We start from the raw sequence: 57,671 nt of genomic DNA on the forward strand, positions 1-57,671 counted from the left end.
ACCAAACGTTCAAATCTGTAGCATAAGCAGACAAACCATGAACGTAGGGCGAAGTGACCGACGGTGTCAAAGTCCCAGCTTGCCGGTCGGTTCGGATGTTTTTAGCTTTGAGCGCCTTACGTAACTTCTCATAGTCGAGAGACTGCGGTGCCGCGTGTGGCCCATGATTTCCTCGTCAGGCACGCCGTTGCGGTAGGCCGTAGTTACAAAACCCGCTCGCAGCCCATGCGGGCTGACGGGCTCGCTGACAGTCCCCTTAATTCCAGCCGCGGCGGCCCGACGCAGCAGAATCTGCCGAACCGCGTCCTCGCTGAGTCGCCGAGCTTCGACGCGGCCAGACTTGTTAACCTTTCGGTAAACAGGTCCGAAACGGATCTCGGCCTTTTCAAGCCAGTGGCGCAGGGCCCTAACAGGGCAGGTGGCTTCGTTCCGGCCATATACGATCGTTACTTCGGCGCCTTTGCCTTCTTTGTCGGTCTTCGACTTTTCCAGTAACAACCGCACGCCATCATCGAACCAGGTCAGCTTCTCGGCGTCCAACGCCACAAGTTCGGAGCGGCGTAATGCGCCGGCAAATGCCACCAGCAACAGCGCGCGGTCGCGGTCGCCAGTCAGGCTGTCGTCGCATGCGCGACTAAGGGCCTTTAATTCTGCCGTGGTCAGCGCCGCTGATTTTCGTCCACGGCTACCGTGTGTCCGGCCGATACCGCGCAGCGTCTCGCGGATGGCAGGATGTTTTGTATCGAGCGGATGTCCCGCGACGCCTGAAGCGCGTGCAATCGCCGCGACACGGCGCCTAAGCGTCTGCATAGCGTAGCCTTCGCCTGCTGCAGCCAGATACGCGCCAACGACCTCGGGCGTCGCTGGAAACGCCGCCAAACCATTGCGCTTGCACCAGGTCTCGAAATTCGCGACATCTGACGCATAAGCGCGCAATGTCGCCGGCGCGTCGGCGGCATCCTGGTAGGCCTGGGATTTCGCCAGGGCCATGGCGACGCGCGCATTTGGCGGATTGGGGTTTGACTTGTCCATAAGGCTTCCATAGCATAAATTACACGCGATAACCATCCTTATCGCGTGTGATATCGTCGGCCTTTTGCGTGCGTTTCCGAAGCGAACGTATGGATTACGATCATTCACGACACTTGGCTCGGTACATCATGGCTAGCAAAATGACGTATATCGAAAGCGATCCCAAATGCGACGTTAGCGTCTTCGCCGCCAACTTGAATGTTCCGGGCCGATTTAAGGTGGTTACCTGAATTGTGGAATTTACACACCACGATTGTCATACACTCGTCGAAGAAAATGATGACGAAATTGCCGGGGTAGCCGCTCAACTCAGAAAAGCTGAGAACATTCTCGTTGATTGGCTCGGCCCATTGCATGCGGTCTTGAATCGTAGATTGCGTCGAGACTATGGAATGCGTTCTTCCACGTTGTTCGCGCCGCGGGTCATCTCGTTCGCAGCGTAAAAGTCGTCGAGTGTCTTGCCGAAGGTTTCCCAGTTCCATGGTACGTCGTGATCGTCGGGACTTGTGATAACCAGCCTGACTTTGTTGCCTCCCCGCTTGGCCAGTTCACGGGCATGGCTTACGGGCACGATTTCGTCTTTCTCGCCGTGCAAGATAAGGATCGGACCGTGATACGCCTGGACTGCCGCCATATTATCGAAGCGCTCCCTTGCGAGGAATGACGGCACCATATAGCGACCCAGCATGGACGGCATGCTTTTGAACGCCGACACCATGACGAGGGTGCGGATCGGCTTACGCGTCGCCAGACCGACAGCGATGGCCGCGCCCATTGAATGGCCGTGGGCACCGATCTGGCCCTTGTTTATCTCCGGCCGAGAAGCCAGAAAGTCGAAGAATGCGTCCGCGTCTTCAGCGAAAGCAGCCTCACTTGGCGTTCCAGTCGAGCGCCTGTAGCCGCGATACTCTACCATCAGGCAGGCTATGCCACGCTGCGTATAGTACTGCGGATATTCGAGCTTTGTTTCTATATAGTCGGAGTTTCCGTGAAAAAACATGACGGCCGGGACTTGGTTCGAGGCCGACGCACCTTCTGGCAGAAAAAGCCAGCCTTCGACCTTGGAACCATCTTTGGCGGTAACCCAGTGCTGGACGGCGCCGACCGGAACCGGGCGTGCCATGGGGCCTTCTGCCGAGTTCGGGAAGACGAACTCGTTCTGCAGGCCGGTGATCGCCGCGCAGCCGCTAAGTACGACAACGGCTGAGATGCCGACCAACCATTTTGTTAGCGTTCGCATGATGCCGATTATCCCAGTCTGGTCCATTACGCCATTAGCCTGTTGGCGCGTTCCAGTCGTGAAGCGACCTCGTCCCACTGGATATTTCGGAAGAAGGCGTCCACATATTTCGCGGCCGCCGCCCCATAGTCCATCTGGTAAGCATGCTCATACATGTCCATCACCAAGAGAGGGAGCGTCGCTGCCGGTGAATGCCCGTGGTCGGCCAGCCAATAGTTTTCCAACTGACCCGTGTGGGTGTTCAGCCCAAGCACAACCCACCCAGAGCCGCCGCCAAGTCCCGCACCGATCGTACGGAATTCGGTTTCCCAGGCATCAAAAGTTCCAAACGATGAGGCTATAGCCGTGCGCAGGCCAGCCCCGGCCTGACCGTTTCCGCCGAGATTGTCAAAATAGAGTTCGTGAAGGACGACAGACCCTGTCCGGATGAGATGCTCGCGTTTCAAATCATTGTAGATGAAAGCAGGGATGTCCTTATTTCCGTTGGCCTCATTGAGACGGGTCTTCACGACACCCAAAGCTTTCAAGGCGCCGCTATAGTTGTTCTCCCAGTGCGAACGGATAAGCTTCTCAGAAATACCATCGATCTTGGCAGGGTCGAACCGCAAGGGTTTCGGCGCGCTCTGGATGGTGAAAGCCTTGGCAAGGGGTTTTACACCCGACGGCGACGACTGTGCCTGTGCTGCGCCGGCCGCGGCCATCGTCAGTGCGGCACCAATTACGGCGCGACGACTTGTATCGGTACTGTGCGTCATTGTTAAACTCCTGGAGTTAGAGAAATGGCTGGATAAGAGGTAAGAACTGAATGACGAAACCTGCCAGAGCACAAACGGCTATTATGGCAACGACTTTGGCTTTGAAGCGGATCAGCGCGGTGGCTACAACAGTAGTGATGAGGGCGCCGACCCACTTGAATGTCCCTTCAAATCCCTCAGGCCACAACACATGATAGCCGAAGAACAGTGCAAGGTTTAGGATCACTCCAACCACAGCGGCCGTGATCGCTGTTAGCGGTGCGGTGAACTTGAAATCGTTATGCGTCGTCTCGATGAGCGGCCCACCTGCCAGGACAAAGATGAACGAGGGCAGGAATGTGAACCAGGTTACCACGAGCGCCGTCAGGATTGCGGCGGCAACGAGCTGATCCGGCCCGAGCCAGGCCGTATTCCATCCGCCGACAAATCCTACGAACGTGACCACGATAATCAGCGGCCCCGGAGTGGTTTCACCAAGTGCCAGGCCGTCGATCATCTGCGGCGCGGTGAGCCAACCATATTGCGATACCGCGCCTTGGTACACGTATGGCAGGACCGCATATGCGCCGCCAAAAGTGAGAAGAGCGGCCTTCGAGAAGAAGATACCCATGAGGCAGAGCGGATGTTGCCAGCCCAGTCCAGAGCCAAGCGCGACAATGGGTACAAGCCAGAGAGCCAGGCCGATGCCAACGACCATTATCAGCCGCGGCCAGCGAAACCGGGCATGCTCAGGCGTCGGCGTCATGTCATCAATAAGCGCCGCTCCGAACGACTTGCCACCAGACCTGTGCCCTGCTGCTGCCTTTAAGCTGCCGGGAGAAAGCTTGCCGATCAGAACGCCAATAACGGCCGCGGCTGCGATAATTAATGGAAATGGAGCCCTAAATGCAAAAATCGCAACAAACGCAGCCGCCGCGATGCCCCAAAGCGTGGGTGTCGTTAGCGTTCGGCTGCCAATCCGGTGAACGGCCTGGACTAAGATGGCAGTCACTGCCGGCTTAATGCCGGCGAAAACGCCGGCAATTAATGGCATATGGCCATACGCCAGATACACCCAAGACAAAATCAGCAAGACGAAAAGCGATGGCAAGACGAACAGACCGCCGGCCACGATCCCGCCCCATGTACGGTGCATGAGCCACCCAATATAGGTGGCTAATTGCTGCGCCTCTGGCCCCGGCAAAACCATGCAATAATTCAGCGCGTGTAGGAAGCGCTTGTCCGAGATCCAACGTCGCCGCTCGACCAGTTCCTGGTGCATGATGGCAATCTGCCCCGCTGGCCCACCAAACGAGATGAAGCCGAGCTTCAGCCAGAAGCGCAGCGCTTCGCAAAAACTGACGGGTTCGGGGGGTGGTTCAGATGACATGATTGCCTCCGTCCAAAGAAGCAAACAGTCCGTCGAACACGGATGACGCGGCCGCCAAAAGCGCGTCGTCGTCTGTTATGGTCTCGCGCAGCCCCTTAAGCACCGTCTCGATCCCGATCGCTTCACGCGGTTCCAGTCCACCAACATCAAGAAAATGGACGATGGCCCCAATCCGTCTGAACGCCTCACTGTCGAGTGCGAAGCTTGTCGCTAGCACCTCGAATGACACCAAGCCCGCCGTGTGCGTAAAGGCTGCGCCATCGTAGTCGAAGCCGAGCACCTCGCTTGGCACATCAGCAGGTGAAGCCACCCACAGCAAAGTAGCCTGTGGGTCTATAAAACGACGGATCAACCAGGCACTTGCCAACCTGTCGACCCAAGGTCGCCGACGAGTCGCCCAGGTACGGCCTTGGTACTGTGAGACCTCCAGCCGCTTGATCGGCTGATCGGAAAAGTGCGGTTCGTCTGGCGCGGATGCGCGGGCAATGCGTTGATCGAGTTCACTCAGAAGGACTTCGACCTGCCGCTGAGCTTCGTCGGGAAAATAGTCAATCACTCTGATGGCGTCGAAGGCCTTTCGGAGCTTGCGCGCAGATCTTAGCACGTCACCATGGGTCAAATCGGGATGTGCTGAAACAGATGCGATTTCGTCCGTGAGTGCTTGATAGTCGTCGGTTCGGCTGAACAGTTCTACGAGGGCTTCGGGCGAATCCTTTACCACATCTAAGATGTGCGCTGTTCCGTCACCAGATATAACGTCCGCGGCGATACGTCCTACCACCTCCCTGCAATCGGGCCTGTCCGGCAAGATGTAAACACCATCTGCCAAGGATGCCGCCCCTGCCGTCTTAAACGCGCGCCATGCCCGCATGCGTACGGTCGCGTTTCCGGTGGGCAAGGACAGGATCAGTGTGACAAATTTCATGTCGTAGCTCTTATTACATTTATGTAAGCTAAGCTACTATCATTTTGCATCGTTCGTAACGATGCGCTAAGCGATGGCCCGACGTACCGTTAGCGCTCGAATCTGTCTCCTTTTTCTGGGCCTGCGTTCAGCTGGCAATGCTGCTGCGAACTGGTATCCTTGGCAGTTGGCGGCACTGCTATCACTTGCTTCCCCTACAGCGGAAGGCGCGAGGTCAGTATGTCAAAGGGACCGACTTTTACGGAAGATCAGGTGGCGCGCTTTTATGGTCCTGCCGTTTCCCAACCTGATTTGATCCGGCACTATACGTTGTCGCCGCCTGACCTTACGCTTATCGCGCGCTGCCGACATGATCACAATCGCCTCGGCTTCGCGGTCATGCTTTGTTACCTGCGATACCCTGGCCGCCCTTTGCGGACCGATGAACGTCCGCCCGCTTCGACCATCGAGTTCATCGCCGCCCAGATAGACAGCCTGCCAACCGATTTCGACCTTTACCTTGAACAGACACGCAGGCGTCATAGCGCTCAGCTCCAGGAGGCCATGAACCTTCGACCGTTTGGGGCAATACCAGCGCAGAAAATCGAAGATTGGCTCGTCCCTCATGCTCTTGAAAACGATCAGCTCAATCACCTTGCAACCCTAGCACTGGGAGAATGTAGGCTGCGGCAAATAATCGTGCCGCCGATCGGTAGCCTTCAGCGCATTTGCCTTCGGGCCCGAGTGCGCGCTCGACGAGACATACATCGGGCGATGACCGCCGGACTAAGCGCCAGCCAGAAATACCAACTTGACCAATTGACCAAGGCGAAAGACGAAAACGGAGCGACATGGCTGGCGTGGTTGCGCCAATTTCCCGAAAGCTCAAAGCCATCCGCGATGACGGCATTGATCGACCGACTGGACCATGTGAGGGGCTTAAATCTCCCTTCAACGATTGACGGTCAAATTTCGCTCGCCCGCCAGGCCCAAATAGAGCGCGAGGGCCGCCGAACGACCGTCCAGCATATCGCGCGTTTCGAGCCGGGACGGCGCCACGCGACGCTCGTCCTTATCTGCACGGACCTACGGACCCAACTGACCGACCAGGCTATAGAATTGTTTGAGCAACTGATCGGGGCCATGTTCCGCAAGGCTCAGGGCAGGCATGATCGCGAATTCAAGGCCGATGGCCGGGCCATAAATGCGAAGTTGAGGCTTCTCGTTGAAGTGGGCAAGGCCATCGTCGTCGCCAAGGATACCGGCGGCGATGCGTTCGATGCCATCCCTCAGGTGACCACATGGGATCATTTTCGTCAGAGCCTGGCCGAGGCCGAGCAATTGTTGCGCCCCGCAGACTTCGATGCCTTCGAAATCCTCGACCAGCAATATATCGGCATCCGGCGCTGGTCGCCGGCCTTCCTTGAGGCCTTTGAATTCCTCGGCGTGTCCGCCACCTCCCCTCTCCTGAAGGGGATCGATCTGATCAGGTCCCTCAATCGTTCGGGGCGAGTGGGTGTACCGCAGAACGCCCCGACCTCATTCGTGCGGCGGCGCTGGGCCAAATACGTCTGGAGTGACGGTGTCTTGAACCGACGATATTACGAACTCTGCATCCTCTCGGAACTTCGCGAGCGATTGCGCTCCGGCGACGTGTGGGTCAAGGGAAGCTCGACATACAAGAGCTTTGAGGATCGCCTTATCTCGCATGAGAGGCTGGAACTTCTCAGGCAAAATAATAGCTTGCAGGTTAGTGTCCAGTCTGATTTAGGCGCGTTTCTCAATGCGCGCAGGGACCGTCTCCAGGAGCGGCTCAGCCAGATTGAAGCAAAGGCCAAAAGCGGGGACCTTACCGACGTGGCGGTTGAGAAGGGCAATCTGAAGATCGCGCCGATCGAGCGGACGACGACCGCCATCAGCGACGCCTTGATAAGCCGGTTGTACGCGCTGTTGCCCCGTATCCGGATCACTGACCTCCTGGCTGAAGTGAATGAGTGGACAAGTTTTACGGACCATTTCACCCACCTTCGGACTGCGGACACGCCGAATAGCCCTCAGACGTTAATGGCGGCGTTGATCGCCGACGGCCTCAATCTGGGCCTCACCCGCATGGCCGAGGCCTGCGACGTAGCCAGTCTCGGGCAGTTGGCGTGGGTGTCTGACTGGCACATTCGCGAGGAAACGTACAATCTGGCCTTAAAACGGTTAGTGGCGGAACAGCAACGGCTGCCGTTGGCAGCGGCATTCGGGTCCGGAACATCCTCATCGTCGGACGGACAGTTTTTCCAGTCGTCGGGATATGGCCGCGACTCCGGCCGGCTCAACGCCCATTACGGCCATAAGCCGGGCGTCAAGTTCTACACCCACATCTCTGACCGTTACGCGCCGTTCTACACTAAGGTCATCGCCGCCACCGCCAGCGAGGCCCTCCATATTCTTGATGCCTTGCTGTCGCACCAGATCGAACCCGGGGTGACCCGACACCACACTGATGGCGGCGGCGTTTCCGACCACGTATTCGCTTTATGCTCGCTCCTGGGGTTCCAATTTGCGCCACGGATACCGGATCTCAAGGACCGGCGCCTGTACGTTTTCGACAAGCCAGGAAATTATCCCACCCTTGAAAATCTTATCGCCGCGAAAATTGATATCGAGCTCATCGGCGCCCACTGGACTGAAATTCTTCGTGTCGCCCAGTCTATTCGCTCGGGACAGGTCACTGCGTCGGTGATCATGCGCCAACTCGCGGCCTATCCGCGACAAAACGGCGTGGCCATGGCCCTGCGTGAATTTGGTCGGATGGAGCGGACGCTGTTCACCCTTGACTGGCTCGAAGATCCCCAGTTGCGACGCCAAACCACCCAGGAGCTAAACAAGGGCGAAGCCAGAAACAGCCTTGCGCGCGCCGTCTTCCTTCACCGCCTCGGCGAAATCCGTGACCGCACTTACGAAAATCAACAGCATCGCGCCTCCGGGCTCAACCTCCTCGTGACGGCCATAATCCTCTGGAACACAAGGTATCTGGAAAAGGCTGTCGAGGAGTTGCGTGCGCGGGGCGAAGTTATCGATGACGCCATGCTGTCCCACCTCTCGCCGCTTGGCTGGGAGCATATAAACCTCACAGGTGACTACATTTGGGGAAACGAAAATGAACTAGTCCGTCCTGTTGGAGAACTAAGACCCCTGAGGAACCTGCAATCTCGGGCCAGCATGATCAAGCCAGCCGCCTGATGTTCACCATTTGTCTGCTTATGCTACAGATTTGAACGTTTGGTTAGTTCCGGCCCTTGAGGCAAAATTCAAAGCTGAGCGGATGGCCGAGCAAGAAGCCGACATTGCAAAAACTAAAGCCGAGACGCTGGCCAGCATGGATGCCTGGAGCGCAGGCCATCCTTCAACTACCTAAAAATCCTGACGCAGGCCGTGGGTTTTTCTGCGCGAGATTACATGCGGGAATGGCGCTTATCGCGTGTAATAAGTCAAAATCAGGATTGACTGTTAATTCACCCGGACAGCGGGTATCGGAAATTAACTCTCAACTCATCAAGTGCTTTCTAATGCCATCTTTGTACGCTGAGCTTCTACCTATCCTGCAGTCAGTTAATACCGAAGGCGGCAATTTTCAGGCGCACCTTATCCAACGAGAGATTCTGGACGAGATCGACCTTGCTTCCGCCACTGACGCCAGCTTTATGGCCGTAAGGCGAAAAATACGCGAGAAGTGCGAACCGTTCAGAAATCCACACGATCACGGGCACTTTAGTCAGATTGTTGAAGCTTATAGCGAGGGCTTAATCCTCTTGGCAGCGAGGGAGAGGGGGCTATTGATCCGAGCAGTTCCCGACGGCAGCAACAAAGGCAAAACACCTGATTTTGAAACGACGGTCCTCCCGACAGTCGGCTTTGAACTAAAAACTTTGAATGTATTTGATCCTAATCGTACCATGGAAGATGTCATGTTGCGCGGCTTCGAGCAAAGCTACAAAGCCGAGCAAGCTGCGAAGAAAAGCGCGGCCTCAAGCACAAACGGTGTGGGAGTTGGTTTCGGGGAAACTGTTCATTCGCCTCATGGCAATGGGGCCACTCTATTCGACGCGATCAATCAGACAACGGAAAAGATCAAGAGTAATGTAAAATTCGGCCAGTATCAGGCCCGCCCGACGATCTTGGTAGTTTCTCTTGCCCGCGTCGGGATTGGTACATCCGCCTCACACTTGAAATATAAGTTCACATCGAAGGATGGAGTTTCTACTGGCCACTTATTCGCGGTGGCTGCGGGCGCGATTGGAAGTGAGGTTTGGGGATATGGGAAATTCAACTTCGACGGATCGGAGAAGTTAGGAATCCTGTCGCGTCAAGGGGTTTTGCTGGACAAGCCGTTCGTCGCTGGCATTGCGTTCGTTGAGACATCCGGTCAGCATTATGCAGCACTGGCTGATTACTTGCGCCGCGGCGTGAGAATTCATGGAATTTGGAACACTGAATGGGAACAATCCGCGGCATTTGGATTGGATGAAATACGCCACACAAAGGCTTCGTTTGTTCAACTTTGTGACGTTTGGAATGACTTGGACGACGGCCGGAGAGATCAAGTTCTGGATATTCGCGACCTCCAATTCGATCTTTATTCTCACCTCCAGGACTTTGGACGTCGTCTCGCGGGACAGCCGGCACATGGTGCCTTATTTGAGCAGGCGATTATCGAGGCCGATAGGTTATATCATATGTGGCGTTGCGCAGAAGAAGGGGTGGATTTTAACAGTACCTACGAGCCAATAGATGCACAGGACATTTCAACAGGTTTCGACAAGCAAAAGCGGCCAGTGATTATGGTGACCGCACCAAGAACGTCTCAGCGGATTTCACGTCTGGAATTGTCGAAGGCTACAGGTTCTTGGCAGCCGACGGAAAATCTACAGAACGTCACAGGATCGAGCATCATCCTTTAATCCTACCGACAGTTGCGGATTGAAGCCATCTCGCTGCATGTATCGCCCGGGAAAAGCGAATATTTTGTATAAAATCAATTATTTACTAAGTTTTTTGCATTTCGACGCATAATACTACTTATGGGAAATTACTTCACTTCACCGCCATTGATTCTGATTATTTGAAACGATTAGAATGGAATTTCGTCGTCTAAGTCGAATGTTTTAGAGGACGAATTGACCCGGACAGCATTGTCGCATCCGGCGTCTTCAAGTGCGATATAGCCGGTGTCGACGCTACGCGGGGCAATTAATATCGGTTCATACTGAGCGATCGCAATGGCGCGGCTTTCCGCTTCGATAGCCTTCGCTTTTCCCATCTCACTAAATATGTTCGCTGAGAGCTTAGTTACGATGTCATAAGATGCATACAGGCTGCCGGGAACCCCAAGTATCGTCATTATGATCCCAGTAACTGCGAGGAAGCTGATTCGCCGTTCCTCCAACAAATCCTCAAACTCTCGAAGCTTTTTCAGCATCTTATCTCGCAGATCATCTGACAAGTTCGCTCGATCGACCTCCCCTTTCATCGCTACAATATAGCTGCGTATATTGGATTTGATCTCCGGCGTTAAAGCAACACTCTTCTCTATTTCGACTTCTGGGTCGTTTAGCAATATTTGCGTCACATAGTGATCTAAATCTGATTTAAACTGACGCCAGTTTTGGTAGTCAAAATCATTATGCTTAGGCAGTTCGATGCCCATAATTGGGCGAATTCGATAACGCTTTGCGGCCGCAATGATATGGTTCATAAAAGAATGACGGACATCCGACATTAACTCCCAACCGCTTTGCGAATTGTCATCCAGCTCCTTCATCTTTCGTTCCAATGAGCTTTCGACAATTTGTACAAAATGCGCGAACGCAAGGTGTGGATCAGGCGGGAGTTGGCTGATCTCTTGCAAGGTAATAAATTCAGTTAGTGACATGGAACATGCGCGTCCTTGAACTGCTTCTCGTCTGTGAATATTGCTAGACCTTGGGCATAAGTAAAGTTAGCTACCACTACCATTTCGGTCAGACCTCTTGTCTATCTGGAAAGACTACTCGGGGTGGCGAGATTGCCTTGGATAACGACCACAATCAGAAAAATCTCCCCGTCTTCGACCTGTCGTCGCAAAAGCTGAATTTGAGAGGCGGTCGGCGACGGCGGGCCAGACTTGGGTGATCCATCCAATATGCATAGGATGCCAATACGCTTACCTGTAGCCACAACATATTGAACCGTCTGGTCGGCATAGGTCTCGATTAATTTTGCGTCGACCTTGGTCTTCGCTTCTACCTTGAGCTCGAGGCGTATTTGCTCGAAGGAGAGGTCGGTGATACCCGCGCCCACCGCGGGATGCTGTTCGAGTTTCGATCCGATCGTGGGATGTGCGCGTAATATCTCCGTCAGCTTTCTTTGAAACGCCTCTTCGGCCAACGGTTTGGGAAAAAGGTTATCTGACAGGGCTTGCCCCGAGGCATTACCTAGCGCGGCCAAAAGCACGAACAGGGGCTGCAGATCTTCATCGGGTACCCTATTGGTTCTCAGGTCTCGGCGAAGGCTAATCAGTTTTTCATCAACTTCACGATATCCGGAAATGGGATGGGATTTGAGATCTACGCCTTCAAGGCGTAAGGTTCGGTGACCGATGACGCTGACTGCCTGTTCACTTGCGTTTGGTTCAAAAGACGCGGCGTATTTGAATTCATAGGGCCGTGCGCCGAACGAAAGCGGCAATTTGAGAATCAGGCGCCCCTTCTCTTTCACGTGAACAGGTCCGACGGCCTGTGGCCGGGGAAAGCTGAACCGCGGCAACTCGAAATGACCGTCCGCCAAGTCGACCGATATGGGCACTAGAACTAGGAGTTCGGCCCGATCCGGCCACCGCGAAATTCGCAGATCGATTTCCAGATCATAGGCAGTGTTCGGCGCCAGCGTGTCTATCGAACTGGCGGGTTCGCCGTTAATCGCGAAGCGAATGAAGGCGATGTTCAATGCCTCAACTTCGGAGCCGTCTGTTGGTCGGTACGAGGACATGCGCTCCGACGGGGCGTAGAGCGGAAAACTGAGCGCCGTTTGCAGTATTGCTTCGCGCGCAGCTGCGATGTCCGTCGGCGAAGTGATCGCCTTGACCGCCTGGCATGCCGTCTCGAAGCCAACCCAGTCTTTACCGACCGTATCCTGCAGGTATTCGTCGGCTCGTAGTTTTGCCGCGTTCAGATGCTTTTCAGGCCGTTCACCTCCTTGGCGCACGCCGCCGACCCATTTCAGCAGCAGCGCATATATCTCGAGAACCTCTGCGAACTGGAGCATATCCGGCCCAGGGGCTTCCGCTGCGAAAGCCTCTGCGATTTCTCTGATATCGGACGCGACCTCGTCTATCTGGGTGGGTTCGAATGAGCGGCTCTGGGCGGAAAGCAATAGAAGCTCAAGGGCCTTCAATCTGGCTGAGAAAGATCGGTGAAATGTCTCGTGTCTCATCGGCTTCTGCAGCGTCCTTGTCTATGTCTTCGAATAGTTGATCCCAGGCCGCTCTGGCCGCCTGCACCTGCTCCAGATTCGGTGGGAGGCTCGCCTCCAGATCACACGCTATCTTTATTGTGCCGTACAGGTCACGGAAGACCTTTTCACGCCGGTTGTCGGGAATGGTCGGGAGTATAGCGTCAACAACGGACTTTGCCGCCGATGGGCAGGCGATACGGACAAGGAGGAAGATGATGGACAGAGGCTTATGGAAATCGTCCTCCCCTAATTTTTTGCCCAATTCGACCAGTGAGTTCGCCGAGGCAATTAGTATGTTACGCGGGTAGGTCTGCAGGTGCTCCAGCAAAGGGTCGTTCTGGCGGTCCATGTTCCATTCGGATAGGATCAGCTTGCACATTAGATCGACCGCGCCCGGTGCCTCGACAAGTGTAACCCCCATCCCGCGATCCATAGCTGCGCAGGCTTCCATTTCATCAATTTCGTTGAGGAGCGCAATGACAGCCCTACCCTGATCACCGCGTATCTGTGCATCGGTGAGGTTGTTGACATAATGACCTAGGCAGCTGACGAGGAAGTTGTCATCTTTTCTGGAACGCCTGTAGGTGTTGATGAGGTCCACCAGTGCAGCTATCGCAGAGCGTTTGAGGTTCTCCGGGAAGTCGTAGAGGTGAAGCGACTTCACCGCCCCCTTGTGTACCATCACAAAGGGATCGGACAGATGAACAAGATAGAGCTCGAAAATCAGTTCGGGGAAGTTCCGCCTGTGATGATAATTGGTCGATCCGACGGCTTGGCCCGCACTAGCCCGGATCAGGACGCTATCATCCGTCAGAGCACGGTAGATCTGGGGCAGGACGGCATTCATCGAGTCGGGCGACGTGATAAGTTCCCCGAAATGCGCGACCATATTGGCGCGCATTTGTTCTTGTTCATCCGGCAAGGCGGTATAGAGGGCCAGAATGCTTTCGACGCCTGCTACGCCTAACTCGGTCGCACCGACAATGGCCCAACTGATCAGCTCACCCTGAAGTGTGTCGATCGAGGAACGCTTCTGTCTGACGTTCAACTGGTCCAGGAAGGTTTTTGGCCGGATAATCTGATCATTGGGTTTCCCGATCGCAGCGTATCGCTCGCTCAGGGTGGCCGCAGCACCTAAGAGGGAATCTATTTCAGTGGCCGCAATTTTCGCCAGTTTTTTGACGGGACGTCGAAAAAAAGCAATGGCACGGGAATCGAGGTCTACTCCCACATCTTCAACGGCCGCCCAAAGCAACCGCTTGAATGCAGTGCGGTTGATCTCAGTTGGCTCGAGTACCGACTTTTCTTGAAGAACATCGAGCGATCTCGCGTAAAGTTTCGCGGTTTCGGTTCGGGCGATGTCATCGCCGCCTTGTAGGAGCGACTGCAATAGTTTGTCTGCTGCGAGCGGGTCCGACTTCCAGACGGCGACTGCAGCATCACGTAACTCGACGAGTCCGTTTGCATGTCTGTTTTCAAATTCCGGTAGGAGCGTACGACGCCGCAGGAGAAGCGAAAGAATTTGTCTTCCGAAACGGCGTATTTCGGATGGAAAGGTATCTCCGATGGTTGCGATGATTTGCGACGCGACCAATACCTTACCTGGTCCCCCATCTCCGAGGATTCTACCAACGAAAGCGATAGTTTCCGGCAATCGGGCCCGTGTGACAGCGATCAGTGGGTCTGAGTGCGGCGATTGATACGACATGATGCCGCGAGCCGGCTTGGCTAAACGGGCCAAGCGTGGGAGGAGGTCTTCAAGCGAAGCCGGATCGAGTTGATCCGCATGTGTGCCAATGAAATCCGCCGCGCCTAAATGTTCCGGCTTCCTTTTCAGGATTTCGGTTGATAGCGCCAACCTTCCCTGCAGAGGACAGGCGTCCAGATTGACAATAACGCCATAGGCCGCAAGTGCCAAGCGAGGCTCTTCAGCAGCGATTAGGCCTGTTAAATGAGCGCGTAGATCAGGGGAAAAGGCTTCTGGCGCAAGACGCGCCATCTCGGCCAGTTTCTTACCGGCATCGCTACAGGCGTGCGCGTCGACCTCATCAATCAGATCGACAACTTCATTGCTCAGGACGTTTGTAGGCGAACGTAGGCGCTCGCGAGCTTGGCGCCGCGCGTCCAATTTCGTCAGTTGGGTGCGCGCAGCTTCGGCCTGATTTTGTTCATGTTGAGCGACTTTGGCCTCGTACCGGTCGATGAGAGGCTGAATATCGGGTTGACGTACAGAGCGCCGTACCTGGCAGGATTTGCAATTTCTGCGATAAAATTCGAGAAACGAGTTCCCCAAATCCCAGCCATAACTACCACCTGCTCGGCCATTTTCGCATTTTACGCCAACACTACCTATCGGAACTTGGTGCAATTGCTCGATCAAGCCGATGCCGCCGAAGCGATCCAATTGAGCGTGACTGCACCAATTGGAGATCAGTTCAAGGTTTCGCTTATTCTTTTGGCCTTGAGTTATTGCTTCTGCAATTTCTTTTGGATCGAACGGGTCCATTCCACGCGCCTCACAGCACTCCGAATCGGAGTACTTTTAGATCAATTTAGCATTTTGCAACGACTTTTTCTATAACGCCCTAATTTAGGCTCGCGAGGTTTTTCAGTAGATACGTAACCTTCCGTAGTGAATGAGCACCGAAATCTACCGCCTACTTGCCGAATGGAGTTGATTTATATTCTAAAGCGCAGGCCCATTCAGCTCCTTAGACAAGGACTTTCAGCGGTATCGGTGCTACATATTGGACCCATTTCGGTGGCGAGCGTGATTGAGGTGCCCCGCTCGTAAATAACCAGAAGCATCCCGCGCAGCGCTTCACGGCCAGGTCGTAAAGACTAAGTAGTGGGTGATTAGGCATCGGCTAATCGAATTATATATGGAAGAGAGCAGGCGTATCGCCTGCTTTTTTTCTACCCGGAATACGGCGCTCTTAGAAAGGCGCTGCGCGAGGGAGCGAGGCTCGTAGGGCGGCGACCTTACCATTGGTCACCCACCCTACCCTACAAACGCCATCAGAACACCATCCGGGTAACGGCATGGGGCACCGGATTAACATGACCCCAGTAGGCGAACGAAGCCTGCAGATAGCGGTAGAGGTCTTCACGCCGTATCCGAATGCTTTCGCTGTCAGGCGATGGGACGGACAGCAGGTCGATATAGTCCGGCCCGGGCGACGTCCACAGGTCCGGCGCCACTTCCTTCAGACGCTCGGATGAAATCCCGTCCCCGTGACGCACGAGATTGGCAACAAGGCGCGCCTCATCGAGATTCTTGCGGACATCGTCTGCGACGAAATCGTAACCGACGTGGTTTGCACATATCCCGGCCAATTCGACATAGGACTTGGTCTTTGGCAGGTCGGTGAGTAGCTGTCTGGCCCAGACGCGCAGTTGACGTTCGAACAGACCGCTTATGATCAGGGCGTAGGCCTTAGCCGCCTCGTTGGCGGTATAATTATCGACCTGAGCGGCCGCGCGTGCCAGGAATTCCTCCATGGACGCGGCATCCCCCGTCTCAAGCACCTGATGCACCTGTAAGCCGTTCATAGTCGGTCGGATCACGCGTTCATAGAAGCGCTGGAGATTCACTTGGAAGATATTAGGCAGCGGGTGCATGGGAACTCGACCTCCCGAAATCGTCAAATAATCATGCGATTATATTCGGATTATAATCGGAATATAACCATGTGATATGCAACAAGCCGAGCACAAGCGTCAGCTGCCGCACTGGATTTTTGGCCAAAGTACTGCGAATAACACTGCCGAACCTTCACACTCACAAAATGAGTTTGGAATAATTTCGCACACATGATATGTGTGCGAATATGACGAAAGCCACTCCCCTACCTTTTGTTGATCTGGGCGCAATGGTGACGTCTGCGCGGGTAGCCGCAGGGCTGGAGAAGCAAGCAGACGCCGCGGCGCGTTTGGGGGTGTCGCAACAGACCGTCAGCCGCTGGGAAGCCGGCACCCACAGGCCGAGAGCCGGACAAATATCCGAGATTGCCGAAGTCCTACACATCAATGCTGCAGACCTGATGTCGGCCGCCGGCTACACAAACAGCACACAACCCGTTCGAGTTTACGAACCCCTTCCCGTCGATCTGCTGGACCCAGAGTCGTTCGAGCATTTCACGGCCGACCTCCTCCATTTCCTTCACCCGACCGCCACCGTCCGCCGTCTGGGTGAGCAGGGTCATGATCAGGGCGGCCTCGATATCGAAATGCGGGACCAGACCGGCGTCACCGGCTTTCAGTGTAAGCGCGCTCAGCAGTTCGGCCCCAAAGACGTCGCGCGTATGGTGGATCATGTCTCTCGGCCGGTCGACCGAGCCGTGCTTGTGCTCAGCCGCGTGGCCAGCCCCCAGACAGCCGACGCCGTGCGAGAATATCCAAAATGGGATCTGTGGGACAAGGATCATCTGTCCCGCCTGGTCCGGACCGAACTGCCCGTTGAGAAACAGGTCAGGCTCGTTGACATCTACTTCAAAGGCCGGCGCCGCGCGCTCCTCGGGCTCGACGAGACGGGGCCATGGATGACCGCCGACGAGTTTTTTCGCCCCTTCAGCGGTAACGACAAAGCCCTATCCCACGACTGGTCGCTAATCGCGCGAGATGAGGAAATAGATGAGCTTTTGGCGTTTGCCCGGTCTGCCGATCGGGCGCTGATCGTGTCCGCAGCGGGCGGTATGGGCAAGTCCAAGCTCTTGCGCGATGCCGCCCGGCGTTTTGCGACCGAGAACCCGGCAATAACAGTGCGGTTCCTTACGGCATCCGGTGAGCCAAACCGCGTATCGCTTGAGCAATTGGGGAGCGGACCGAGGCTGCTTGTCGTCGATGATGCCCACGATCGAGATAATCTTGGAGAGCTCCTGCAGTATGCCACCGACCCGGCCAATCTGACTCAAGTCATCCTCGCGTCACGGCCCTACGCGCTGAATCGGATTCGCAACCAAGCGGCGGTCGTCGGCCTGGTCGCCATAAAGCAGATCGATCTGCCGGAACTAAGCCAGCCACAGCTCGAAGCCCTCGCCGCCGAAGCCTTGCCATCGGCTTGGCAGGGCGAAGATTTCGCGAAGCGGCTGGTCCAGTTCGCCGGCCAATCCCCCCTGGTCGTGGCCATGGCCGCGCGCGTGATTTCGTCAGACACACTGTCTCTGGAACGTATTAAGGATCATGAGGTCTTCAAGGATACGGTGCTGCGGCGCTTTGCACGGGTCACCGTCGGCGATCTGGGCGTGGCAGGCGAAGAGAAAGCACACAAGGCTGTACTGGAAGCCCTGGCCCTGACCCAGCCCTTTCACATTGAAGATAACCAGCTTCTTCAGTTTATCTCAGAGCTTCAAGGCCTGACCACGGACGAGATCTCGCGCGTCTACCGGCGGTTCGTTGAAGGTGGCATTGTCTTTAAACGCGGTCCGTTCTACCGGTTGATGCCTGACGTGCTGGCCGACTACCTACTGGACGACGTCTGCATCGGCCCGACCGGCAAACTTTCGCCCTTTGTCCACCAAGCGCTCGATAAGATGCCGCCCAAGTACCTGAGCAATGCTCTGGTCAATCTGGGCCGGCTGGACTGGCGCCGTCATGATGGAGACACGGAAAACAGCGAGCTCTTGAAAGACATCTGGCAGTCGTTCGACGAAATTACAGAGGACTGGAACCCAAGACTCGACGCCATAAAGGCCGTAGCGATATTCCAGCCGCGCCAGACGCTGGACTTCGTACGCCGGCAGATGCGCCGCCGCCGCACGATGCGCGCTCTCCCGGAAATTCTTCGGAATGTCGTGTACTCAGGCGCGGCCATCGACGAAGCCCTCGGCTTGCTTTGGCAGCTGGGGCTAAACGATAACCGGGCCACGAACGCCAACACCTCCCATCCGATCCGGGTGATCACGGACCTCGCCGAATACGGCGTGCGCAAACCGCTTTGGCTTAATGAAGCCGTCCTGAAATTTGCACTGGCATTGTGCGATAACCCCCCAGGGTGGACAGGTGTGCATACGCCGTTCGACCTTTTAAAGCCGCTGATGAGCGCCGAGGGCACACAGTGGAACACAACCCGCGAAACGTTTTCAGTTTCACCCTTCCTCATCTCGCATGAGATTGTAGCCAGTTTCCGCCGGCAGATCGTCGACAAGATGCTGGAGCTAATGGGTAGTACAAATGTGCGGATCGCTTACGCCGCAGCGGACTTCCTGGAGGTAGCGACCCGCGGCCCCCACGGCCTGATGGGTTTGTCCAGCCCGGGAGAGCACAGAGCTGCCTTTACCGAGGAGTTCAAGGATACCCTGGCACGCGTGCGCAAGCGCGTCGACGAGGGTATGCTCCCTATCGCCCGTCAGGAAATCGACCTAAGGCTCGCCTGGTACCAGAAACGCCGCGACCCGGATCTGGCAAAAATCGCGAGCGAAATTCATAAAGCCATCAACCGCGACGTCGAATTCGTCATCTGCGATGCGGTCCGCGGAAACGCCTACGAACGTTTCCTTGATCAGGATGTCGACGACTACGAAAAGCGCGCCCGCAAGTGGGCTCTCAATAACGCATCCAAAATCACAGAGGCCTATCCGGATGTGTCGCAGCGCTTGATGGCCATCGAACGCGTAATGGCGGATTTCAAGACGACGCGTGCCGAGTCGAACCCTCATCTGGTCCTCGACCAGTTCTGCCGCAATGACGAAGAGTTCGCCTCCGCCATGTGCGAACTCCCTCTAATGGACCCGGAACGGCCTCTTGCGTCATGGGCCAACCTCAGTCTCGGCGTCCTCCTGCGCACCAATCCCGACTTGGCGAGATCGTGGGTCGCCCGCTATCTCGACGCCAAAGGCAATCTGGCATTGCGAGTGATCGCCGTAGCGTTTCGCTATCTCGATACCGTTTTGGAACCGCCAGAAATCGATGCGGTCAAAGCCCTGCTGGTCAGTCCGGATCGGGATGTGGCGACTGAGGCCACCTATACCGTCTCGACTTGGCGCGACATGCCGATTGCCACAAAGCTCGACCTCCTCCTCCAAGCCAATATCGGCGACGACAGTAAGGCGGCCGACAATATCGCCCTCGCCTTGATAGGGCCGGAGCGCGATCGGGAACTGTCAGCCCTGCCCGAGGCGCAGGTGGCGCAACTGCTGCAAAAACTTGTCACCGTCACGACCCTCGAAGGTCACTGGATCGATCAGCTCCTGGCCCATCTCTCCAAACGATTACCTGCCCTGACCTTGCGCTTTTTCATGGCGCGTATCGACCATGCTGGCACGTCACCGGAAGGAAGCTTCAGGGTCGCCAATTACGGCCCATGGCGGCATGAACCGCTTCAGTTCGCGCAGAGTGCAGAGTTCGATGAGCTCAGCCGCGAATTCTGGACATGGATGCGGGGGCAGGCGGACGACAAGGATTTCGCCTATCGGGCAGCGGACGCATTTGAAGCCATGTTCGGACATGAAAATGCGGCGGTCGCGCGCTTCTTTTCAGCCTATCTGGATTCGGCTGACACCAACGAGTTGCGCCTGATGGCGGTATTGCTTCGTCAGGGGCGGCACGACTTCATTTTCGATCAGGTTGCCTTTGTGGAACGCTTTTTAGAGCGATGCCAGACCATCGATGCAAAGCTTTACGACACCGCCCTGTCCTATCTAATGGGCGCAGCGACGTCAGGCATGCGCAGCGGGCGTATTGGAGAGCCCATGCCGAGGGACGTGGCCGACCTGAAACAGTCGATGCAGATTCTGACAGGCCTGTCGCCGTTCTCACCGGCCTACGAACTCTATGAGTATGTCCGCAACCGCGCACAAGAAGCCGTCGACCGACCGCGCGTAAGCCGTGATGATTGGGAGGACGACTGATGCAACCCGCACAAGCCGAGCAACTCCGGCAGGAAAGCGAAACCTTCGATCTGAACAAACGGCAGGCCGCCGCGTGGTTCCAATTACGATTGGTGACGGGTTACGTCGCTGTCGTCCTTTTCATCGGGGTGGCCCTTACCTGCGTCACCGTTATCTTTGGTCGCTTTCCAGAAAGTGTGCAAAGCTGCGCAATGGTTGCGCTGGTACTGGACGTGCTTGGCCTCGTTGGGGTTTCGGTCAAGCTCATTCTAAGCCCTGGAAGCGCCGGACAACTCGCTCCTATCACTGCCTACACCGCGTCTCCTCGCCCTTAAGCTGAATTCGAAACCACCTTTTGCCACGTACGGTCACCGGGCTGACCCACGATGTCACTGACGTGGAACGATTTAGAGCCATCACCTGAAATCCCGACTCTTCACCAAAGCCGCATGCCCCGCCGGCGACTTCGCCATGCGGGAATCCATCAGCGCCCCGCCGTTTCGAAACTCGTCGCCCGGCTGATGCGGCAGGCTCATGGCTACGTCGCGCTGGCTGATGGTCGAAAGTAGCGGCGACAGGTCGTTCAGCGACCGAGCGATCAGGTGGACCACCTGTCCTTCCTTCTGGATCTGGCCTGAAACCTCGATCAGGCTGGAGGCCAAAAGCACGCGCTTGTAAAGCTGACCCGTCTTTTCCCATACGATGATGTTCATGTCGTTCGACTCATCCTCGATCGTCATGAAGGTCACGCCATTGGCCGAACCAGGTCGCTGTCGGACTAGCACTAGACCGGCGACCTTGACGTATTTGCCGTCGGCCTGAGCAATGGCCTCCCTGCACGACATCAGCCCCCTGCCCTTCAGTTCGTCGCGCAGGAAGAATACCGGGTGCCGGCTCAGACTGAAACCCTGCGCGTTATAGTCTTCGACAACGGAATGGCCCGCCGTCATCGGCTTGAGATCAAGCGTCGGCTCGACCGCCTCTGCCTGATGCCCGCCCTCCGCATCGAGCAGATCGGCGAACAAGGGCAATGGCTCATCGCGCATCCCCTTCAGACCATAGAGCGCATCGCGGCGTTCCAGTCCAAAGCTTGGCTTGAACACATCGGCGCGCGCCAGCCGCTGGAGTGTCGCGATAGAAATCCCCGAACGACGCCACAGATCTTGCAACGATTTGAACGGCGTCTCGCCGCGCGCGGCGATCAGGGTGACCATGTCGTCGGTCCGCAGACCTTTGATCATGCGGAAGCCGAGACGGACCGCAAAGCGGTTGGGGTGGCTGGTCGGTTCAAGGGTACAGTCCCAGCGCGAGCGATTGGCGCAGACGGGCAGGACGGTGACGCCGTGCTCCTGCGCGTTGCGGATCAGTTGCGCCGGCGCGTAGAAGCCCATCGGCTGGCTGTCCAGCAGCGCGGCGAGGAAGACATCCGGGTGGTGGCATTTCAGCCAGGACGAGGCGTAGGCGATTAGGGCAAAGCTGGCAGCATGGCTTTCCGGGAAGCCGTAACTGCCGAACCCTTCGAGCTGACCGAACAGCGTCTCGGCATATTCCTCCGTGTAGCCGTTTTTCAGCATCCCTCCGATGATCTCGTCGCGGAACTTGTTGACGCCGCCGGTAAATTTGAACGTGGCCATCGCCCTCCTGACCAAATCGGCCTTTGCAGCCGTGAAGCCAGCGGCGATCATGCACACCCGCATCGCTTGCTCTTGGAAAAGGGGTACACCCAGAGTCTTGGCCAAAACCGCCTCCAATTCAGGCGACGGATAGCTGACCGGCTCTTTCCCTTCTCTTCGGCGCAGGAACGGGTGAACCATGTCGCCCTGGATCGGTCCCGGCCTGACGATCGCCACCTCGATGACGAGGTCGTAAAAGGTGCGCGGCTTTATCCGTGGCAACATCGACATCTGCGCCCGGGACTCTATCTGGAACGTTCCCATGGTGTCGGCAAGGCGGATCATCGCGTAGGTGCGCGGATCTTCCGACGGTATGGTCGCCAGATTGAGATCGATCCCCTTGTACTGTCGCAATAGGTCAAGGCCGCGGCGCATGGCCGACATCATGCCGAGCGCCAGGCAGTCGACCTTCATCCATTTCAGGACGTCGATGTCGTCCTTGTCGAAGACGATGACCTGGCGGTCTTTCATCGCCGCCGGTTCGATCGGACACATCTCGTCCAACCGATCATGCGTCAGGACGAACCCGCCGGGATGCTGGCTTAAATGGCGGGGCGTGCCCATAAGCTGGCGCGACAACTCGATGACCAGACAGATGCGCCGGTCATTGAGATTGATGCCGAGGCCGACGGCATCTTCCGCTTTGAAGCCGTCGCGCGACCAGTGCGAGACTTGCGACGACAGGGTCTTGATCAGGTCTTCGGGCAGCCCCATGGCACGGGCGGTGTCGCGGAGCGCCCCGCGCGTCCGATAGCGGGTGACGACGGAACACAGGGCCGCGTGGTTACGGCCATAGGTGTTGAAGACCCACTGCATCACCTCTTCGCGGCGGTTGTGCTCAAAATCGACGTCAATGTCGGGCGGCTCACCGCGCTCAGCACTGACGAACCTCTCGAACAGCAGGTCGTTGCGCGCCGGGTCGATGGAGGTGATGCCCAGCACATAACAGACGCAAGAGTTTGCGGCCGATCCCCGCCCCTGGCATAGGACGCCGATGGAGCGGGCGTACTGGACAATCGAATTGACCGTCAGAAAGTACGGGGCGTAGTCGAGCTGCTCGATCAGACCCAGTTCGTGCTTCAGGAGCCTTATGACCTCGTCCGGCACCCCCTCCGGGAACCGCCACTTGGCCCCTTCCCACGACAGACGCTTCAGCCGCTCAATAGGCGCCAGACCGTCATGGGTGAGTTCTGCGGGATATTGGTAGGTCAGTTCCTCCAGACTAAAACGGGCCTTGTCGGCGATTTCGACCGACCGCCGTAATGCCTCCCGGTAATCCGGAAACAACCGCGCCATTTCCTCGGCGGACTTCAGATAGCGGTCGGCATAGAGTTCGCGCCGGTCACCCAGTTCGTCGATGGTGCAGCGGTGGCGGATACAGGTGACGACGTCCTGCAACATGGCCTTGTCGTGGACGTGATAGAGGACATCGTTCGTCACGACGGTCGGCACCCGGCAACGGGCGGCCATATTGGATAGCGCCAGCAGCCGGGTGTAGTCGCCCTGCCGACGGCGCAGGGTCAACGCCACATAGGCACGCTCGGCGAAGAGGGATTTGAAGCGCTTCAGGTGCAGGCCGCACTGGTCGTCGGGTTCGTCCGGCAGGAAGATGGCAATTAGCCCCTCCGCGACATCCTCGACGTCGCGCCAGTCGATCAGGCACTTGCCCTTGCCGGCCCGGCTATTGCCCGTGGTCAGCATCCGGCTCAGTCGTCCATAGGAGGCCCGATCGGTCGGATAGACGAGGAGCGAACAGCCATCGGCCAAGTCCAGTCGGCAACCAGTAATCAACCGCACCCCTGTGGCCCGCGACGCGACCAAGGCGCGCACAACGCCCGACAGACTGTTGTGGTCAGTAATGGCCAGAGCGTCCATGCCCAACGCTTTGGCTTGCTCGAACAGTTCGTCGCACGACGACACGCCCCGCAGGAAGGAATAGTGCGAAGCGCATTGCAGCTCGATATAGGGAACTGCGCTGCCGGCAGACATCACGCAAACTTCCCGTGCATGTACCAGCGCAATGACCCGGTATTCTCATTCTGACCATCGCCGGTCCGGAAGACCCAGAAGCGCTCGCCGCCATCGACCTGTAAAATGTAATAATCCCGGACCTTCCCGGCCTCCTTCTCCGTCTGCCACCATTCGCCCCTGACGCGCTCAGGGCCATCGGCGGCGGTCACGCGATAACGGCTGCCGCGCCATTGGAAAGAGACGGGCGGATGGTCCGGTAATAAGGCCATAGTCTGCATCGGTTCGGGCGGGCGCAGCAGCCGGAAGGGTCGTCGGAACCTGGCATTGCGCGGGGAACCCATGTCGCTGGAATGGGTGGGTAGCCGCCGCACGGCGCGTTCGGGAATGTCGCTGGCCGATGGGGCGGTTCGGTAGAGGCGGCTGGTTTCTCCGAAGCGGTTATACAGCGTGTCCCAAAGGTCTTCGACATCGGCGGGCGCTGGCTCACCATAGGCGGCGTGGATTTGTTGCGGCGAGAGCAAACCCGTGTGGGTCGCCGCCAGAACCATGCGCTCGATCCCAAAGCCGGGATCGATCTTTTCGATCTTGTCGCATAGGAGCTTCGAGAGGCGGACGACGTCCCGAACCGGCTTGGCCATGCGGACCTGGACGGCCTCGACCTTGTTGTCAACGCGGGTACAGCGCAGGTCGACCTGCAAGCCGCCTTCCCCGGCTTCCTCCAGCCGCTCGCACAATGCCTCCACAAGCTGACGGGTATATTTGGCGATGGTCTCCGGCGCACCGATGGGCTCGAAGAAGGCCCGACGCACCAGGATCATTTCGGGTGGTTCGGCGGGGGTGATTGGCTGGGCCAGCCGACCAAAGGCCATGTCGATGCGTCGAAAGAGGTGCGGGCCGAACCGAAGCGTCAAAGGCGCGCGCGGTTGCGAGGCCAGTTCGCCGATCGTGTCGAAACCCAGCACGCGCAAATCGTCGAGCGTTGCTGCCTGCAGCCGCAGCGCCTCGACCGGCAATCGCAGCAAGGTTTCGTTGGTCTTGCCGGGTGCGATCAAGGTGATTGGCGCGGGCAGATATCGAGCCAGCGCATAGGACGCGCCCCAGGTCTCCGACAGGGCGACCTTGGCTGTCACCCCACGTTCTGAGAGTTGGCCAACTATATCCTGAAGCAGATCCTGTTCGCCGCCATGGAGGTGCGTTGCCCCGGTCACGTCGAGCACCAGCCCATCAGGGGTATCGACCATAACCAGTGGCGAGTATCGACGCAGCCCCCAAAGCGCCAGGGCTTCCAGTTCCGCCAGATCAGCGTGGGGATCGGCGTCGACCAGATGCAGATCATTGACCAGTGCCTGCGCCTTGGCCACCGGCATGCCGACACGAATACCCAGAGAATGGGCGAAGTCATCGACGGCCGTCACCACGCGACGGCGGCCATCCGAGCCTTTGAGGACCAGAGGTACATCACGAGGCGGCGCGACCCCATCCGGCAACCGTCGTAACCGATCCGTCGGCCATGTGGGCAGGTATACCGAGATGACCCTGTGCATCGAACGCCTCTACTTCGAAGTCTGCGCATTCACCTCCGCGCACCCTCATTAATTCCAACAACCATTTCGCCCGGCCGACGCCCCTTACCGGCAACGGATCAGCTTCGATCTCGGTCACCCGCCACCGCGTCGAGGCGGCGGTCGGTGTCCCAAAATCCCGCGCGTCCGTCTGACGTCGCCATCGTCGCAGCGCCATGCCCATCGTGCCCGATGTCTCGGCGGCGAATTGAAGCCGCTGGGACACCTTCAGGCTCAGAGGCCCGATCTCGGCGACGACGGCGCTCAAGCCCCCGTGCCGCAAGGCTTCCTCGAAACAGGCCAGTATCGACTTCTCGTCGTGCGACTCGAAGAAGACGACGCGATCCGGCGTCAGGCCGCATTGCGCGAGCGCGGGCGCAAACAGATCGGGCTGCGTATGACACCACAAGACCATGCCCCCCGTCCGCGCGGCTACGCCCGCTGCAAAAGCTGCGGCGGCAGCCCCGTCGACAGCGCCATGGGCGCCACCGGCCACCTCATGCAAGGCGCCGCGCACCAGTCCACCGCCAGGTAGTTTTCGGTCGATCTCGTCGTTTCCGAACGGGAGGATGGAGCGGTCATGGACGTGTCCGCCGCCGAAGCGGGCGCGTAAGGCTCGGAACTGGGCGCGGTTATCGAGGGACATGACATGCTCAATCCTTTCTGGATGGCGCGAAATATGTTCTCTTTTTGTTCCCAAATACTGCAGGCTGTCAAGGGGGTGTTCGTCAGCCAGCTTAGCTGACAAAATTTGTCAGCATTGGCCCTACTGACATATTTCTCTGGAGTCGTAAGGAATTAGTTGGCCGGCTACCGGTAGTCAGTTGCATTGAGAAATGTGTGAATTATCGATAGGTATGGCAGCCTGAGCTGGCGCAGGTGGAGTTCGGCGGAGTTTTCCAGAAGGACTCCAACAGTATGTGAGTCTCGTTTTGTTCTTGGCCCGGATTTTCACCCGTGGTAAGCTACCATATTGACTCTACAGAGGATTTCGGCGTGACCGTACAGCACCTGCGACGTATTGATCAGGCTCGCAACATGGCTCGATCTTACGAGGTGTCCGTTCAGCCTGGCCTATTTGGTGATGTAGCGGTCGTCCGCCATTGGGGCCGGATCGGCACTGCCGGGCAGTCTAAAGAATTTTGGTTCACCGATGAGGTGCAGGCTGACGAAATGATTGGTGCCATATTGCGTCAGAAGCAAAGGCGTGGATACGAGTTGCTCAAGTCACCTTAATCGGCTGCCTCACCGGGACGCCCCAGCAACCATTTTCGGGCTTCGGTCGCCGTGCTGACGATCTTAAATTCGCGCCCGGGCCAAAGTTCCAGATATCCATCCATCCGCTCGAATATTAAAGGATTGACCGAGACGATGGCGACACCCCTCCCATCGTCTTTTCGTTGAACGGCCTCGGACCATGTGTCTGCAAATTTCTCAAGCTGATCCCAAGGCACAAAGCCGTCGAACTCTGACATGTCGGCAATAAGGTCAAAAGTCCAAGGTTCCGTGAGACCCTGAAAGGCTTCTAAGATCACCTGCGGAAGATTGATGTTCGGATTGAGACTGGGATACTTAATCTCGACTATCTTCAAATCATTATGAATAAAAACCTGATACTTAGATAGTTTAGCAACATCTATGCGATCAATCATCAAAGTGTCTCAAAGTCGTTGGCGAGAACGCGCCTTACTTTATCGCTATGGTTGCGATCCGCATCGTGTGAACGCTACCAACTTAGTTCGCAAAAGCTTTCGCCCATAAGGAGTGTTATTTCGAGAGAAACAACGTTTCCGTCCGGTCGGTAAATTATTACTTTCGGCGCTTCTTGATCATTTCACCCTTGGCAACCCGATAGCCAATGGGCAAGGTGATGACTGCGCTGCCATCTTCGCAGATATCACAGACGCATTGAACTGCCTCAAATACGGTATCTGGAGCCAGTTGAACGGCTTCGACCACCAAGCCGCCGCCCTTCCCAGCCGACGTCAGTTGCCAATCGGCCCCGGCGTCTGGAAGGACACGAATGAGCGAGCGCCCTGCTGCGTCAGCGTATTGTACTCGGGCGGACGCGACGCGCCATTTGAGCCTATCAGAGACCGATTTCCCAAAGCGAATAACCAACCTATCAACAAGGCCTGTAACCTCGACCTTGGGTTTTAGGTCTTCATTTGAAACGAGTTCAAGCCAGTCCATTCCCATCCCCTCAATATTGCATCCCACATAGTAGCAACCCACTAGATATTCACAGAAAAGCGGCAATTGTGAAACAAAATCAATCGGCGCTTGATTGGTTTGATAAAACACGTTCGCAGGTGCGGGATCAAGGGGGAAATTTTACTAAACTCGCGCTTGAATAGCAGTGGCAGCCCGGTTATATCGAGGAACAAGGCAAGAACCGTGCGGGGGCAAAATGTCTGATTCAAACGAACCGAAGCTCACTCCAGAAGCAGTGAAAATGTTGAACGATCTCGCGGCCAATCGCTCGACGGGCGGGCTAAATTTGACGCCCGAAGCTCAGTCGAACTTAGAGAAATTTGCGAACGAGCATCTGACGCACACGTACAAGGATCACAAGACCTCCTACTTAATCATGGCTATCGTTCTAGGATTGCTCGGTTCCTTCGCCTTTCTCTACATGGCAGATGGCATGTTCGACAGCCCCGAAGCTTTCGCAAAGACCATGAACGCTATGATCATTGTTGTGCCGGTGTGTGCGCTCGCTTTCTTCGGGTCTTATCGATTTTGGTCAGCCTATCGCCGATTATAAGTCAATTTTGGTTCCTACTTAGGTTTCGACTTTTTTGAGTTGGCAGCGAGTGTACGTGTTGCCAAGCCTGGAAGCCCAGTTGTCAGAACAAAACCAGCAACCTTACCGCCAGTTTCAGCGACATTATCTTTGATCGAATTTTCCGTATCAATTTCCTGACCCTTCAGCCGCTCTAGTTCCCCGTCTACGCCCGAACGACCGCCACGAACATTTGCGCCAGTCGACCCAAGCATCTGATCGACATTACCTGCGACACCGCTCCATGACAGATCGCTGTTACCAGCCGGCGCGTCGGCAGTTGGAGATTCGACATTCTTCGCGGCCCCTTTGGAACGGGACTTCTTGGCGGGTGCTGCGGAAGCTTTTGGGGTCGATCGTTCGCTCGGAGTGGAGGCTCCGATTTCACCCGCCGTTCGATAGTCCTTGTCATCCAGTGCGTCTGCCCTACGTAGGTCGCGCTCAACCTCTGAACTGTCGAGGGGCTTGGGCTGCTGAACACCTGCCCAATCGGATCTAAGACTGCTGTCGCCCAACTGACCAGCCTTCCAGTCGAAATATTCCATGCCATAGGCGCGACCAGTCTGGAGAGCCTGCGGAGAAACACCGGCTGCGATCTCGCTGGCCGACATCCTGTCGATGCCCTTGGTATTCACCAGCCAGTCGTAATAGGCGCGCGTCTCATCGGAGGAAATCGACTCGCCCGCGTTCTGGACATTCGACTGCTCGGCGCTGAGGCGCTTGCCTGCGTTTTGATAGGCGTCGGCCGTATCGCTGATAGAGCGCGTACTGGTCCAAGTCGTCGCATTAACGTCTCGACCGCCCTTCCCGGTGGATTTGTACGCCGAGTAGGACTTTTGGGCCTGATCGGTCGATATTCGTTGGTAGGTATCGCTCAGCGATTGATTGAACCGCTGATCAAGGCCCGCATCTCTCCCGGTCGATTTTGCTTCGGTCCCGGTCGTTTGACCAGTTTTACTCGCACTGCCTGTGATCGAAACGCCTGCATCGAGGCCTTTTAGTTTACCGCCAGGCGTACTTAGCCCTGCCTGTCCGCCGACACCCATAGTGCCTGCGGCGATCTGGGCTTTCGCCTCAGATTCACTCTCACCAAATCGGGTCTGGCGGTATTTTACGGCCTCGTCAGCGATGGAAAGCATTTGGCCAATCTGTGCCTGATGGCCGCTGTTGTTGGTATTGCGCCATTCCTTCCCCTGAGACCAGTTCGAGAAGGCCTCTTTGATCTGGGAATTGGCAACAGAAGTTCCAACCTGGACCGAATGGCGCAGACCGGTGCCGGTGTCAGCGTAGCTCTGGCTTGTCCGGCCGAGGCTTTCGGACCATCCCTGGTTCGACAGCAGTCCTGTCGCCATCTTCGATGTATTGGCCACTATACCGGTAGATCCATTGGCCCCATGAAACGTCTCGTTGCCATAGCCATCCACGGTGCGAGCGTTGCCGTTATCATAGCGGGCACTCGTCACCTGCTGATTACCATGGACGTTGTTGAAGCTCGCCGTATCCAGCGTCACATTCCCATAACTGAAATTCCCCGTCGTCTGCGACGATGCCGCAGATTCTGCACCCGCCCGGAAATTCCCAAGAAGCGTTTCACCCTGAGCGCCGACAGCCATAGCGCCCTTGGTCAGCATGCCGGCGATCACCGGGATCATCAACATCATGGAGCCAGCCAGCGCACAGACGTCATCATTCGCTTTAGACACCGCATCCATGTTCATCAGGTTCAGTTCGCTGCTCCCGCCGGGCAGGTACATCGCTTCGGTCGATCGGTTGACCGAATTGAACATCATGATCTTGTGCAGGATCACATACATCGGCCCCCAAAGCTGAAGATAAACAAAGCCCGAGAGATAACCCTTGATCATCCGCGGCCCGACCTCAGGGAAGAGGAAGATCGGGAATATGGTCGGGAATATCCCGATGAACAGCAAGTCAATCAGGATCTTGAGGTTGACCACGGCCTTCTCGCCGATCACCCCAAGAAGCTTCTGCGCGTTATGAGTCTGGATTTCGGCTTGGGCGCTGGCCAGTGCATCAGACGTGGTCGGATTATTGCCGAGCCCGTCTTTCAGCATGTTGGCAATTACCGCCTGACGCAACACGTCCGTCGAATTTTGGGACGCCACACCCATAGCTGTCAGCATAGCGCTCGATGCCCCTGCATTGCGGGTCGTGAGTGTCGCCTCCATAGCGTATGGGTCGATGTTACGCTGGATGACCTTTTGAACATTGGTCAGGTCTGCGGCAATCAGAGGCGCCAATAGCCCCCCGGCGCCATTGCCTACCTCGTCGCAGGTCTTAATCTCGCTGGCCGCACCCGAGTAGTAGAGCATGGTGCGCGCCGGGTTCGGGCTGGATGAGATGACCGTCCAGAGGTCGCTCGACTTGTTCAGCGCTTCCGGCGATATCGTTCCATCCAAAATATCGTAGAAAACACAGTCCTGAATATAGGCCTTCAAGTTCACGTAGAGCTGCTGGTCGATGGGCCGCGCCTCGGATATGCGCGAATAGAGCTTTGCTCCGAAGACCATGCCGTACCGTGAATATTGTAAGTCGGCGGGATCGGCGAAAGCGGTCTCGGTCAACTGAATGATCCGGTCCCCTACCCTGCTGACGAGCGAAGCGGTGACGCCGACGCCGAGCGGCACATTGGCTACATTGGCGTAGGTGACAGAGGGGTTTAGGCGATCGGTGACCTGAATGGTCACCTTCGGCACCCACATCACGCCGTAAATGATAGCGCACATGAGATACCACTTTACGATCTTGCCAAGGTTCACATCCCAGATCGCCTTAACGATCCCGAATATGAGACCCAGCATCATCGCCAAGGCGATCATGGAGCTGGCTGCATCCATGCCCGTCATTAGGGCCACCGCATTGAAGATGCTGCGGTATAGCTCACCGCCACCGTAGACAGGGACCTCCCACATGCCGTGCCCCTAGTTCTTGAACGTGCTGGAGAACATCAGGCTCTGCGCGATGCGCGAGTTGCCTTCAGAGAAGATGATCTTCTCAACTTCCCGCGTTTTAGCGATGATCGACTCCATCGCCACGATCCGGTCTTGCACAAGTGCCTGACGCTGATACAGCTCTTGCCGAACCGACTGTACATTATCCTGCCAGTCGACGAGCAGCTTTTCATCGACTCCGACGAGGTTTTGGGAGGCTGCGGTCATCTCGGCCATGTTCTGCGACATCCACGTAAGAACGAGATCCAGCGCAATCACATCTGAATATCGTTCCATTTCGATGGCGGCGAACCCGCCCTGATAGGCCACCTGAACGCTCGCCATCTTGTAGACCGGCAAGCTGACCAGACCGAGGAAGGATTTTTCATCGTCTGACAGCGGCGTCCGAGACCGGATCTTGTTGACGATCGACACCAGCATCGTCGAAACGCGCTGCTTTAGGCTGCGATTTGCGGCGAGAGTCACATCTCGCGCATACTTAGTGACCTGGGTGCATTCCGTATTGGCGCACTGGTGGACCCGGTAGGTTCCGCCATCGAGAAACTTGGTAATCATGCCGTCCTTGTTGGCATCACCGGGGATGACATCGATCGAGGTCGCACCACCATTCGAAGCGATGACAACGGTGCCTGTAAGGGTCATCATGGTCTGGGCAAGTTCAGTGTCATCCCGGAATAGCGGATGCTTCTGAATCGCCTCCCACGCCACATTCCGGTTGATCGGCTTCTGATCAGCCGCCACTGTCGCGGCCGTAGCTTCGGCCTGCCCTCCGGCCCCGCACTGTTCTTTTGCCTTCGCCCAGTCACTGAAAATACCACTCGTGGTACCGACCTCGGTGCAGGATTTAGCCTGCGCCGCCTGTATCCGATTGACGGTGCCGGCGACGAGGTTCTGAGCCGCCTCGCAGCTATTGATATTCACGCCGTTCAGGTCCTGCATTTTCTTGAAGGCGTCTTTGATGTTGGAGCCCAAAAGTTCCGACAGGGAATCCACGGCCATCTGAAACAACAGGCCGAGGGCATTCTGGGCAATGGCCTTCATCGTCGCGACGATCTGATCGGAGTTGATGAAGCTGAACGAGCCGCCGTAAATATCGATGCCGCCGCATCCCGACTTCACCGACGGCACGCCCACCGACGCGATCTGCGTGTTCATCTGCGGCGCTCGATAGCTGTAATTGCCAAGCGTATAATAGCCGGCCGCCTGCCCCTGGTAGACGGATGGGCCAGACCCATTGGTCGCTGACATCGAGTCCGACCAGAAATTGTCCATAGCGCCGTCGACGTCAGCCAACGCGGGGGTCGAGCTGAACAGTGCCAGAAAAATACAGACCCCAGTCTTCAAATGCGATTTCATCTACCCCTCCTAGAAATCCTTGCCCGGTTCAGTCGCCAAGGTCACAAACAGACGGTCGGCAAGGTCATCGACCGACAGCACACCGGCGCCCATGTAGGTCAGACAGCCCTTTGGGTTCTGACAAGGCCGAAGCGTTATCGTCTTGCCGTCAGTCACCCTGAAGGTGACTGGCTTCAAAGCGCCGCGAACGGATGCCGTCGGCTTCTGGAAAATCATGTACGCCGGCGTCACGGCCGAGGTCAGGCCCCAGGCCTTGAGCTGACCCTTATCAATCTGCGCATCCGGGAAATGCGAATTGGCGCCGCCATCAGCAGAAATGGCCCGCACGGAGATGCCATATCGGGTGCCGAACTCTTTCACGATCGGCGAGGCCACCCGGCAGGGCCCGCAGTCACCCCGATAGACATAGAAAATGCCGATCTGATCGTAGGCCGCACGGAAGAAAAGGTCCCTGTCAGTATTCCGGGCCTGAAGCCATTCCGCCTTCCCCGCCGTGTTGATGGGCCGCTGAAGCGTGTAATCCATGGATGGATTTTCCCAGACCATGCGTCGCCATGAATCCGCGAACGTACCGCCTTTTTCGAGGACCATTTGCTGGAAGGCGTAGTAGCGCTGGATATTCTCGGTCGATGGATTCCAGACTGCAATCAGGCGCGCGTCTTCCATATCCTTCTTGAACTGCTCAGCTGCGATCAGATCCGGATGCCGCTCAGGCAGAACTTTCTCGGGTGCGGTCGCCGTCGTCTTGGGCTTCGGCTTTGGAGGCACAGGTATTTCGCAATAAAACCATTGACCAAGACGACGCTCACAATAGTCGGTCTGGTCAAAGTCCTGCGAGATTGGGGACTGTGAAGGCGGTAACTCCTGGCTCAAGGCTGACATCGGGTGCGACAGAGCGAGGACGACCGATAAGATTTTTGTGGTTCTGATCATGTCACTATTTCTTCGGTGTTCCGGAGCCATTCATGGCTTCGATGGAGGAGGTGATCGCGGCGACAGTCGAACCCTGGTCGGTCTCGGCCAGCTGACCGAGCTTCTCGTTGTAGAAATCCGAGAAATCGACACTGGTCAGATCGAGCTTCTGAAAATCTTCGACGCTGAACCCCGCGCAATTGGGCGACTTTGCGCTCCCCCAGCCGATGCCCAGCTGTTGGTGGCCGGCTTCCTGGATGATGCGCGCCAGACTGTTGCCGTAACAGCAATAGGTCATGCTCTTCTGCAAGCATCCAAAGAGACTGTCTTTGCTGCAATAGGTGCCGACATAGTGGCAGGCCTTCTTTTTCTGGCTCTCCATCAGCTTCAGCTCATTGGAGTTGCATTCCGCCAAGCCGACATCAGTGCCCCAGCCAGAATCCTTGCAGCAGTTGGCGAAGCCGAGCACAGCCTTGCCACAGCGCAGATCCTGACCCTTGAAGATCGACATCTCGGCTTCGAATGTGTTGGAGGCGCCCTTGGCGGCGTTCAGCGCTGAAACAGCCGACGCAATGTCCTGGTCGGGATTATCGACGGCCTCGATAGTGGTCGTTCCCATGACCCAGGACGCGTCACACACCGACGCATCGACAGGTGTTGTGACTGCCTTTTTGCACTCATAGACATTTTCCCAGCTTTGGCAGCCAGCGTCGCCCGCAGCCGTCTCGTCGATGCAGGTCCGCGTTTTGAAGCTGCAACTGGCGTCCGGCTCGCAATTACTGCCCGTGCCGGTGATGTTCTGGCAGCGGTATGTATGCGCGGTCGAAAGGCAGTAGTCGGCAGCGAACCCGAAGTGCGCCATGATTTCGGGGAACATATTTGCCGTCTGGGCGCAGCTGGAGCCGCGCTGGGTGCAGGTTGGATTGGCCAGCAACGCATTACACCCACTATCACTGACACCCAGGTCTTCGTATCCACCCGCATCGCAGAGGAAGTCTTTCTCCTCCCGTTCGCAAAAGCCGACACCAAAATAGGAGCGGCAAACCGACGTCTGTTGGGTGCATGCCGCCGTGTCCGCACAGGTCTCCTCGTACATACCCTCATAGGTGACTTTGGAGCGTCCCGTGATGACCCGATTACAAACCGTCGCCCAGTCAGGCCCCAATCCGTAAAGCGCCAGACATGCGCCAGATCCCGTCAGATAGCCGCAGCCATTGCTGGCGTCGGGCAGGCCATGGTGCATGATAGCGCGCTGGCAGTGATGGATGTACCGGTACTCCGGTGGCACTGTACCATAGACACCAGTATAGCGGCTGGTCACGCAGGATCGGGTAACCGGGTCTTTCTTTCGGAAACCGCGCGTCAGCGAACAGCTAAAGTCGCCCTCTCCGATCACGTTTCCGCTTTCGCAGGTGTAGAGGGTCGTCTCCGTAGTGCTGGCCGTCTGCAGGTGGCAGGCGTTTGACCCGCCGCCCGTCGCGCCGTCAGCCGTCGCTTGCGGGTCGCCGTTGATGGCGAGCGCGTTCTTGACCCACGTCGCGTTTTCGTCGATCCGGTTAGCGCCGAGAAAGCTTTGGTTCGACTGAATCACCGGCGTCAGGCTATTCGTCGTCGAAGCCACCATCCCATTGGCGTTAAGGTCGGAAGGCGCATCATCCGAACGCGCCTGAACGTCAGGCGCATCGCCTTGGTATCCCGGCAAGGTCTCATAGAGATTACTGGTGTTGGTCGCAGCATTCGACGCATTGAGGGCCGCGCCGAAATCTTCGCGTTTGGGTGCCTGAGCAACAGCAAAGCTCAACGGCAATGACAGCGAAAGGGCGACCACGAACGAAATAAGCCGGCTCATAATGGGCTCTCCAGACGCTTGGCCGCTATGCGCGCCGCGCGCGGTGCCGCCTCACCCTTTTCAGCCAACAACTGGAGTGCGGTCGCCAAAGGAATGTTACCCCGAACAGCATCGAACGGCACGTCGGACCGGATGCACTCAAGGCCACCGTCTTCACAGGAGGATACCGGCGCATCCGCCGCGATGAAGGTCGGCACCCGATCGATCCGGTATTGCTGGAAGACGCGCGGATCGATCAGGACGCCGGCAGCCTCCTCCTCCGTGAAGGTCTTCAGCAGAATCTGGCGCGTCGCCTTGAAGCTTCCCCCGACAAACCCCCGAATGACCATGACAGCACCCGCCTTTTGGGCGTCGGCTGATAGGTGTCGTAGAGCTTCCCGCGGCATAGAGAGCGAAACGGCGACGTAGATAACCCCGTCCTCCACGCGGGTTTCGGTGTCAAAGACGTCGATGTCGTATTCCTTACCAAGGTAGGTCAGGCCTTTTCGCAACCTCTCACGGTTGCCGTTGGCGAGTTTGGCAGCGTCTTGGACATATTGCCTTGTCCGTTCCTCGGTATTCGCCTCCAGGCCAAGCAGATCAGCCTTCATCGCATCCGAACGCTCCTGAGCGCTTTTCACCAAATCCTCGATCTGGAACCGGTTATCCTGCCCGCGCACGGCAACCGAAGCGACCAGAACTGCCGACACTGCGGCACCAATAATGAGCCAATGTTCAGAGCGCACAGCAATTCCTCTTCTTCCAGACGAGGTATCCAATGTCCTCCCCTTTCACCGGGATTACCTTCAGGTGCTCATACGGAACGGTCGATTTGCCGATGGCCGTGCAGCTGAACATGTTTTTGTGGGCAACCGGTGTGACGAGCTGGAAGCGGTATTGGAGCTTATCCATCATGGGCTGGGGGATCGGCTGACACAGGGAGAGACTTCCCCGAGTGCCCCAGGCCAAGAGTTCTCGGTGAAGCTTAGCCTGGAATTTCTCGGCAACATGTAGTGAGCCGGTCAGTGGGCCGTAGTCGCCGGCGACCTGGCCGGTCATCGGATAGAGACTGCCCTGACACCCGGCGCACCAGAATAGCTTCTGGATGGGACGCCCGACAGTCGTCGCCGCGACGCAGTCCGCGCTGCAAGCGAGCTGTGCGATTGGGTTGGCAAAGAGAAAGACTTCTGGATTGATGATCGCGCTCAGCTCATCCGAGTTCCAAAGCGGATCGAACTCGGTCATGTAGGCGATGTCGAAGCCCGACGACTCCATGCAGACGAAGTCGGTTAGAATCTGGAGCCAGGCGAGAAGCGGATAAACATAATAGTGCGCGTGGTAAGCCGTACGAGCGGCACCGCTCTCCTGACGATACTCGCTCTTGCCGGCATAGCCAAAGCCCGGGCTGATCGACATTCCGCCTAGATTAGGGAAACAAAACGGCTTCTGCGTTACATCCATCAGGCGCGAGGGTTCCCAATAGCCGATGGTCAGGCCGACGCGGGGTATGGGCGTGCCGCAGGCACATATCGGGCTTGAAGGATTTGGTGCATCGATGCGCACGCCCTTGCCGCGCCAGATGGGCACCGAGCCTATGGTGAGCGGGAAAATGCAGTCCCAGCACGGTGCCGTAATAGGGTTGACGAACCGCCCCGTGCAGTGCCGCAAGGCGTCAGCTGGTGATGCAGAGGCGGCCCCCGAAATCACCATGCTGACTAAAAATGTGAGCAGACCCCACCACCTCATAGCCCGACCTCCCGGACCCGAAGGACAAGACCCTCCTTGCTAACCGTGGCCGGGACCTGCGTGATGCCGAATTTCGTCGTTAGTGTTCCGAGCTGATCAAAATAGAAGACCTGCTTCCTCGCGCGCATCGTGCCCATGGGCGAGCCATTGACTAGGATCAGAACCGTACGGTCCTGCCCAAATTTTCGGGATTGGTTTACCGCGAACTCGACCTGACGCGTATCGCGACCATCAATAAAGACAAGGACCTTGTTATAGGTCGGCAGTCTCTCAAGGGGATTGATCCGCTCGCCCTTTCGAGCGAACACCCGCCCCTTGTCATCGGCCAGGGTCTCCGGGACGACAATAGACGGATCATAAAGCCAGGTTCGCGCCTTTACCGTTGTCACGATACCGGGAACCGGCGGTGGGTTTTCTACCCGTTTCCGCGTGGCATCAGCGAACTTTCGGTTCAGGTCATCGATGCGGCCATCGGACTCGGCCTTCCTGAGCTTAGACAGAATATCCCTCAGCAGGTCGGTCTCAATAATCTCGAAGGTTGGGCCATATGCGCCCAAATCGCCAGCTCGTGCCGGGAGGCTGGTGCACAGCGTCATTGCGATGAAACCGATAGTGTACAGCGTCCTCATCACAGCACCGGATAAGCTTTCCCGACAAGACGGTCCCGATCGATCAGCCCGATGAGTGCATAACGACTGTCGAAAGAATCCTTGTGCGGCGTGACAACGAAGTACTTTCCGTCTGGAATCGTGCCCTGAGCACTGATCTCGACAGGATTCCCCCGTTGATCATGAGTCTTAGCCGTGCCGACGTGGCGGCCGTTGATGAAGAAATCGAGACCGCGAACGTCAACGACATCACCGGGCACGCCGACGATCTGCTTCGCAAAACGAAAGCCCGCTGGATAGTAAGGGTTCGGCGGGGGCACGAAGGCAAAGAAGTCTCCGCGCCTCGGCGTAAGCTCGTTTTTGTTTACCCAGAACGCCCAGTTCGGCAGGCTTTCAGTCTCGTTGAGAAAGAATTGGTGGTCATCTGCAATAGCACCACCTAGGTGGGACAACGCCAAGGCCGCAGCGATGCACCAAACTATCTTGGCCGGACGACTGAATTTCGGGACACTATTGAGCCGCAGCATCGGAGACCGTCCCTACAGTTGGCGATTTCGTCGCAGCGAGTTGCGCATTTAGAGAGGTTGCAAATTGCGGGGTAAGATCGACGTCTTCGCCCTTCAGCACACATTCGCGCGCCAGCAGGACGATGCCGCCATCCGCCGTCAGACGATCAATTTCCTTCTGTCCTTCGGCCATAAAAAGCTGTGTGCGGATCTGCAATGCCTCAGGCGAGACATTGGGATCACTGGCCAGTGACTGCGCGTAGTTCCGCGCAAGGCTCGTAAGTCCAATAGTCGCTATCACCGGGCGCTTGTCCGTCATGACGCGAAACCACAAGGCGCCCGTCACGAGCATGTTAATAGCCAGAAGGCCAGTCAGCACATGTCTTCCCCGAAGCGTGGGAAGGGAAATCTTACGACGTCTTGCCTTCGGCTCCGGCGTAGTCGAAACCGAAGGCGTCTCGGCGTTGGATTCATTGACTTCAGGCATTGGGTATTCCTTTCGGCCTTCGACTCAGCCAAACGACAGCGAGTAGGACCAGATAGGCAGCGAGGAGGAAGAGGTTGACGGGTCTACGAGCCACCTCGGTGGCGACGGTGTAATGCCGTAGGAAGTTGCCCCACTCATGCATCCAGGAATCGACCCGAAAGCCAAAGATAACGAGCGTCAGTCCTATGAATGCGGTGAAGGCAATCGCCGCGCTCTCCAATTGATGGAAAGTCCAATGCCACGATATCCGCCGAAACCGCGCCTCGATCCTATTTACCAGCGTGCGCATCGTCGCCCCCCATCTCACCGAACAGACGGTGAGCGAACACCCGTCGATCTCGACTGGACATGGTGCTGTATCGTTGGATGAACGGCTTCAATTCGCCGTCCCCCATCAGGAGTTCGGCCTGGTTGATCTGTTCCTTCGACCACTGGGTATTTATCGGCGCCTTGAAGGCGACGGACCGCACGGCGTCTTTCGCGGAGTGTCCACCGGCCACAAGCCGCTCGATGGCGTCGAGCACCTCCGGCTTAGTCGAATAAAGGGCGAGCGAATAAGGATCGAGGACGAGCCGCCCGATAAATTTCGTTCCCGCCCCGCGAATGTAGGCCTCTGAATATTCGCCCTGGGAAGTAAAAAGCGATCGGATCAGTTCAAGCTCGGCCTCAGACGCGCGCAGAATGCCTTCGCTGGCAAACGCATCAACCGATTCCGGCTTCAGCTTCAGAATAATGTTCCACTCGGAGTTCTGGATGCAGGCGCGGCCGCCGGCTGTTCGCTGGTAATCCTCCAGAGACTGAGTCCCAGTGATAAGGGCGCCGCCCTCTTTCCGGCACCGTCGCGCAAATCCTTCAATGAAAGGTCCCGCTGCACCGTCGCCCAGCAACTGCCAAGCCTCGTCGATAAACAGCGCCTTCTTCCGTGCGCGGCCGCCATGCTTCATGCGCTGACGGATAACCATCAGCAGCGAGAGAATGACGACCGCGCGCAGATCCTTCTTGGATTCGAGGGGGGAAAGCTCAAATACCGTGAAGGGATTGCTGATTTCGAGGTTAGCCTTGCCGTTATAGAGTTTGCCGTAGCTGCCACGCGCCCGGTACGGCTCCATAGCAATCGCCATGGCTTGGCCCTGAGCACCGAAATGGGTCTCAAGGTAGACGGCAACATCCTCGATGCCGCCGTCACCGCGCCGGGTGTCGAACACATCGACGACCGCACGCTCGATCATACCCAGCTCTTCCTTCTGGTACTGATCGTCGCCCTTGGCCATTTGCAGGACGGTGTATTTCAGGGCATTTATCGATTCCGAGCGATACTCCTCGTCAAGCTCAGCGTCGTGATAGTCAACCAGAGAAAACGGATTGATGTTGAGGTCGCTGGACAGGTTGAACTCGATGAACTGTCCGCCCTGAATCTTACAGGTGTTGCGAAACGAATAGCCGTCATCGAGTACGATGACGTCAGCGCCTCGGCCTCGCAGCCCCCCGGCCATCTCCTGCATCAGAACCGATTTTCCGGAACCGGACGCGCCAATGACGGAGACATTGTGGTTCCCGCCGCCCATCCCCTCTTCCTCATTGGAAAACGGTGAGAAGAAGAATGGTTGGCCACGGCGTCCCAGAAGCAGCATGTCAGGCCGCTGAAATCCACGGAACTCACCCTGAAACGGTGCGAGCATAGCCATGCAGCTTGTCGGCATACGGCGAAGGCGCTTGTGCGCCTTGTAGTCATCCGCCAGCCCGTCGCCCATTGTCAGCGGCAGGGCCGCCAGGAGGGTCTGAAGGTGTAGGACGTCCGAGCGCGACAACTCAAAGCCAGCACCACCCCACACGGCGCGCAGTTGACGCTCGGCGCGGTCCGCCTCGGCCAATGGTGTGATGGAAATGGCAAACATTCCCATATAGCAAAGCTTGGCGCCCATGGAGACCGCCTGATTGGTCGTGTTCCAGTCGTCGGCCGCGCGCTGAATCGCCGGGAAGAACTTCGCCGTCGGCGAACTGGCCTGTTGGCTGGTTCGCATCGTCTTCATCTCGACAGTCGTCTTGCTCTCATCGAGCGTCATGGGCGCAAAATACAAGACCGTCAGGTTCGACCCGATATTCTGAAGCTGACTATTGTAGAAATCGCCAATAAGCCGGGAGACAACAGCCTGCGACGCATTCTCCGGAAAGCGTGTGGGCGAGAAAGCCCTAAACTCCCATCGTTCCCGTCGGGCATCCGCCGGCGCTGCCTCCTGATCGTACCGATCACCCTCGTAGGCAGTCGTCGCGACCAGGCGATCCCGATATTGCGTGATCGTTGTATCCCGACGTACGATCTGCTCATTCAACCAGTCGCCCCTATCATAGGTAAGACCATCATAATTGGTGGCCGAGGTTGGATTGAGTACCGCGGAACAAAATGACAAAAGCTGGTCAGGCATAAGGGTAAAGGCCGCCCCACCCATTGAGGCGAATGTCCCCTTGATCACTTCGCGCAGTTCGGCGAGGCTGTCGCCTGCCGATCCTCCGACGTCCCCCGTCACTTCAATGGCAAGGAGGACGCGATAATCGCGCATTGAGAACGGTCCCGCCTTCGAGAAGGAAGACCATATGCCTTGCATAAGGTGGCTGCGACGATGCCGGGCGAGTTCTTCAAAGATTTCTCCACCTGCAGACCGACTGCGCGCCCAGGTGTCGACGATGTGCCCTGACCGAGGCGACGCGTAGTTGATGATCTGAACATGAGCCCCATCCGGCAAGGCATCATTGAAGACCTGGGCCAACAGCGCATGCTGCGCATCGGTCACCCCGAGAAGCGGGATCAGTTCGAGAACCAGTCCGACAGTCGCGTCCTGGACATAGAGCTGACGAACCTCATCAAAGGATCGATAGGGCAAGTAGCCAGACAGGCTGGGCGGAAATTCACGGCTCAGCCCTGTATCAACCGAGGGCATGTCACCGAATATCCGCTCCGCCACCAGCTTCTGTGCGCCTCTGAATACCTCACGACGGACGGCATCGAGGTTGAAGTTCATGGCCGTGCCTTGTCCTTAGTCTCAGGTGACAACTCTGCTCCAGGGTCGGGCGCGGCCGTTTTCGCCACGGGCGGCGTTAACCACCACTGTGCCCGACGCACCACGGCGAAGATCTCGCTGCGGGCGTGATAGTCACCCTGCGCATCAACAAACGGTGCGACAACGACCCGCATCACCTGATCACCGTCACGACGCGGATCGAACTCTCGTGTTGCGGTGCCTGGTGCATTCGGTTCCCACCAGCGTGCAGGTTTGGTGTCGAAGATCACGGCATCGCCCGAAATCTTGCGGGTCTTGTCCTGACGAGCATCCGTTTCAGCAATCGACGTGCAGTGGTCGCCTTCCGCAATACATGTCCATTTCGTGGAGGTATTGTTCGACGCACACGCAGTCAGCACAAACGGGAGCACAATTAGAGCGAGGCCTCTAAACATTCTTGCCCTCCAGAAAGCGAATAAGGTCCGGCAAGGGAAGGAAACCGGCATTGACCGTGCCATCAGCGCGAATGATGGCAGGCGTGCCATTGATGCCGTTGGCCTGAGCGTATCGGGTGTTCTCGGCGATCAAGGCATCGAAGCGCGAGCAGTCACCGCTCGCCTTGATCTCGCCGCCGGTATAGGCCGCCTCGGCTGCTGCCGCCCGATCGCCCGCGCACATCACAAGACGCGCCTTTTCCGCAGACTGCGGTCCAAGGATCGCAATTGGGTACTCAGTAATCTCGATATTGGTGGAGCCAGCTAATTGCGCAAAAAGCTGGTGGCAGTAACCGCAGCTGTAGTCGCCAAACACTGTCATCTTCAGGGGAGCCCCTGGATTATGCACGACCGCATTAGCCTTCGGCAGCGTGACACTGAGTTTGGTAGCGGTTGCCGCTTTCACAGGGGCCTGGACAATCTCGCCGCCCACCTTAGAGGTTGCCGCATCGACCGCCGCCAGCTCCTTCAGGCGCTGATCGGTCAGGTCCTTTCGATCCTTGAGATCCAGAACCGCGCCGACGACCACGAAACGTCCGTCCTTAGTGCTATAAAGTAGGTTCTTGCCCATGACGACTTCGCACAGACCGATCGCCGTCTTGCATGAGACGGAACTGACCGTACTATTTGGGAACTGCTCGGCGATGCGACGCTTTACGCTGGCCTCAGTGGCTTGAGGTTGAAGCGTCAAGGCGATGCCGACCGCAGCGAGGGCGCCAAGGCCCATGAGGGCTGGCACAGCAAATCTGATATTCAGGAGGCGATGCATGGGGGCACCTATTTCTTTGAGGTTTCTTTGAAGCGGAAGCCCGCGAGGAAGACGATCTCGACATCAACGCCGGTCGGCATTTCGATAACCGGTTGGTATTGCTCGGCGCGCTTGATGTAGTAGTCGGCCAGCATGCCGGATGCGCCAGAGATGCCGGACCCGACGGACGCCTGGCCGATCTCGCTCGAACTGAGGGGGCGGGCGTTGATTAAGGTGCCACCCCCCTCCTCCCCGCCTAGGCCAGAGATCGTGCTCTGCACATTCTTCTCCATGGCCTTGCCGAGACCTTGGAACGTGCCAGCTACGAGCGCCTTGGAGGCATAATCCCCCTCACGACGGACCACCTTGCCGCGGACGCCCGTCTTGCCCTTGTACGTGACGTAGCCCTCGACGGAGGCGGTCAGGAACTTCCCATTGCGGGCTTCACAGGTGATCCGCTGAAGCTTGACATAAACCTTCTCAGACGAGAGTTCCGCATAGGCGGCACCATTCACGACGCAGCCCCGCAAGTCTGACGACTGAAATTTACCCGACGTTCCGACACCGATCGCGGGCCCCTGCACCCGCAAGAGAACAGGTTTTGGGTCAGAGTTTCCGCCAACACCAGTTTGCATATCGACACCGACGAGCACCCGAGCCGTTGCGTAAGAGTTGGGAGGAACGAATTCTGCTGGATCGAAGATCTCGACGCGATCCGAAACCGCACCGCCCTTCTGCACGGCAGCCTTTTCAACGGTGCCGCCTTCGACCGGACCCGACGAGCTGAGGGAGACAGTTTTGAACATACGGCGTGGGCGGTCTTTGACCTCCGCCCCTGATTGAAGCGATGGTACCGGGTTTGGGGTCGGGGAAAACCCGGCACCATCTGCCGCCTCGGTGGGGTATCCGCGGGTAGGAAGCGGATCGCTGCCACCTCGACGATTCCGTTCCGCCTGAAGCATCTGATATGCCTCCTCGCGGTCCTGGAGATTGCGAGCGTTCAAAGCCTCTTTCTCCGCAGCAAACGCTGCGTTTTCGGCTTCCAGTTGGCGGAGCCGCGCATCCATGTCCGATCGCTCGGATTTAAGTTGAGCATTCTCCGCCGTCGGCGAAATCGGGACGCCACTGGCCACAGAGGCGGTGCCCTTTATGCGCACCGCTTCCTCCTTCGTCAGCTTCTGGGGTGACTTGACGTCGGGAGGGAAGACGGTGCTGTAAACAGCAAAGCCCCCGATAACAGCCGCCACGCCAATGATGGACGCCCATAACAACGTGGCATTTTTCTTCGCCTCGGCATTGGGAGACACAACCCGTTCGTCGGTGGCCTCCTCCGCGGGCGGCGTTGAAATTCCTTCCATCACCGCGCCTCCTCGACAATGTAGACCCGGGCCTCTTCACCGGGTGAAAGCAATTCATCGGTGATGCCTACGGCCAGCACCTGGCGCACCAGGAACCCGTCAGCACTTAAGGTCTGAGGTACGGTGGAGGTGTTCTTGAAGTGCAAGACGGTGCCCGAGATGCCCTCGGCGTCGCAGCGCTCGATTGTCCAGACCTGGAAATTCGCCGTCTGGGTCGGTTGGCTCCGTCCCGACCTACAGATTACACCTTCCGGTCGCTCGGGATTGAACATCAGCTTCACGAACGCTGCCATGGTCTCCGGATAGCCATTTCGTTTGAATTGGATCGCCGGCGGACTGTTTGCCGACAAGGTGCCTTCCATCTTCAGCTCATAGGTCTTGGCGGTGTCTTCCACAGGGTGAAAGGTCGCCTGGACGGTCTTGCCGCTCTCCGTGGTCAGGAAAGCAGAATAGGTCTGCCCCGTCGTTTCTCCGTCGAACCCGACATAAACGTCACCTGTCGCCTCGTCCTTCTCTATGAGCAGGTCCGCGTCCTCACCGGCCTGCAGGGTGCGGACCGTCGCAATCCGCTCTCCCTGAATGTGGACGCGCGACATCTGAGTCGAAGACACCTGAAGCGATACCTGCTCTCCCTTCACGGATACGGTCTCGGCCGAAACGGCCGACGCAAAGGCGAGCACACTGACACAGCCAAGTAGCGCGGAAACACGCATGGTCTATCCTTCCGTAAGGGATTGAACTGGCTTCACCTTCTCGCCACGCGCCTCGTCGGGGGTGATCTCAGTGAAGCTCTTAAGCCGAACGAGCTGGCCGCTTTTTGAAAAGGTCAGCGCATAGACCTTGCTTTGCGCATCGACCTCCCGGCCGCCCTGCTCTATGCGAACAGTGCCGCGTATTTCGACGTACATGGTTTTCGGATCGACATAAAAATCGTTCGGAAACCAAGACTGAGAACGGTTCTCCCGAATCGCCTCCTGCCGGTCCCTGACCAGGATCTTGTGCATTTCCTGATAAGCCGTCGGCTCCATGATCTTTTGCGCTTCGCGCTGAAAGTAGAGCAGCGTCTCTGGAGACCGATTGAGGAACAGGAACGACGTGTCGCGGGCGAAACGTTCAAGATACAAAGGGTCGGCGGCACCGTAAGCATCAATCGACACTTCCGAAGGAATAGTGGGAATGATCAGTGTGCGAGATTGCCCGACCAGCACCATGGCCAAGCAAGCATTGGTCGCAATGCTCGTGGCCGCGACGAGAGTCATCACCGAAAGGCGGGATGCGAAAAGTTTTCGCTCTTGCTGGGTTTTGGCGAAGTCCATCTAACCCACCATCAGACGATGTTGGGCGGGCGGGGTCCTCTTCAAACCCATAACCTCATAAGGAAGTATCCAGAACATCAACCAAAGCAAGCGTGTCAGCGAACCACCCTTCTTGAGCCGCCGCAGTAACCAGAAGGCCGTAAGTCCGGCGGCTAGCCCGATGAGGAAGTTTGCGACGATCGTCAGGATGCCCAAGGGCACCACGACCACGACGAGTTCATCTGGCGTGAAAATAAAATATCGCTCTGGCTCATCCAGATACTGGGGAATTCTGGTATCCATGCAGGGTTCCTACCCATTGCGTTCGCGCCAGGGGTCTCCGACAGCCCCGTTCGCTTCAGCAGGACGCCTCGACTGCGCGAGGGAAGCCTGTGGGCTCCCCCCATTCCGGTAGATTTCCGTGACCTGGACCTCTCGACCGGCTGCGCGGCGAGGCCAAATTAGAAGATGGCGGAGGACAGGGCGGAGACGATGCCCGGGCCCGTCGATGCAGTCAGACCGATACCGGCTGCACCGGCGATCAGGCGCCAGTCGAACTTCATCACCAGGCCCACGAGAGCGCCTGCGATGCCAGCGACAGCGGCCATCTTGCCGAGAGAACCTTCCGACCAGTTCGTCAGGACCGTGGTGGTGGCGTTGAACGTCGTATCGGTGCCGGCGTGCGCTGCAACGAGAGCGAGACCGGTTACGGCAACCAGACCCAGAGCGGCGGTCAGGTCGGTTTTCAGCATGAGATGCTTCTTCATGTTAATCCTTCGGAGAAATGAGTTAAAAGGCGCGCCAAAACCTTAACGCATCTTAATAATCCCATTCATCTTCCAGATCAGTCAAATCACCCAAAACTCTTTACTCAATCAGAAAAATAATATTCTTTCCGAATTTGAAATTTTATTTCGCCACTTCACATTTTTATAACGCTCGCGAAAAGAAATTTTTGCCTCGAAGTAAGCTTTCTTTGCTCCTGTCGAAGGAAAATAATTTTCTTTTCTCGCTACACTGAATCCCGACCAATGGAATAAATTGCAGTTGCTACAATGACTTAATGGCAACCACCTCCGCAAAAATCTCAGTCAAGCGGCGCTTGACTTGATCGGTCTTCATTTTAAGGTAGGCTCTAAATGGGTCCTATTTTAATTGAGCTGCCTATGCCGGGTTCGAAAAAAGCGACAGAAACCACCACATCGTCCAAAGCCCCAAAGGGCTCGTCCGCGGTCGACGCAAAAAAGCGGAGGAAGACGCCTCCAGGTCCCTTGGCGAATGGGCGACGTGTTGTCCTCAATCTGATAAACGATGAAGAGTTCAGCAATGTCATTGAGCTTGGCCTTGCTGAGTATATCGGCCGCTACAAGCGCCCGGCATCCACCAAGAGCATTCTTCCCGAGGCCTTGTGCTATCTCCTGAGCTTCTCCGGAGACGAGGTCTGGCAGCGCATTTTTGACAAATATACTTATGACCAGCAAAAACGGCAGGGCGTAAATCTCACGCCGGAACTGAACACGAGCCTTGAAGATGCGGTAGACAAGCTTCGCGAAAACACCCGTGACAGCTTCATCCAGTACAAGTGGAACAAGCGAACCGTGGGCGTCGCAGCGCTCTACCTCTATTGCCTCTATCTGATCGTCCACAACGGCAATAAGTACGTCATTCCTCCCGAACAGGTCGGGGAATTCGTCACTGATGGGGCGTTGGCGGTTTAGTGGTCAGCGACCTGTCTTGACCTAAAGCCTAGAAATCCGAGTCTGACTGCGAAGCAGATCGTGCCTCTGAGCGTGGCTGAGAAACGCACGCCACAAAAAACTTCTAAATAAATTCAATATCCTTTGCTCGCGCAGGACGATAGAGTAGCATCAAATCAATCACCGCTTGATTTGACTGCGAACCTATGTCAAGTATCGATGTGATGCAAAGGGGTGCTCCCACATGTCACACGAATTCCAAAACGTACTGGCGGGCGATGACACGCGATCGCGTGTCGCTCGCGTACTAAAGTGTCTTATTAAAATGCGGTCGATGTCCGATCCGGACGCAATGCAAACGGCGGCTATCTGCAATGAAATCCGCGTCTCCCCACCCACGCTGAAGAAGCTTCTCAATGGTGACATCGGCAAGGTTGAACACCTTGTTGCGCTGACACAGTACCTGTCCGTCAAAAACCATGAAGTCTTCCTGATCGCTGAATCCTATACAACTACCCAAGATCTTACCTATCTGGTCACCTCACTGATGCAGAAGCACTCGACGGTTACTGGCGAACTCAGAGTGGCCTATGACCAGCGTCATTTGGCTTAGCGCTGCTCTGGCGGCGCTGTCTCTTCACACCGACGCATCAGCCGTTCTGCCCTCTCCCACCTGTGTTTCTCAATGCGCGCCTCGTGATCCCATCGCCTTCCGTCCTGACGACTTCTCTGCGTTTTTGGACGAGATGAGCAGATCGCCCGATGTACGCATCTCCATCGCTGCCGCGCGCCTCAGCTATCATGATATCTACGCGCAAAAGCGCGCTGCCTATCGTCCGACCCCCATCTTCCGCATGAGGGTAAGGCGTCTAAAGGCCTCCAAGGCACAGTTGTCCGCCGAACAGATAGCCAATCAGGACCTGGTTCTCGCAACGGCCCGGTTTCACGCCCTTGATACCGGCTATTTTACAAGGCTTGCCCGACGGGAGAGCGGCTTCAATCACCTTGCCCGCGCACCGACCTCGTCCGCCTCGGGCTTGTTTCAGTTTACCGAAAACACCTGGCTGTGCACTCTCAGGCAATATGGTGCGGCCTATGGCGTTCCGGACGCCAGCGACATTGTTCGTTCATCCGGCGGCCGTTGTCGTCCCCCGTCCCTGCTCTCCCGTTGGCGTCTTCTCGCACTGCGTTACGACCCCAAACTTAATGCAGCTATGGCAGCCCATCATACCAGAGAGAACACCCGGTCGCTCTATCGCATCCTCGGTCGCAGCCCGAGCGCAGCGGAACTCTATACATTCCATTTCTTCGGTGCCGACGAGGGGGAACGCTTCCTCCGCGCCCCGCTATCCGCCACGGCGCACCTCGTCACGCCGAAGGCGGCAAGCAGTAACCGCACGCTATTCTACGATCGCACAGGTAGGCCAAGGGCGATTTTTGAAGTCCGAAGGCACTTCGAGGCCAGCTTCGACCAAATTTAGCTTCCCTCGTACAGGCCGGGGAACGGGGCAACGTTTTTCAAATCAATCGCCGATTGATTTGAATCAGAATCGCGACAAGATCGCGTTCCCTTGCAGCCTCGCGGAGAGTTCAGCAACGTCGTTGGAGAACCATCGGCGATATTAAAACCTACGGCGCACATTCTCAGCGCTCGACAACAACCGGAGGCTACGACAAAGAAAAACCGCCACAACAGAGCTGCGGCGGGGAACAAAGACGGCGACAGCCGCAAAGTTTATTTCACACCAGAACTATAGTTTCCCCTCTCCTGCCCTGTCAATGCAAATGCGCTCAGAACGAGCCACGGCGGAGCTTTGCCTAAATGCCTCTTTGAGAGGAGTTTCCATGAACGGCAAAACCGGGCATCGATCAGCCACGCCCAATAGTCTGCGTGGCGAACTTCTGGCACGAAGCTTTAAAGGCTTGCCAGACGGCATGAGTTACCATCAGGCGCTGAAGATTGTCAGGCGCCACATCAACGGCACATCCGACCTAAGCCGTCGCGCGAAATTGTTGATGCTGGCCTTGTTGCAGATACAGGCCATTGCGGTCCTAAATTGCGACGGTGAGGGTGGACTGGATCTTGGAGCCTTCACGGCGTTTCCTCGCAACGACACCCTGGAAGGGATGTTGGCTATGAGTCGGCGCACGGTCCAGAAGGCTATAGCCGAACTTCGGGACGCCCTTCTCGTCTGGTGCAACGATGCGCCCGACCGGAACCGGTCAAGATTCTTCGGCATAAATCTGCTCCCCGCATTCGCCCGAGTGGAGGAATTTTCGGCAGCAGAGGTAGATCGCGCTACAAATCGCTCAATCGCGAGGAATGTTCAGCGGCAATTCACCGGTCTGAAAATCGAACTTGAGGCGCTCAGACAAATGCTTGGCTCTCAATCTGTCAACGAGCTGGAAGGCCTCATACGGCAATGCGACCTTTGGCGGCGAAGCCGTGACATTGAAGCGGGTATGCGTCAGCTATTAGAACTCAGGGCGGCTGTGGATGTTTTGAAGGCCGCTGCCGTTTGCGCGGTGACTAAAGATAAAGACGAGTCACCCCAGGATGTTATTTCTGACACCCCACTTACGTACAAAACTAGGCCTATATCTAAAGATGTAGACGCCGTTCCCCCACAAGAGAGTGGCGCCGGGTCTATATCTGGATGTGGTGACAGGGTCAGGTTGCCGGTGCTCGGACCACATGCTGAAGATCTGATACCCGCCATTGAAGCTGCTTTTCGATCTAAGGGGCTTCCGATCTATGATGTCGACCGGACGGCGACGTCAAATCTACTACGCCTATACGGACGCGCGTCCGCCGCCACCATCAGGCTTAGCCGCCGTGTTGTCGATGAACTCGAAGAGAAGTTTGGCGTCAGTGGCGCCTCCCACATTCTGATCCAAGCCGCATGCGATCCCGCCGTCCGCAACAGACCTGGCTGGGCGAGGTCATTTGTGCACCCGTCCTTTAGTGCAGGGGTTGTCGACACCCGACGGTCTTTCCATCGATGGAGAGCAAATCTGTTAGCTGAGGCAACATGAAGCCATAACCGTGGCGATACTATCATGAAGTCGAAAGTCCGACCCCACGCCATACCCACATCCCAAGACCAATGGCGGCCAGTACGAGCGCACAAATGAGAACGATCCCCATGAGCCCACGTCCACGGCGACGGGTTTTGGACGCATTGTAATCGTCCCGATATTCGATTGGGCAATCCTGCTTAGGTTTTGAGGCGTGTGTGGGCATCCCCCTCCCCTATCACAATATCGGGTCGGTCGGAAACTTATCGCTTGCCCTGTTTCCCGGCACGGTAACGGCAGTATCCGAGGAAGGCACCGTCTGCATTTTTTATCGGCTGCCCGAGTTGCTGGGACATTTCGATCCAGTCGGCTTCCAACGCATAGATGTCATAGCCAGGAACGATAGCCTTGGCTTTTTCATAGGTGTCGAGGCTCACGATCGGGCGACGGGCTGAACCCAACGCGCGTGCTGAGTTTTTATTCCGCTTACGACGTCGAAAGACGATGTTCGAGCCTTCGATCTCGATCGTGTAATCGGGGAAGTGGTCGGCCCGCTCGTTGTCCTCGACGATCTCCCGGACCATTCGGCGGAACTCCTTCATCGATGACTGCGTGCCCGATTTCTTGTGGCAGACGTCGAAGGATATCTGCCACTCCTCCTGGTTACCGCAATGCTTCCGGGCGAGTTGATAGAGCTTGCGTTCCAATGCCCCCCGCAGACGAAAGTAGTCCCGATGGACGGTGAGAACTTCCTTGTGGTCGACAGCGCGGTAGAGCCAGTCCGAGATCTTGACTTCTACCTCCAACATTCGGCCGGTCCGCCCTTCGCGGACTATCGTGAAATGGTCGATCATAGAGAAGTTATGGTAGACCTCTTCGCCGCCAGTCTTGATGTTGGTTCCGATCCGTGTCCCCGCAAGACGCTCCAGGCCATCCCTCAACGCGTTATATCCCGATCCGCCCGTTGGGCGGTTTGTGCTCTGGAGAAAGTCCAGCGCCGTGAAGCGGATCACCTGTTCGGTCGGCCTTCCGTCATTCATGGCTCGCCGCAAATGGCTCATCAGATAAATCAGGATGTCACCATCGTATATATTGGCCAGACCCTTAACACTTGGCGTGATGGTAACCTCCACACCCCGATGCTCGTACTGGCGGATTTTTAGGTCTGGCTTTAGGCTTAGACTGAAGATCGGATGCTCGAAGCTCGCCATATCCCCTTTGAAGGTAAGATCTCCGACGGGTTCGATGAGGAAAAACAGGTCTGGCGCATGTCTGTCAGGGAGGAGTACCGCTCGATCAGGCTTGCCCGCTTTCCCTTTTGGTTCCTCTTCCTGCATCACGATAAAGTCGGGTTCTCGCTGATCGTCCGTCCCTTCTTCGCCAGGGGGAATATCTTCTTCAGGGAACAACAGCGCCTGCGACTCAATGCGCAGGAACTTGCCGCTGACCATGTTGATATCTTTTTTTCTCACCTTTGGCGTTGGCATCCGCTTACTCGCAATCTGACGGTTAAAATCTTCGTCGTCTTACCCACTTAATCTTCGTCGTTTTACCCACCCGTGAGCTGCAGAGAGCCGGAATTTAAAGAAATTTTCCGAAGTCGGTGGAATCGGCTAGAAAGAATCGTCGTTCTACCCACCTTGCGTACACTATTTTCGTCGTCTAACACACCCCAAAATTGGCTTATTAGCATCGTTGTCGAGGACGGATCGACGCAACAGGCAGAAATGTATCGTTTTTTCCGCCGACATTGGGTTTCGTGAGAATGCAGGTGCCCAACGGAAGATTTTGTTCGAATCTTTGTCGTTCTGCCCACCCGCGAATCAGTTTTCGTCGTTTAGCCCACTTGAATGTCCCCCTAGGGACCTTCAAGTAGTGGGTGAGAATTTACCTTTGCCAATAAGTTATAGAATTCAACAGGATACTAGAGTTGCTTAAAATGAATTGCTTGAAATTTTCGTCGTTCTTCCCACCCGATAGTCCTCTGCTGTCGAATCAGCGCGCTATCCACGTCGGTTGACGAGTCGGAATAGGAGAATCGAGCGGTAATATGATGCTGAATTGGTGCGGCCGATGCGGATTTCTTGATGGTTGTCGTCCTACCCACCGCGCTTCGTCGCAGTACCCACCTTGTTTTGTCGTTGTACCCACTGCGTCTCTGAATTTATTCCAGACAATCAAAACGGTACGTGTGATTTGAGCACCCGTAACAAGACTCTAACATATATATAACACAGAGGGCTCGGCAGGAAGAGGCTGTGGATAGTCCCCTGCCCTAGTCGAAGAAAAACCCGCTGTTAAGCGGGCTCTTCAGGCTTATTCATACTGCGAGATAAACTCTTCAAGCAGGTCGCCCTGAGACAGGCCTCGCTCAACGCATATTTCGTCGAGCCGAGCTTTGATGGAAGGCTTCATCTTGCAGTTAAACGAGACGCTCCTCCCCTCCTTCGCGGGACGACGCTCACGCAGTGAAAGTTTAGGCGCAGGAACCACGGGCGCAACTGTCGAGGGCTGGAGCTTGGGTTCGGGTGGCGACGAAGGGCCGCCTGATGCCGCGAAGCCGTTATTTTTCGCCAGTTCCGTCAGCTTTGCGTCATCTTCCTGGACTGCTGGACGGTCAATCTTTGGCGGGCGAAGTGTTGCGCGGGTCAGTGGTTCATTCATAGCTCAGCTCCTACGCCGCTTTCTTTTCGAGTTCATCGTGCATTGCCGTTATCAGGCGGGCGATCTCTGACTCGGCTTTCGCCGCAGACGGAACCGCATTCCCTTCCCTCAGCTTGTCTAGCGTCGATTGATAGCTGAAGATGGCCTTGTATGCGTCGCGCTCGTGGATGGTGCCTAGGACTGGGAGACCGTTCTGAACCGCCTCCTCCATCGTCGCCGTCATCTCCTTCGACCGAATGGCCGGCGGTACACGGTTCCATACAATCCAGCAGTGACGATACCGCTTGCTCTCCTTATTGAGAGAATCGACGTGGTCATAGACCTTCTGAGCGTCGCGAAGGTCCTGAAAGCTTACGTTCGAAGGCACCAGGCAGAAGTCGGCCGCTTTAATTGCCTCCGCGAGGCCCCAGTTCGCTGACCCTTCGACGTCGATGATGATGACGTCGTACTTGTCTCGATAGCTCTCGACAGTCTTCGACAGATCATCGGAACGGGTGGAGACCACATGAATGTTCGCACTGACCGTCTTGGCGTTGAACCACTCGTCCTCCAGTCTGCGACGAGCATCCGCATCGATTAGAAGCACACTTGTGCCATTGCTGGCGTAGACGCCGGCGATCGCTACCGCCAGTGTAGACTTACCGCAACCGCCCTTAGACGAAGCGCACGCGATGATGAAGGCCATGCCTGTATCCCCTTGCAGTTAAGACGCTTTATTTCGTCTTGCGGAGTTGAAGTGCTTTATCTTTATAACGCGATCATAAAGCGGAGGTACTGCGCTACAGCGGACCTTTATGAAGCATCGCACTTTATAAAGTCGTTACCATTATAAAGTGCCAGACCGCCTAAAGCCCTGAACTTTATAATGTCAAAGTGGGATACCTCAGCTTTATGAAGCCGATATAATTATAAAGCAGATTACAATCACGTTATAAAGAGATGGTCAATACCTCTATAAAGACAAAGTGACACTATTGCAATTTATGATGCGAAATACCTCATAAAGCTAACGTGGTGGTAACGTGATTTATAATGCGCAGGTAAAGCGATTTATAAAGTGGTTCGTGAGGGCCACCATATCCGGCCGCTTTGATACGGACGTTATCCCCACATCATTTTGACCAAAGACGGAGAAAGGGATGACCTCGTGGATTACAGGAGGTCAAAGTGCATAGCATCGTACAGAAGCTTGGCGGTGAAGTTTACAGCGGTGGGAATAGAGCCATGATTCCCGGACCCGGTCACAGCCCATCCGACAGATCAGTATCGCTTCTACTGACCGCAAACGGGAAGGTTCGGGTACATGCATTCAGCGACCACGATTGGCGCGAAATCATGGATTGGCTTAGGGCAGAAGACCTAGTGACCAGCGATCACCGATTAATCGGTGGATATGGCGGTTGCAAGCCCTCACGGGCCGGTCCAACGGACCAGGATAAACTAGCTGCGGCAACGACCATATGGGGGAGGGGATACGCTATCAGTAATACGCTATCCGAGCGGTGGCTCACTTCGCAAAGGCGAGTCGCACGGTCCCTACAGTCAGGTGCTTTCCGCCATTGCCCAGACACCCCCCTTCGAGCCTATAGACCGAGCTATGGCACCGGACGCCCTGCTTTCTTGGCACAGGTTACAGACCGGGATGGCCGCCATACGGGAACCGAAATCACGTATCTCGACGCAGCTGGCCGAAAGGACATGCGCCTGCAAATCCCGCGAAAGCTCATTGGCAGCAAACCCCCCGGCGGCGCCGTGCGCATCGATCCCTCCGACACTGAGATGGTCGTCGCTGAGGGTATCCCTTCGGCATTGTCAGCAAGCCAATTCTTCAGCCTGCCTTGCCACGCGCTACTTGGCGTGAAATCCTTCCCATACTGGCGCCCGCCACAGGGAGTGAGACACATCGTCATCGCCGCCGAACCAGGGAAGGCTGGGGAACTATGCTCCGGCCGTCTGCACCAGGCCTTGATCGATGAGGGATACGCCTGTCGCCGGGAGTTCCCGCCGAAGGGTTTTAGTGATTTCAACGCATTCTATGGTGGGTATGGATGACAATTATGCGCATTTTAATGCCTGAGGACGAATTACAGGGAACAGGGGAGGGCCTGGTCCCATTGCTCCCTGCTGACATGCGGCTGCGGCCCCTGCCGTCCGTACCCGTCGAGACCCAAAACCGCTTACGGTGCGACCTGTCGTACCTTCATCTGGCCGGTCTCGTGTGCGTTTATGGCAATGTCCCAGACGACGTACACCTCTCACCAGTGCTGGATGGGCGTCAGGCCGGTCCACTCCGCTTCAGGCTCTACATGATGTGCGCCAGCGATGATCCGCGTTCACTCGAATGGATTGAAGCCGCGCGTGCCGGGCTTGATCACTGGTGCGAGGCAGGGTTCGATGATCCATTTGAGGTTGTCCAACCGGCGTGCGGGCTTATCCAGTCACCGTATCCGCTTCAGCCCTTCTCAGCGCTTCGCCGTCACTACCTTACGCGCCTGCAAGAAAAGGGGTGTCGAGAGATGTTCCATCGCCTGAACAGGCACGCTTTTGGACCAACTGGTCTTTAAAAGAAGGGGAAAGGGCTTTTCGGGATGGATCAGAACTGAGGATGGGCCTCAGTCGATCCGGGAACCCTGAAAATGACCACTATCGCCTCCAAACAGGCCATCGTCCTCTCGCTTTCTCAACTCGTGATCTCCGATCTCAATCTTCGCGCCCATGACGGTGCCGATGACCAAATCCCTGACTTGGCCGCAACACTTGCACCGGGCGCCGCGGGCCAGCTAATCCCGTTGTTTGTAAAACCCGCTGCTATCGAGGCCACCTTCGAGGTTCTGGACGGACGTCGTCGCTACCTCGCCTGGTCGTCACTGCTGGAGGCCGGCACGATCGACGGTAGCCATCCGGTTCTGGCCATTCTCTGCGAGACCGAGGACGAGGTCGCGCAGGCGGTCGTCATTGCCAATGCGATGCGCAAGGAAATCCAGTATGCCGACATCCTTCTGACCCTCAACCGGCTGCTGTCGGAGCGATATGGCTTGGAAGAGATCGCCAAATCGCTCGGCATGGAGGTCAAAGAGATCAGAAAGATGTCTGCGCTTGCACAACTCGACAACCGGATACTGGCGGCCTTCAAGCAACAGCGCTTTCGCCTGAGCCTCCTGAGGCAGATCGCTCGCATCAGGGACGTTGAGCGGATTGAAGCACTGATCGAGATGCTCGAAGACTCCGAAGGGCCTATCCAGGAGTACAATATCCGCGAGTTCCTCGACGATGACGGCGTGTTTGCCACGGACGCCGTTCTGCGGGCGTTTCCGATTTCAGCCTATCTCGACAAGGGCGGGCGTATCGAACAGGACCTGTTCGAAGAGCATCCGGATAAAATTCTTGATCCCAAAATCCTGGGCGATCTCTGGAAAAGTGCCATGAAACCTGTGCTGAAGGCGCTGAAGATGTCCGGGTTATCGGTCGATTTCGCGGTGAACCTGCCTTACGCCGATCCGGTCGGCTTTCGTGACCTGGCATGGGACTTTAAGCGCCAGAGCGAAGGCGACAAGAACCGTGTGGCGGAACTGAAGGCCGAAGTCGAGTTACTCAAGGCGGACCTGAAGGTGGCAGGGGAGGGCGGTCAGCACGCTGAATTCATCACCCTCTCCAAAGCATTTGCCGCAAAATCCCTTGAGCTGTTCAACGAAGAGGCACACCCTCTTGTTGCCAAGGCCTGTAAGGCCTCCCTCGGCGCGCTTGGTCACGTGAAAGTGCAGTTTTATGTCGACGCGACCGAGTATGCGGCCTTCATGGAGCGCAATGACGGTGCTGAGGAGGATGGTTCCCGGACTTACAGCTATGGGCCGACCTTCGACACGACGCCCTTACCCAAAACCAACCTACGCCCCGATGTCACGCTCTATGGACACGCCCATCATCTCAGGACAACCACACTGGCTGGTCGCGCACTTGCCCGCAGCCTGGTCGAGACGCCTATGGTTGCGCTGGATGTTCAATTATCCGCACAGTTTCAGCAGGTGGTCCTCGGACGCACTCACGATGCGGGCAAGTACGTGCTGAAGGTCTGCGCCAGCGTTCGGGCGACGGAGTTCAAGGAGGTAGAGAACCCGCTTCTGGTGCCTGTGAAAGAGCGACTGGACGCATATAAGGCGCAATACGACGAAAGCGGTCTGCATCCATTCGAGTGGATATCGACCCTGACGCCTGTCGAAAAGCTCGACCTTCTCGGCCACATTACCGCCATCCAAATCGACATGACCGAGCTTAAGACCGACTATGTCCGGCAAGAAGCCAGAGCAGAGGCCATCCTGATCGCCCGCACGATCGGGCACGACTTCAAAACCCACATGGCTGTTGAGCCTGATTATTACGTCGCCTTCTCCAA

The 57,671-nt window shown here is 56.7% G+C and carries 46 protein-coding genes (1 of these 46 running past the window's edge); 12 read left to right on the plus strand and 34 right to left on the minus strand.

The genetic code is table 11. The features are described 5' to 3' along the window. Positions 1-66: 66 nt before the first annotated feature. The 5 genes from ACK8OE_RS18185 to ACK8OE_RS18205 all read right to left on the minus strand — a co-directional run bounded on the left by ACK8OE_RS18185 (position 67) and on the right by ACK8OE_RS18205 (position 5,321). Positions 67-1,032 (minus strand): site-specific integrase, encoded by a 966-nt coding sequence (locus ACK8OE_RS18185; RefSeq protein WP_410273747.1) that lies wholly within the window; start codon positions 1,030-1,032, stop codon positions 67-69. A 385-nt stretch (positions 1,033-1,417) separates the two neighbouring features. Beyond that, entirely contained in the window at positions 1,418-2,299 is an 882-nt protein-coding gene (locus ACK8OE_RS18190; protein ID WP_410273748.1) for an alpha/beta hydrolase, read from the minus strand. Further along, on the minus strand, positions 2,299-3,027 hold the full coding sequence (locus ACK8OE_RS18195; protein ID WP_343685646.1) for a superoxide dismutase: 729 nt from the start codon (positions 3,025-3,027) through the stop codon (positions 2,299-2,301). The genes ACK8OE_RS18190 and ACK8OE_RS18195 overlap by 1 nt, the downstream gene beginning before the upstream one ends. A 16-nt stretch (positions 3,028-3,043) precedes the next feature. Beyond that, on the minus strand, positions 3,044-4,396 hold the full coding sequence (gene chrA, locus ACK8OE_RS18200) for a chromate efflux transporter (protein WP_410273749.1): 1,353 nt from the start codon (positions 4,394-4,396) through the stop codon (positions 3,044-3,046). After that, a complete protein-coding gene (locus tag ACK8OE_RS18205) occupies positions 4,386-5,321 on the minus strand; it encodes a chromate resistance protein ChrB domain-containing protein (protein WP_343685648.1) in 936 nt (311 codons plus the stop codon). The genes chrA and ACK8OE_RS18205 overlap by 11 nt, the downstream gene beginning before the upstream one ends. 219 nt (positions 5,322-5,540) lie before the next feature. On the opposite strand from ACK8OE_RS18205, the gene ACK8OE_RS18210 reads away from it, so the two are divergent. Together ACK8OE_RS18210 and ACK8OE_RS18215 are read left to right on the plus strand one after the other, a co-directional pair. Next, positions 5,541-8,531, plus strand: a complete 2,991-nt coding sequence (locus tag ACK8OE_RS18210) for a Tn3 family transposase (protein WP_410273750.1) — start codon at positions 5,541-5,543, stop codon at positions 8,529-8,531. A 104-nt stretch (positions 8,532-8,635) separates the two neighbouring features. After that, complete coding sequence (locus ACK8OE_RS18215) at positions 8,636-10,249, plus strand: hypothetical protein (protein ID WP_410273751.1); 1,614 nt, start codon at positions 8,636-8,638, stop codon at positions 10,247-10,249. A 170-nt stretch (positions 10,250-10,419) separates the two neighbouring features. Here ACK8OE_RS18215 and ACK8OE_RS18220 read toward each other — a convergent pair whose 3' ends face one another. The 4 genes from ACK8OE_RS18220 to ACK8OE_RS18235 all read right to left on the minus strand — a co-directional run bounded on the left by ACK8OE_RS18220 (position 10,420) and on the right by ACK8OE_RS18235 (position 16,400). Beyond that, the gene (locus ACK8OE_RS18220; protein WP_410273752.1) at positions 10,420-11,220 is read right to left on the minus strand and encodes a hypothetical protein; all 801 of its coding nucleotides are present in this window, start codon (positions 11,218-11,220) and stop codon (positions 10,420-10,422) included. 101 nt (positions 11,221-11,321) lie between these two features. Further along, complete coding sequence (locus ACK8OE_RS18225) at positions 11,322-12,698, minus strand: hypothetical protein (protein ID WP_410273753.1); 1,377 nt, start codon at positions 12,696-12,698, stop codon at positions 11,322-11,324. 7 nt (positions 12,699-12,705) lie between these two features. After that, a complete protein-coding gene (locus tag ACK8OE_RS18230; protein ID WP_410273754.1) occupies positions 12,706-15,285 on the minus strand; it encodes a hypothetical protein in 2,580 nt (859 codons plus the stop codon). A gap of 512 nt (positions 15,286-15,797) precedes the next feature. Further along, positions 15,798-16,400, minus strand: coding sequence for a hypothetical protein (locus ACK8OE_RS18235; RefSeq protein ID WP_410273755.1), 603 nt, complete (start codon positions 16,398-16,400; stop codon positions 15,798-15,800). A gap of 209 nt (positions 16,401-16,609) precedes the next feature. On the opposite strand from ACK8OE_RS18235, the gene ACK8OE_RS18240 reads away from it, so the two are divergent. Both ACK8OE_RS18240 and ACK8OE_RS18245 read left to right on the plus strand, forming a co-directional pair. After that, positions 16,610-20,626 carry a helix-turn-helix domain-containing protein gene (locus ACK8OE_RS18240; protein ID WP_410273756.1) on the plus strand — a complete coding sequence of 1,339 codons (4,017 nt, stop codon included), beginning with the start codon at positions 16,610-16,612 and terminating at the stop codon, positions 20,624-20,626. Further along, positions 20,626-20,940, plus strand: coding sequence for a hypothetical protein (locus tag ACK8OE_RS18245; RefSeq protein WP_410273757.1), 315 nt, complete (start codon positions 20,626-20,628; stop codon positions 20,938-20,940). The genes ACK8OE_RS18240 and ACK8OE_RS18245 overlap by 1 nt, the downstream gene beginning before the upstream one ends. Positions 20,941-21,021: 81 nt before the next feature. Here ACK8OE_RS18245 and ACK8OE_RS18250 read toward each other — a convergent pair whose 3' ends face one another. From ACK8OE_RS18250 to ACK8OE_RS18260, 3 genes are read right to left on the minus strand one after another with little or no spacing between them, the layout of a single operon-like run. Then, the gene (locus ACK8OE_RS18250; RefSeq protein ID WP_410273758.1) at positions 21,022-24,267 is read right to left on the minus strand and encodes an error-prone DNA polymerase; all 3,246 of its coding nucleotides are present in this window, start codon (positions 24,265-24,267) and stop codon (positions 21,022-21,024) included. Then, a complete protein-coding gene (locus ACK8OE_RS18255) occupies positions 24,267-25,736 on the minus strand; it encodes a Y-family DNA polymerase (protein WP_410273759.1) in 1,470 nt (489 codons plus the stop codon). The genes ACK8OE_RS18250 and ACK8OE_RS18255 overlap by 1 nt, the downstream gene beginning before the upstream one ends. Continuing rightward, the gene (locus tag ACK8OE_RS18260) at positions 25,708-26,457 is read right to left on the minus strand and encodes an ImuA family protein (RefSeq protein ID WP_410273760.1); all 750 of its coding nucleotides are present in this window, start codon (positions 26,455-26,457) and stop codon (positions 25,708-25,710) included. Before ACK8OE_RS18260 ends, ACK8OE_RS18255 begins: the two co-directional genes overlap by 29 nt. A gap of 350 nt (positions 26,458-26,807) precedes the next feature. On the opposite strand from ACK8OE_RS18260, the gene ACK8OE_RS18265 reads away from it, so the two are divergent. Then, positions 26,808-27,047, plus strand: coding sequence for a WGR domain-containing protein (locus tag ACK8OE_RS18265; protein WP_410273761.1), 240 nt, complete (start codon positions 26,808-26,810; stop codon positions 27,045-27,047). On the opposite strand, the gene ACK8OE_RS18270 is transcribed toward ACK8OE_RS18265, so the two are convergent. Both ACK8OE_RS18270 and ACK8OE_RS18275 read right to left on the minus strand, forming a co-directional pair. After that, on the minus strand, positions 27,044-27,463 hold the full coding sequence (locus ACK8OE_RS18270) for a hypothetical protein (RefSeq protein ID WP_410273762.1): 420 nt from the start codon (positions 27,461-27,463) through the stop codon (positions 27,044-27,046). The two genes, ACK8OE_RS18265 and ACK8OE_RS18270, sit on opposite strands and share 4 nt — an antisense overlap. 157 nt (positions 27,464-27,620) lie before the next feature. Beyond that, positions 27,621-28,115 (minus strand): hypothetical protein, encoded by a 495-nt coding sequence (locus tag ACK8OE_RS18275; RefSeq protein WP_410273763.1) that lies wholly within the window; start codon positions 28,113-28,115, stop codon positions 27,621-27,623. Between the two features lie 106 nt (positions 28,116-28,221). Between ACK8OE_RS18275 and ACK8OE_RS18280 the strand changes: the two genes are divergently transcribed. Next, positions 28,222-28,578 (plus strand): hypothetical protein, encoded by a 357-nt coding sequence (locus tag ACK8OE_RS18280; RefSeq protein ID WP_410273764.1) that lies wholly within the window; start codon positions 28,222-28,224, stop codon positions 28,576-28,578. Between the two features lie 14 nt (positions 28,579-28,592). Here the strand turns inward: ACK8OE_RS18280 and ACK8OE_RS18285 are convergent, their stop codons facing one another. From ACK8OE_RS18285 to ACK8OE_RS18365, 17 genes are all read right to left on the minus strand, one after another. Then, positions 28,593-31,529, minus strand: a complete 2,937-nt coding sequence (locus ACK8OE_RS18285) for a conjugal transfer protein TraG N-terminal domain-containing protein (protein ID WP_410273765.1) — start codon at positions 31,527-31,529, stop codon at positions 28,593-28,595. A 9-nt stretch (positions 31,530-31,538) separates the two neighbouring features. After that, positions 31,539-32,924, minus strand: a complete 1,386-nt coding sequence (locus tag ACK8OE_RS18290; RefSeq protein ID WP_410273766.1) for a conjugal transfer protein TraH — start codon at positions 32,922-32,924, stop codon at positions 31,539-31,541. 9 nt (positions 32,925-32,933) lie between these two features. Beyond that, the gene (locus ACK8OE_RS18295) at positions 32,934-33,857 is read right to left on the minus strand and encodes a conjugal transfer protein TraF (RefSeq protein WP_410273767.1); all 924 of its coding nucleotides are present in this window, start codon (positions 33,855-33,857) and stop codon (positions 32,934-32,936) included. A 4-nt stretch (positions 33,858-33,861) separates the two neighbouring features. After that, positions 33,862-35,685, minus strand: coding sequence for a conjugal transfer protein TraN (gene traN / locus ACK8OE_RS18300; RefSeq protein ID WP_410273768.1), 1,824 nt, complete (start codon positions 35,683-35,685; stop codon positions 33,862-33,864). After that, complete coding sequence (trbC, locus tag ACK8OE_RS18305; RefSeq protein WP_410273769.1) at positions 35,682-36,410, minus strand: type-F conjugative transfer system pilin assembly protein TrbC; 729 nt, start codon at positions 36,408-36,410, stop codon at positions 35,682-35,684. Before trbC ends, traN begins: the two co-directional genes overlap by 4 nt. Continuing rightward, positions 36,400-37,410 (minus strand): conjugal transfer pilus assembly protein TraU, encoded by a 1,011-nt coding sequence (gene traU, locus ACK8OE_RS18310; RefSeq protein ID WP_410273770.1) that lies wholly within the window; start codon positions 37,408-37,410, stop codon positions 36,400-36,402. Before traU ends, trbC begins: the two co-directional genes overlap by 11 nt. Further along, positions 37,407-38,039, minus strand: coding sequence for a type-F conjugative transfer system protein TraW (gene traW / locus ACK8OE_RS18315; RefSeq protein ID WP_410273771.1), 633 nt, complete (start codon positions 38,037-38,039; stop codon positions 37,407-37,409). Before traW ends, traU begins: the two co-directional genes overlap by 4 nt. Then, a complete protein-coding gene (lepB, locus tag ACK8OE_RS18320; RefSeq protein WP_410273772.1) occupies positions 38,039-38,545 on the minus strand; it encodes a signal peptidase I in 507 nt (168 codons plus the stop codon). The genes traW and lepB overlap by 1 nt, the downstream gene beginning before the upstream one ends. After that, the gene (locus ACK8OE_RS18325) at positions 38,529-39,011 is read right to left on the minus strand and encodes a TrbI F-type domain-containing protein (RefSeq protein ID WP_410273773.1); all 483 of its coding nucleotides are present in this window, start codon (positions 39,009-39,011) and stop codon (positions 38,529-38,531) included. The genes lepB and ACK8OE_RS18325 overlap by 17 nt, the downstream gene beginning before the upstream one ends. Before the next feature lie 269 nt (positions 39,012-39,280). After that, entirely contained in the window at positions 39,281-42,028 is a 2,748-nt protein-coding gene (traC, locus tag ACK8OE_RS18330; protein ID WP_410273774.1) for a type IV secretion system protein TraC, read from the minus strand. Further along, positions 42,025-42,462 (minus strand): TraV family lipoprotein, encoded by a 438-nt coding sequence (locus ACK8OE_RS18335; protein ID WP_410273775.1) that lies wholly within the window; start codon positions 42,460-42,462, stop codon positions 42,025-42,027. The genes traC and ACK8OE_RS18335 overlap by 4 nt, the downstream gene beginning before the upstream one ends. Further along, entirely contained in the window at positions 42,455-43,270 is an 816-nt protein-coding gene (locus tag ACK8OE_RS18340) for a DsbC family protein (protein ID WP_410273776.1), read from the minus strand. Before ACK8OE_RS18340 ends, ACK8OE_RS18335 begins: the two co-directional genes overlap by 8 nt. Positions 43,271-43,278: 8 nt before the next feature. Continuing rightward, entirely contained in the window at positions 43,279-44,607 is a 1,329-nt protein-coding gene (locus ACK8OE_RS18345) for a TraB/VirB10 family protein (RefSeq protein ID WP_410273777.1), read from the minus strand. Then, entirely contained in the window at positions 44,607-45,320 is a 714-nt protein-coding gene (locus tag ACK8OE_RS18350; RefSeq protein ID WP_410273778.1) for a type-F conjugative transfer system secretin TraK, read from the minus strand. Before ACK8OE_RS18350 ends, ACK8OE_RS18345 begins: the two co-directional genes overlap by 1 nt. 3 nt (positions 45,321-45,323) lie before the next feature. Continuing rightward, positions 45,324-45,923 carry a type IV conjugative transfer system protein TraE gene (locus tag ACK8OE_RS18355; RefSeq protein ID WP_410273779.1) on the minus strand — a complete coding sequence of 200 codons (600 nt, stop codon included), beginning with the start codon at positions 45,921-45,923 and terminating at the stop codon, positions 45,324-45,326. Then, complete coding sequence (gene traL / locus ACK8OE_RS18360; RefSeq protein ID WP_410273780.1) at positions 45,924-46,205, minus strand: type IV conjugative transfer system protein TraL; 282 nt, start codon at positions 46,203-46,205, stop codon at positions 45,924-45,926. A 158-nt stretch (positions 46,206-46,363) separates the two neighbouring features. Beyond that, positions 46,364-46,669: a hypothetical protein gene (locus tag ACK8OE_RS18365; RefSeq protein ID WP_410273781.1), complete on the minus strand. Its 306-nt coding sequence runs from the start codon at positions 46,667-46,669 to the stop codon at positions 46,364-46,366. A gap of 399 nt (positions 46,670-47,068) precedes the next feature. Here ACK8OE_RS18365 and ACK8OE_RS18370 point away from each other — a divergent pair, with 399 nt between their 5' ends. The 4 genes from ACK8OE_RS18370 (at position 47,069) to ACK8OE_RS18385 (ending at position 50,635) form a co-directional block, all read left to right on the plus strand. Further along, positions 47,069-47,620, plus strand: coding sequence for a hypothetical protein (locus tag ACK8OE_RS18370; protein WP_410273782.1), 552 nt, complete (start codon positions 47,069-47,071; stop codon positions 47,618-47,620). Positions 47,621-47,843: 223 nt separating this feature from the next. Further along, a complete protein-coding gene (locus tag ACK8OE_RS18375; protein WP_410273783.1) occupies positions 47,844-48,212 on the plus strand; it encodes a hypothetical protein in 369 nt (122 codons plus the stop codon). Beyond that, positions 48,190-49,080, plus strand: a complete 891-nt coding sequence (locus ACK8OE_RS18380; protein ID WP_410273784.1) for a hypothetical protein — start codon at positions 48,190-48,192, stop codon at positions 49,078-49,080. Before ACK8OE_RS18375 ends, ACK8OE_RS18380 begins: the two co-directional genes overlap by 23 nt. A gap of 364 nt (positions 49,081-49,444) precedes the next feature. After that, the gene (locus ACK8OE_RS18385; protein ID WP_410273785.1) at positions 49,445-50,635 is read left to right on the plus strand and encodes a helix-turn-helix domain-containing protein; all 1,191 of its coding nucleotides are present in this window, start codon (positions 49,445-49,447) and stop codon (positions 50,633-50,635) included. 245 nt (positions 50,636-50,880) lie between these two features. Here ACK8OE_RS18385 and ACK8OE_RS18390 read toward each other — a convergent pair whose 3' ends face one another. The 3 genes from ACK8OE_RS18390 to ACK8OE_RS18400 form a co-directional block, all read right to left on the minus strand. Continuing rightward, on the minus strand, positions 50,881-52,068 hold the full coding sequence (locus ACK8OE_RS18390; protein WP_410273786.1) for a replication initiator protein A: 1,188 nt from the start codon (positions 52,066-52,068) through the stop codon (positions 50,881-50,883). Between the two features lie 865 nt (positions 52,069-52,933). Beyond that, positions 52,934-53,281, minus strand: coding sequence for a hypothetical protein (locus ACK8OE_RS18395; RefSeq protein WP_410273787.1), 348 nt, complete (start codon positions 53,279-53,281; stop codon positions 52,934-52,936). 10 nt (positions 53,282-53,291) lie between these two features. Further along, positions 53,292-53,966, minus strand: coding sequence for an AAA family ATPase (locus ACK8OE_RS18400; RefSeq protein WP_410273788.1), 675 nt, complete (start codon positions 53,964-53,966; stop codon positions 53,292-53,294). A gap of 1,094 nt (positions 53,967-55,060) precedes the next feature. Between ACK8OE_RS18400 and ACK8OE_RS18405 the strand changes: the two genes are divergently transcribed. Both ACK8OE_RS18405 and ACK8OE_RS18410 read left to right on the plus strand, forming a co-directional pair. Further along, positions 55,061-55,333 (plus strand): toprim domain-containing protein, encoded by a 273-nt coding sequence (locus tag ACK8OE_RS18405; RefSeq protein WP_410273792.1) that lies wholly within the window; start codon positions 55,061-55,063, stop codon positions 55,331-55,333. A gap of 584 nt (positions 55,334-55,917) precedes the next feature. Beyond that, positions 55,918-57,671: the 5' portion of a ParB/RepB/Spo0J family partition protein gene (locus ACK8OE_RS18410; RefSeq protein WP_410273789.1), read on the plus strand. The gene runs 289 nt beyond the window's last position; the window shows 1,754 of its 2,043 coding nt (coding positions 1-1,754); the start codon lies at positions 55,918-55,920; its stop codon lies beyond the right edge, outside the window.

This window comes from Asticcacaulis sp. W401b (assembly GCF_046503825.1).
In the GTDB taxonomy this organism is placed as follows: Bacteria; Pseudomonadota; Alphaproteobacteria; order Caulobacterales; family Caulobacteraceae; genus Asticcacaulis.

Bases quoted from the DNA above. Each gene is read 5' to 3' on its own strand.
- ACK8OE_RS18185 (WP_410273747.1), bottom strand. From the start codon at position 1,032: ATGGACAAGTCAAACCCCAATCCGCCAAATGCGCGCGTCGCCATGGCC.
- ACK8OE_RS18190 (WP_410273748.1), bottom strand. From the start codon at position 2,299: ATGGACCAGACTGGGATAATCGGCATCATGCGAACGCTAACAAAATGG.
- ACK8OE_RS18195 (WP_343685646.1), bottom strand. From the start codon at position 3,027: ATGACGCACAGTACCGATACAAGTCGTCGCGCCGTAATTGGTGCCGCA.
- chrA (WP_410273749.1), bottom strand. From the start codon at position 4,396: ATGTCATCTGAACCACCCCCCGAACCCGTCAGTTTTTGCGAAGCGCTG.
- ACK8OE_RS18205 (WP_343685648.1), bottom strand. From the start codon at position 5,321: ATGAAATTTGTCACACTGATCCTGTCCTTGCCCACCGGAAACGCGACC.
- ACK8OE_RS18210 (WP_410273750.1), top strand. From the start codon at position 5,541: ATGTCAAAGGGACCGACTTTTACGGAAGATCAGGTGGCGCGCTTTTAT.
- ACK8OE_RS18220 (WP_410273752.1), bottom strand. From the start codon at position 11,220: ATGTCACTAACTGAATTTATTACCTTGCAAGAGATCAGCCAACTCCCG.
- ACK8OE_RS18230 (WP_410273754.1), bottom strand. From the start codon at position 15,285: ATGGACCCGTTCGATCCAAAAGAAATTGCAGAAGCAATAACTCAAGGC.
- ACK8OE_RS18235 (WP_410273755.1), bottom strand. From the start codon at position 16,400: ATGCACCCGCTGCCTAATATCTTCCAAGTGAATCTCCAGCGCTTCTAT.
- ACK8OE_RS18240 (WP_410273756.1), top strand. From the start codon at position 16,610: ATGACGAAAGCCACTCCCCTACCTTTTGTTGATCTGGGCGCAATGGTG.
- ACK8OE_RS18245 (WP_410273757.1), top strand. From the start codon at position 20,626: ATGCAACCCGCACAAGCCGAGCAACTCCGGCAGGAAAGCGAAACCTTC.
- ACK8OE_RS18250 (WP_410273758.1), bottom strand. From the start codon at position 24,267: ATGTCTGCCGGCAGCGCAGTTCCCTATATCGAGCTGCAATGCGCTTCG.
- ACK8OE_RS18260 (WP_410273760.1), bottom strand. From the start codon at position 26,457: ATGTCCCTCGATAACCGCGCCCAGTTCCGAGCCTTACGCGCCCGCTTC.
- ACK8OE_RS18270 (WP_410273762.1), bottom strand. From the start codon at position 27,463: ATGATTGATCGCATAGATGTTGCTAAACTATCTAAGTATCAGGTTTTT.
- ACK8OE_RS18280 (WP_410273764.1), top strand. From the start codon at position 28,222: ATGTCTGATTCAAACGAACCGAAGCTCACTCCAGAAGCAGTGAAAATG.
- ACK8OE_RS18285 (WP_410273765.1), bottom strand. From the start codon at position 31,529: ATGTGGGAGGTCCCTGTCTACGGTGGCGGTGAGCTATACCGCAGCATC.
- ACK8OE_RS18290 (WP_410273766.1), bottom strand. From the start codon at position 32,924: ATGAAATCGCATTTGAAGACTGGGGTCTGTATTTTTCTGGCACTGTTC.
- ACK8OE_RS18295 (WP_410273767.1), bottom strand. From the start codon at position 33,857: ATGATCAGAACCACAAAAATCTTATCGGTCGTCCTCGCTCTGTCGCAC.
- traN (WP_410273768.1), bottom strand. From the start codon at position 35,685: ATGAGCCGGCTTATTTCGTTCGTGGTCGCCCTTTCGCTGTCATTGCCG.
- traU (WP_410273770.1), bottom strand. From the start codon at position 37,410: ATGAGGTGGTGGGGTCTGCTCACATTTTTAGTCAGCATGGTGATTTCG.
- traW (WP_410273771.1), bottom strand. From the start codon at position 38,039: ATGAGGACGCTGTACACTATCGGTTTCATCGCAATGACGCTGTGCACC.
- lepB (WP_410273772.1), bottom strand. From the start codon at position 38,545: ATGCTGCGGCTCAATAGTGTCCCGAAATTCAGTCGTCCGGCCAAGATA.
- ACK8OE_RS18325 (WP_410273773.1), bottom strand. From the start codon at position 39,011: ATGCCTGAAGTCAATGAATCCAACGCCGAGACGCCTTCGGTTTCGACT.
- traC (WP_410273774.1), bottom strand. From the start codon at position 42,028: ATGAACTTCAACCTCGATGCCGTCCGTCGTGAGGTATTCAGAGGCGCA.
- ACK8OE_RS18335 (WP_410273775.1), bottom strand. From the start codon at position 42,462: ATGTTTAGAGGCCTCGCTCTAATTGTGCTCCCGTTTGTGCTGACTGCG.
- ACK8OE_RS18340 (WP_410273776.1), bottom strand. From the start codon at position 43,270: ATGCATCGCCTCCTGAATATCAGATTTGCTGTGCCAGCCCTCATGGGC.
- ACK8OE_RS18345 (WP_410273777.1), bottom strand. From the start codon at position 44,607: ATGGAAGGAATTTCAACGCCGCCCGCGGAGGAGGCCACCGACGAACGG.
- ACK8OE_RS18350 (WP_410273778.1), bottom strand. From the start codon at position 45,320: ATGCGTGTTTCCGCGCTACTTGGCTGTGTCAGTGTGCTCGCCTTTGCG.
- ACK8OE_RS18355 (WP_410273779.1), bottom strand. From the start codon at position 45,923: ATGGACTTCGCCAAAACCCAGCAAGAGCGAAAACTTTTCGCATCCCGC.
- traL (WP_410273780.1), bottom strand. From the start codon at position 46,205: ATGGATACCAGAATTCCCCAGTATCTGGATGAGCCAGAGCGATATTTT.
- ACK8OE_RS18365 (WP_410273781.1), bottom strand. From the start codon at position 46,669: ATGAAGAAGCATCTCATGCTGAAAACCGACCTGACCGCCGCTCTGGGT.
- ACK8OE_RS18370 (WP_410273782.1), top strand. From the start codon at position 47,069: ATGCCGGGTTCGAAAAAAGCGACAGAAACCACCACATCGTCCAAAGCC.
- ACK8OE_RS18375 (WP_410273783.1), top strand. From the start codon at position 47,844: ATGTCACACGAATTCCAAAACGTACTGGCGGGCGATGACACGCGATCG.
- ACK8OE_RS18380 (WP_410273784.1), top strand. From the start codon at position 48,190: ATGACCAGCGTCATTTGGCTTAGCGCTGCTCTGGCGGCGCTGTCTCTT.
- ACK8OE_RS18385 (WP_410273785.1), top strand. From the start codon at position 49,445: ATGAACGGCAAAACCGGGCATCGATCAGCCACGCCCAATAGTCTGCGT.
- ACK8OE_RS18390 (WP_410273786.1), bottom strand. From the start codon at position 52,068: ATGGTCAGCGGCAAGTTCCTGCGCATTGAGTCGCAGGCGCTGTTGTTC.
- ACK8OE_RS18395 (WP_410273787.1), bottom strand. From the start codon at position 53,281: ATGAATGAACCACTGACCCGCGCAACACTTCGCCCGCCAAAGATTGAC.
- ACK8OE_RS18400 (WP_410273788.1), bottom strand. From the start codon at position 53,966: ATGGCCTTCATCATCGCGTGCGCTTCGTCTAAGGGCGGTTGCGGTAAG.
- ACK8OE_RS18405 (WP_410273792.1), top strand. From the start codon at position 55,061: ATGGTCGTCGCTGAGGGTATCCCTTCGGCATTGTCAGCAAGCCAATTC.